Here is a 55588-nt window from a genome sequence, read left to right as displayed (position 1 = left end):
CTGCCTCTCCGGCGGCGACGTGCGCGAGGCGCTGGAATCGACCGACAGCAAGGCGCTCGCGGACGAGGCGCGCGCGTTGCCGGAACCGGCCGCGAAGGCCGTGCGGGAGCTGTTCGGGTCGTACGCGGCGGCGTCGTTCGCCGAACCGGTGGCCGACCTGGGTGAACTCGAGCTGCTGTGAGCAGGGAGGGGTCGCTGACCCTCGACCGCGGTCTGGCACTGCTGCAGGCGGTGGCCGATTCGGGCGAGCAGGCGGCGACCATCTCCGAGCTTGCGGTGACTATCGGCGCGAGCCGCGCGGCGGTGTACCGGCTGCTCGTGCCGCTGTCGGAACGCGGCCTCATTTGGCGAGACGGCACGAAAGTGCGGCTCGGCGTCGGAGTGCTGCGGCTGGCCGGTCAGGTGCTGCCACAGCTGCGTGAGGCCGCGCGGCCGGTGTTGCGGGAGCTGGCCGAGAAGGTCGGCGCGACGGCGCATCTGACGGTCGCGCAGGGCGATCACGCGCAGGCGGTCGCGGTCGTCGAGCCGTCGTGGACGAACTATCACGTGGCTTACCGGGTCGGCAGCAGGCACGCGCTCGCCGCGGGTGCGGCGGGGCGGGCGATGGCGTTGCGGCCGGGCGGTACTGACCGGTGGATCGTTTCGTCCGGCGAGATCGAGGCTGGTGCTTCCGGGGTCGCCGCGCCGGTGCGTGGGGTGCCGGGGCTGCGGGCGAGTGTCGGGGTGATTTCGTTGGAGCCGTTGGTCTCGGACGAGGTCGGGCCGTTGGCGGTGGAGGCGGCTCTCAAGTTGACCGAGGTGCTGCGGACCTAGCGGCGGGACGCGGCGACCAGCGGCCGGACCATGGTCAGCAGGAGCGCCAGGTCCACCGTGAACAGCAGCCGCTCGAACAGCCCGAGCGTCACTTCCTGCTGCGCCGGCCCGGTGATCAGGGTGAACACGAAGCTGCCCAGCACCACCGCCACGCTGGCGAAACTCGCGACGGCGAGCCGCCGGATCGTGGTGCGGCGCGGCTCCCACGGGCAGGCTCGACCGCCGCGTCGGGTCAGCAGCCAGGCGGCGGTGGGGAGCGCGAGGAACGCGGTGAGGGCGGCGGCGTTGTGCAGCTGGCCGTCGAAGGAACGGGCTTCGCCGTTGGGATCGACCGGGACCATCGCGCACACCGTGAGGCCCGCGCACCACACGCCGAGCAGGACCACGACCGCGGGCGAGCGGCGGGCTTTGACGAGCCCGGCCAGCAACGCCAGCGAACCCAGCGCGAGCGCCAGGCACATGAACGCGAACAGCCGCGCGGCCGAATGGTCGCCGAGCCTGCCGTAGACGTACTCCGACAGCGTCTGCCAGATCGGGCTGATTTGCGCGGAGAGCCGCAGGTGCAGGTCCGTGGCGATGACCACGGCCGCCCCGATGCCGACCAGTGCGAGCCGGCCGTGCACCGGCGACACGGCGGCGCGGGAGGTGGTCGGCACGGGCGCTCCTCGGCGGTCATGGCGGAGGCCATGGCGTCACTGGGGGTTCACCTGGTCCTCGTTCGGGGGTTCCGAAGAGGTTACCTGGCGTTCCTGTGAAGCCGCGGTTACCAGAGCAGCTGGGCCAGCGCGAACACGGCGAAACCGGCGAACACGAAGCCGGCGGCCCGCTGGATCAGCTTCGGCCGGATCCGGTCGCGGATCTTCGCGCCGATGAACACCGCCAGGCCCGCGACCGACACCAGCGCGACGAACGCGCCGAGGCCGACCGCGAACGGATTGCCGAGGCGGGCGACGAGCCCGGCCGTCGCCAGTTGTGAAGCGTCGCCCCACTCCGCGGCGAACAGCACGCCGAACGACGTGAGCGCGGAGCGCAGGAACGAGACCGGCCCCGGTCCGGACCGCGACGCGTCTTCGCCCGCGTCGCGGCCTTCGCTGAAGCCTTCGCGCAGCAGCAGGAACGCGCCGACGCCGAACATCGCGGCGACCAGTACGGAAACCAGGGTTTCCGGCAAGAGGGTGAGCAGGCTTCCGAAAGCCACCGCGATCACGCATTGCACGGCGAACGCCACGCATACTCCGGCGAATACCGGCCAGGCCCGGAAACGGGTGGTGAGCACGAGGGTCGCGACGAGCGTCTTGTCCGGCAGCTCGACGGCCAGTACCAGGCCGAACGCGCTGAACAGAGCGATCAATGCGGGAGACATGAGGTTGTGCTCACCCCTTTCACTGCAACGATAAAGGGGAGATTCAGAAAACCGCAAGCTGATGGGTTTCGCGAATTGCCTGATCAGGTCCGCAGAATGCGTAATGGTGGGCTGCCGGATAATTTTTTTCGGTGTGCCGAATTCTATTTTCCGGCTGCGGTACGGTGCGGGTCATGTCTGTTGACCACGTCGTCGTCACCACCACCGTCGACTCCGAGGCCGCCGCGCGCACGATCGCCGCCAGCGCCATCGAGGCCCGGCTCGCCGCGTGCGCCCAGATCGTGGGGCCGATCACCAGCGTTTTCCGGTGGGAGGAAGAGGTGCAGACGGCGACCGAGTGGCGGGTCGAGTGCAAGACGGCCGCGGACCGGTCCGGCGCGCTGGAGGAGTTCCTGAACGTGCGGCATCCGTACGACCTGCCGGAGGTCGTCGTCACGCCGATCATCGGCGGCAGCCCGCGGTACCTGGCGTGGCTCGTGGAGGAGACCCGCTGAGCACCACCTGATCGGGGGGTAGCTCCGTTCTCTTCTGGCGCGGGTTTCGGCAGGTCGGCGGGACGTTGGTCCTGGTGAGTTCAGGACGTGTTGAACTGGCTGGCTCCGGTGCGCGCGCGGAGGATCGGAGCCGTGGATGTCCTTGAGCTAGCGCGGTGGCAGTTCGGCATCACCACCGTCTACCACTTCCTGATGGTCCCGCTGACCATCGGACTTTCGGTGCTGGTCGCGGCCATGCAGACGGCGTGGGTGCGGACCGGCGAGCTGCGGCACCTCAAGATGACGAAGTTCTGGGGCAAGCTGCTGCTCGTCAACTTCGCCATGGGCGTGGTCACCGGGATCGTGCAGGAGTTCCAGTTCGGAATGAGCTGGAGCGCCTACTCGCGGTTCGTCGGCGACGTGTTCGGCGCGCCGCTCGCGATGGAAGGGCTCCTCGCGTTCTTCGTGGAGTCGGTCTTCCTCGGCCTGTGGATCTTCGGCTGGGACCGGCTGCCCAAGCGGGTCCACCTGGCCTGCGCCTGGGCGTTCTCGCTGGCCACGATGGCCTCGGCCTACTTCATTCTCGCCGCGAACTCGTGGATGCAGCATCCGGTCGGCGTCGAGTTCGTGGACGGCAAGCCGACGATGAACTCGATCGGCGCGGTGCTCACGAACAACACCGCGCTCGCCGCGATCCCGCACACGCTGGCGGGCGCGTTCTCGGTGGCGGCGGCGTTCCTGGTCGGCGTGGCCGGCTGGCACCTGTGGCGGCGGCGTTCGGCCTCGGACGAACACCGCGAAGTCTGGCGCTCGTCGCTGCGGCTCGGCGGCTGGGTCGGCATCGTGGCGTTCGCCGTGCTGGCGATCACCGGCGACATGCAGGGCAAGCTGATGTTCGAGCAGCAGCCGATGAAAATGGCGTCGGCGGAAGCGCTGTGCCACACGGAAAAGCCGGCGAGCTTCTCGATCATCGCGATCGGCGACGTTGCTGACGCCAACTGCGAGGACGTCAAGACGTTCAACGTGCCCGCGCTGCTGTCTTTCTTGGCGCACAACGACTTCTCGACCGAGGTCAAGGGTGTGGAGAACCTGGTTTCGGAATACCAGGCGAAGTACGGCACGAACTACCCGGACGACCCGGCGCTCGGCGCGCTCGCGGGCAAGCCGATCGATTACGTGCCCAGCCTGCCGGTGACGTACTGGGGCTTCCGGATCATGATCGGCTTCGGCGCGATCTCGGCGGGCATCGGGCTGCTGGCCCTGTGGCTCACCCGCCGCGGCCGAATCCCTGGCGGGCGCTGGTTCCCGCTGATGGTGCTCGGCGGCATCGCGACGCCGTTCATCGGCAATAGCGCGGGCTGGATCTTCACGGAGATGGGACGGCAGCCGTTCGTGGTCGCGCCCAACCCGACCGGCGTCGAGGGCATGTGGATGTTCACGGCACAGGCGGTGTCGAAGCTGACGGTGGGCGAGGTGCTGACGTCACTGATCTCGCTGACGGTGCTGTACGCCGTGCTGGGGGTGGTGGAGCTGTACCTGATGCGCAAGTACGTACGGGGCGGGGTTGATGCGGTGATGCCTCCTGCTGCTTCTTCTGACTCTTCTGATTCGGACGGTTCTGACGATGATTCCGATGACCAGGCGCTTTCGTTCGCCTACTGACCCGGTGGAGCGGGCCGGGGTGCCGCCAGAGAACCCGGAGGGCCGGGTTTGGGCGCGGCCCGCTCCACTGGCCTGGACAAGGAGTCGAAGCATGCTCTCCGCCGCGAACGCAGCCCCCACCCTCACCGGGGGGACGCCCCGTACCCAGCGTAATCGGTTCGTGGCTCTCGCGGGTTACCCACAGCAGATCTGTGGACAACTCGCCGGGTTGTGGATAACTCAGGGCCATCGTGGGGACAACCCGGTGGCTGATCGGAGGACGCCGGCAGGCGCCGGGCGAGGTGAGCGGGGATGACACTCGAAACGCTGTGGTTCGCGATCGTCGCGTTGTTCTGGCTGGGGTACCTCTTCCTCGAGGGGTTCGACTTCGGGGTCGGGATGCTGCTGCCGGTGCTCGGGAAGACGAACACCGAGCGGCGCGTCCTGGTCAACACCATCGGGCCGGTCTGGGACGGCAACGAGGTCTGGCTGATCGTCGCGGCCGGTGCCACCTTCGCGGCGTTCCCCGGCTGGTACGCGTCGCTTTTCTCCGGCGCCTACCTTCCGCTGCTGCTCGTCCTCATCGCGCTCATCGGGCGCGGCGTCGCGTTCGAGTACCGCGGCAAGGTCGACTCCGAACGGTGGCGGCGGGTGTGGGACCGCGTGATCATCATCGGTTCCTGGGTGCCCCCGCTTGGCGTCGGGCTGCTGCTCGCGACCACGGTGCTCGGCCTGCCGCTCGACGTGCACGGCAACCGCGTCGGCTCGCCGTTTGAGTCGGTTCGGTGGGACACGCTGCTGGGCGCGCTGGCGATCGTCGGGTTCTCGCTCGTGCACGGTGCCGCGTTCCTCGCGCTAAAAACGACTGGTGACCTGCGGGAACGTGCTCGGACGCTCGCGCTGCGGATCCTCCCGGTCGGGCTGCTGCCGCTGGTCGCGTTCCTGGTGGTCGTCCAGGTCCGTGAAGGCGAACTGTGGACGCTCATCTCGCTGGTGATCGCCGTCCTCGCCGCGGTGGTGGCGTGGCTGCGGCTCTACGTCGACCGCGACGGCCAGGCGTTCGCCGCGCTGGCGGTCATGATCACGGCCGCCGCGGTGACGTTCTTCGGCGCGCTTTACCCGAACGTCCTGCCGTCCACGCTCGACCCGGCGCACTCGCTCACCGTCGCGAACACCGCGGTCAGCCACTACACGTTGACGGTGATGACCTGGGTCGGCGCGTTCGGCGCACCAGCGGTGCTGATTTACCAAGGTTGGACCTACTGGGTGTTCCGCAAGCGCATCGGCGTCCAGCACATCCCGGCGGCGCACTGACCATGACTGAACTTCCCGGCCGCACACCCCTTTCCGCCACGAGGTCCCCAATGGACCCAGTGCGGCCGGGCAAGGGTCCGCTCGGCGCGCTCTCGGCCTTGGGGCCGGCCGCGCGCCGAGCGTTGATCCTGGTCGCGGTGCTGTCGTTCGGGAACGCGGCTTTCCTTGTCGGACAAGCTTTTCTGCTAGCGGACATCCTCGCGGACGTGGTCTCCCGGGGGCTGGGGGAAGGGGGCCGCACCGTCCAGTTGGCAGTCCTGCTCGCGCTCGTGATCGGCCGGGCAGGCACCAGCTGGGCGGTGCGGGTTGTCTCCGCGCGCGCCGCCGCGACCGCGCAGCGCGACTTGCGTGCCCGCGTCGTCGACCATGCGCTGCGCCTCGGCCCGGAATGGCTGGCCCGGCGCGGCCACGGCGAACTCACCACGCTCGTCACGCGCGGTCTCGACGCACTCGATTCCTACTTCCGCGAGTACCTTCCCGCGCTCGTCACCGCCGCGGTCGTCCCGATCGCGGCAGGCGCGGCGATCCTGTGGACAGATTGGCCGTCGGCGGTGATCATCGCCGCGACGGTCCCGTTGCTGCCGATATTCGCTGTCCTGGTCGGAAAGTTCACCGCCGACCGTGTTTCCGGCGCGACGGACGCAGTGCATCGGATGTCCGGTCTGCTGCTCGAACTGGTCCGGGCGCTGCCGGTGCTCACTGCGTTCCGGCGGGCGGACGCACAGGCCGAAACCGTGCGAAAGCTGTCCGAGCGGCATCGTCGCGCGACGCTCAAGACGTTGCGGGTGGCGTTCTCTTCGGCGTTTGTCCTGGAACTCGCGGCGACGCTGTCGGTTGCGCTGATCGCGGTGGTCATCGGAGTCCGGCTGGTGTCCGGATCGCTCCCGCTGGCGATCGGGCTCGGCGTGCTGATCCTCGCCCCCGAGTGCTACCAGCCGATTCGCGCGGTTGGCGCGGCGTTCCACGCGAGCGAGGACGGAGTGGAAGCGGTCCGCCGGGTGACCGCGGTGCTCGCGGAGCCGGTCCCGGCCGAGGGGACGCGGACCGCGCCCTGGGGATCGTTGGTTGTGTCGGACCTAAAAGTCGCCCGCCGCGGGGGATTCGCCCCGGACGGCGAGAGCTTCTCTGTCCGGCGCGGCCAGATCGTCTGGCTGCGCGCACCAAGCGGTGGCGGCAAATCGACAACGCTGGCGACCCTGCTGGGCTTCATTCCGTCTTACGACGGATCGGTGCTGGCCGGCGACGTCCCGCTCGCCGAAGCCGACCTCGAACGGTGGCGCGCCGGTATCGCGTGGGTGCCGCAGTCGCCGGTTTTCAGCGGTGGCACCGTGCGGGAAGAGCTTGCCGCACCTGGTCAGGACGTCGATGCCGTGCTCGGCGAGCTGGGCCTGCGCGGCCTCGCCGACCGTCCGGTCGACCGGCTTTCGCTGGGGCAACGGCAGCGCGTCGCCGTGGCCAGGGCGTTGCTGCGCGTCCAGGCGGGCGCGTGGTTGCTGCTGCTCGACGAGCCGACCGCACACCTGGACGACGTCAACGCCCGACGGGTGCTGGACGCCGTCGAACGAGCCGTCGACAACGGCGCGGCGGCGGTAATCGCTGCTCACGAACGTTCTGCCGCGGTCGAGATCGAAGACGAGACTCCCGCCGCAGTTGTCGAGTCCACTTCGGACAGTGTCGAAGCGCGACCGCTTCCTTGGCGGATGCTGCTCGACCGACGGCTGTTCACCGGCGCTCTGCTGGGCGCGCTCGCGCTCTTGGCCGGGATCGCCCTCACCGCGACTTCGGGCTGGCTGATCGCCAAAGCGTCGCTGCAGCCGCCGATTCTGACGTTGACGGTCGCGGTCGTCGGGGTACGCGCGTTCGGCCTCGGCCGGGCCGGACTCCGGTATGTCGAACGGCTCGTGACGCACGACGCCGCGTTCCGGATTGCTGGACGGCTGCGGGTTCGGCTGTGGAAGGCGCTGGTGCGGTTGGGCCCGGCGCGCAGCCTCGAAGCCGGGGAGAGCCAGCGACGGCTGGTGACTGACGTCGACACCGTGCGGGACTTGCTGCCGCGAGTCGTGTCGCCGCCGATCGTGGTCGGTTTGGTTGCGGTGGGGGCGATCGCGGTGCAGACAGCGGTGCTGCCGTCGGCCGGATTGGTCCTGGCGTTGACGGTTTTGGTGGCGCTGGCGGCACCGGCAGTCGCGTTGCGGTTGGAGCGGCGAGCGACGTCGGCGCTGGCCGCCGGACGGCGTGACGTCGCGGCGCGGGTTCTGGTGCTGTTCTCGTCGGCGGCGGAGTTGCTCGCTTACGGCCGGGCGGCTGCGCGTCGCCGTGAGTCGGCTTCGACGGACACCCAGCTGGCGGCCGACACCCGGCGGCAGGCGTTCGGCGCGGGCGCGGCGGACGCGCTGGTCACGCTGGCGACCGGGGCGGCTGCGGTGGTGAGCACGATGCTGGCGGCGGGGGCGGTCAGCCGTGGTGAACTGGCGGGGGTGATGGCGCCGCTGCTGGCGTTGGTGCCGTTGGCGCTGGCGGAAGTGCTGGCGTTGCTGCCGCAGTCGGCGGTGCATTGGGACACGCTGCGGGCGGCTCGGGGGCGGCTTGGCTCGGTGGTCGACGATTCGCTGGGTGTTGCTGGGCGTTCGGTGACGGGGGTTCCTGCTGAGGTCTCGTGTGATCCGGCGTCGTCCACCGGCGCGGATCACGATTTGGTGCGGTTGCACGGCGCTGAGCTGGGGTGGCCGGGCGGCGAGGCCGTGTTGAAGGACGTCGAGTTGAGCGTGCCGGCCGGGGCTTACGTGGCGGTCGTCGGGCCGAGTGGGGCGGGGAAGTCGACGCTGGTCGCGGCGTTGCTGGGGTTCCTCCAGCCGCGGGCGGGCGAGGTCGTCGTGCCAGGGAAGGTCGCTTGGTCGCCGCAGGAGCCGATGCTCGTGTCGACCACTGTGGCGGAGAACCTGCGGCTCGCGGACCCTCGCGCCGAGACGTCCGATTTGCGTCGGGCGCTGGATCAGGCGCAGTTGCCGGACCTGGATTTGGCGACGGTGCTCGACAGCGCGGGCGCGGGGTTGTCCGGTGGGCAGGCGCAGCGGGTGGCGTTGGCGCGGGCGTTGCTGGCGGCTCCGTCGGCGGAGCTGGTGCTGCTGGACGAGCCGACGGCGCATCTCGACGAGCCGACGGCGCGGGCGTTGCGGGCGACGTTGCGTACGGAGCTTGCTGGCCGGACGGTCGTGCACGTAACGCACAATGCGGACGAAGAGCTGCAAGCGGACGTCGTCTTCGAGGTACGGGACGGACGCGTCGTGCGGCGAGCGTTGCCGCGGGTGGCGGCGTGATGGAGGGTTGTTGGTGACGGTCACGATTTCGGGTCTGGGGCAGGGGGCCGCGCTAAGGTCTGAGTTGCTCATGGACCCGACACTTGCCGCGCGCGCCCTTTCCGCGGCCACCGAGATCACCAGTACCGCGCTGTCCGGGGACGACCCGGAGGCGGTGCTGGAAACAGTCGTGGCCAGGGCTGTTGAACTCGCCGACGCTGACCTCGGTCTCGCGATGGTGAGCGCCGACGACGGACGCGTCGTAGTCGAGGCGGCGTATGGCGTCGATGGTTCACTCGCGGAGGGCTCGGCCGGCGGCGAAGGCGGACCGGTCGGAGGGCTGCGCGGGCTGACGCTGGAGATGGATTCCGCGGCAGGCCAGGTCGCGCGGGGCAGCGAGCCGATCGCGGCGGAGGACTTCATCGTCGATCCGCGCACGGCACCGTACGTGCCGGACGAATTGCGCGGGTACGGACCATTCGCGGCCGCACCGTTCGGATCCGGCGGCCGGGTGCTCGGCGCGCTCACTGTCTACCGGCGGCAGGGCCGCGAGCCGTTTTCCGCGGGCACGGTCGAGATGCTCGCGGCGTTCGCGGCACAGGCCGGAGTGGTGCTCGCGCTGGCGGAGGGGGCGAACGCGCGGCATCGCGTGACTCTCTACCAGGAGCGCGAACGCATCGCCCGCGAGCTGCACGACGTGATCGTGCAACGGCTTTACGGCACCGGGATGCAACTGGACCGCGTCCGCCGCAACATGCGCAAACGCTTCGCGCAGGCCGACGGGGCCCGGCTGTCCGACGCGATCGACCAGCTGGACCAGACCATCGAGGAAATCCGCGGCACCGTGCGCGCGCTGCGGTCGCCCGAGCCGCGCCACGACCCCGGCACCCCGACCGACCTCGCCGAATCCGCGCGCGGCGAAGTGCGCATCGCCGGCGAGTTACTCGGCTATCCGCCGACGCTGGAGCTTTCCGGCGAGTTCGCCGACATCCCGGCTGAGCGCGCTGACCACATTCGCGCGGCACTGCGCGAGGCACTGTCCAATGTGGTCCGGCACTCCGGAGCGAGCGAGACCCGCGTGACGCTGACCCGGGACGCCGAAGGGGTGAAACTTCGGGTTCGAGACAATGGGTCTGGTGTGCCGCAAGGGGTTGCGACGCGGGGGCTGCGCCATCTTGCCGAGCGTGCGGATGCTGCTGGTGGTCGGTTCTTCCTCAATTCTTCGCCTAGTTTGGGGACGCTTGTCGCGTTTGATCTGCCGTTGAGGTGAGCGGTGGTTTTGTTGTGGGGGCAGGGTGATCGGTGGTCGCGTCGGGTTGACTGCGTGCGGCGGGGGTTGAGGTTTTGTGGACTGCATGGCTCGCGACGCGGCTGTCGTGCGACCGTTCCTGACGCGGCTGCCTCGCGGGGGAAGCTTCAGCATGCGGTGACTGCATTGCCCAGTTGGCTGCGCTGCAGGGGTCGCATTGCGTTGGACTGCAAGGAAATGGCCCCGCGCCGCGGTGAGTCAGGGTGGCAACGGCTTGCGCGCGTTGGTGCTGGGTGGCGGTTGCCGTGCCGCGTTGGGTCAGGTGGCGGTCGCCGTGCCGCGTTGCGGCAGGGTGGCGATGGCCTGGGCACGTTGGGCCGGGTGACGGTTGCCGCGCTGCGTTGGGGCAGGTGGCAGTCGCCGTGTTGAGGCTGGGTGTCGGTTGCCGCGCCGCGTTGAGGCAGGGTGAACACCGGCCCGCGCGGCGTTGATGCCAGGTGGCAGTTGCCGTGCAGGTGAGGCCCGGTGGCTGTTGCCATGTCGAACCCAGGTGCCGTGCGGCGTTGGGCACGACGGCCGTTGCCGTGTCGGGTGCGGCAGTGGTTGCCGTGCCGTGTCGAGCCCGAGTGCAGTTGCCGGGCCGCGTTGCGGTCAGGTGGATGCTGCCGTCTCGGGCCCGGGCGGCGGTTGCCGTGCCGGGTCGAGTGCGGGTGGCAGTTACCGCGCCGTGGCGTGCACGTCGCGGTAACCGCTTTGCACCGATCCGGTGGTGCGGCGGCTGCGTCGCAGTGACCGCACTTGGGTTTTGCTCAGCACTGGGTCGTCGACCCCGCGTTGCGGCGATCTAGTACCGCGTCAAAACCGCTGTGTCAGCCTCGCTTCGCATCGGGTTTGCCACCTTGGGCTAGCCACCTCGAAACCCGTGCCTTGAATCCGCCGCCTCGGATCGCGTCGCTCGTACTGCACTGCAACACAACTGCACCAACACAACTGCACCGGCCGAACTACATCAGCCGAACTGCTCCACAGCCGACTTCACCAGCCGAACAACTGCGTTGCACCGTACTGAATCTGCCTCGAATCGCTCGCAGCAAACACGCCGTCTCACCCTCGCGCCGCTGTGAACCCACCGCTGTGAACACACCGCGCACCAAGAGATTCAGCCTTCACGAGTCATCGAACACGCTCCTTCCCCACCGCTCTCCCGCCATCGCGAGCCGTTCTCCATGGTAGCGATAAATCGAACATCCATTCGGCACTCAATTGGGTGAATAAACCTACCGTGGGTGGCTACCCTCAGCTCTGTCTTGGTCGCCGATAACCCCGTCCGCAGCAATGCGGGCGGGGTTTGGGCGCGGAATCCGGGGAAGTCAGTCGCGGGCAGCGAAGAAAGCGCGGATGTCGCCGGCGAGGAGGTCGGGGCGTTCCATCGCCGCGAAGTGGCCGCCTTCGGCGAAGCGGCTCCAGCGCACGATGTTCGTATTGTCGCGTTCGGCGAACGTCTTGATGGTCTGGAAGTCGTCCTTGAACACCGCGACTCCGGTGCGCGCGCCGCTCACCCGCGGTTCGGCCTCGGCGCGGGCGTTCTCCAGGTAGCTGCGGCTCATCCCGGAAGCGGCGTTCGCGAACCAGTTGACGCTCACCTCGAGCAGGATCGTTTCCAGTGGTACCAGCGAGGTTCCGTTGCCGAAGGAGTTGAACAGTTCGCTGTAGGCGAGTAATCCGATCGGGGAGTCACTGAGGCCTGCGGAAACCGTTTGCGGCCGCGAGGCGTTCATCGTGTTGTAGCCACCAACTGATTGAAACCATTGCATGTGTGCGAGACCGGCGTGGTCAGCCGGTTCGAGGCGCTCGAATTCGGCCGGGTCGCCGGACGGGAACGAGAACAGCTGCAGGACGTGGAGGCCGCGGAAACCGTCCGGATTCAGCAGGCCGAGTTCCCGGGCGATCATCGCGCCGTTGTCCGACCCGTGGATTCCGTAGCTCTCGTAACCGAGGCCGCGCATCAAGCGGTCGTACGCGGCGGCGACGCGGGCGACGGTCCAGCCTGCTTCGGCGACGGGCTGGGAGAAGCCGTAGCCGGGAGCGTCGGGGACGACGACGTCGAAGGCGTCCTCGGCGCGGCCGCCGTGTGCGACCGGGTCGACTAGGCGGTCGATCAGGTCTAGGTAGTCGACCGACGAGCCAGGGTAGGTGTGTGCGAGCAGCAGCGGAGTGGCATCGGGATGGGCCGAGCGGACGTGGATGAAGTGGAACGGCTGGCCGTCGATCGCGGTGGTGAAGTGCGGGAACGAGTTGATCCGCGCTTCGGCGGCGCGCCAGTCGAAGGCTTGCCACGCTTCGAGTGCCGTCCGGAGGTAGGAGTTCGGCGTGCCGGCGTCCCAGTCGTCGGTCGGTGACGGCTGCGGGAGGCGGGTGCGGGCTAGGCGGTTGTGCAGGTCGGCGAGTTCGGCGTCGGTGATCTCGACGGTGAAGGGGCGGAGGGCGAGGGTGGCGGTCGCGTTCGTCATGAGGAAGACACTAGGAGGCTATTAGGTAGGATTAGTTCCTAACAGAATAAGGAGTTTCGATGGCCGATCCGACGGCGCGGGTGCTGGCGCTGCTCGCTCTCCTCCGGACCGCCGCTGGACGGAGCGGGCGCGAGCTGTCCGAGCGGCTCGGGGTCTCGGCTCGGACGATCCGCAGCGACGTCGAACGGTTGCGTGACCTCGGATATCCCGTCGAGGCGACGCGCGGGAACGTCGGCGGCTACCGGCTGGGGTCGGGCGGGAAGCTGCCGCCGTTGCTGCTGGACGACGAGGAGGCGGTGGCGGTCACGGTCGGACTGCGGGCCGCGGCGGGCATCGCCGGGGTCGACGAGGCCGGTGCGCGGGCGCTCGCGAAGCTCGAGCAGGTGCTGCCGGCGAGGCTGCGTCCGACGGTCGACGCGTTGCGGTCGACGATCGATCGCGGGCCGGAGAACACCGGTACCGACGCGCCCGATCCGGAGGTCGACGCTGCCGTGCTGCAGGAGGTCGCGCGGGCGATCCGGCACGTCGAATGGCTCCGGTTCGATTACGCGGACGAGTTGCGGCTGGTCGAGCCGTATCGGCTGCTCAGCTGGCAGCGGCGCTGGTACCTGGTCGCCCGCGATCCGCGGGACGGCGGCTGGGCGACCTACCGCGTCGACCTGATGGAGCCGCGGATGCCGACGCGCCGCCGGTTCGAGCCGAATCCCTTGCCCGGCGGGGATTACACCGCCTTCGCGATGCGCACGATCGCGGCGAGCGGCTGGATCGTGCACGCGCGGTTGCGCATCAAGGCTCCGGCGGAGAAGGTGCTGGCGCGGATCAACCCGGCCGTTGGCGTTGTCGAGCCGATTGACGAGAACCAGTGCGTGCTCGTCACCGGCGCGGACAGTCTGGACACGCTGGCTGTCTACAGTGGAATGCTGATGATGGACTTCACCGTAGAGTCGCCGCCGGAGCTGATTCCGTTGCTGCGGCTGCTGTCCGAACGCTACGGACGCGCCGTCGCGGGCAGCTGATTCACTTGCCGCGCCGGGCGATCCACGCCGCGGCCTGGGTGCGGCGCTGCATGCCGAGCTTCGCGAGGACGGACGTCACGTAGTTCTTCACCGTTTTCTCGGCGAGAAAAAGACGTTCGGCGATCTCGCGGTTCGACAGCCCCTGCCCGATCAGCTCCAGGACGTCGCGTTCGCGGTCGGTCAGCGTCGACAGCTCGTCGGTGGGCGGATGGCGCAGCTTGTCGAGCACGCGAGCGGTGCTGACCGGGTCGAGCAGCGACCGGCCGGCGGCGACCTCGCGGACCGCGTTGACCACGTCCTGGCCGCGCACCTGCTTGAGCAGATAGCCCGAAGCGCCCGCCATGATCGCGCCGACCATGGCCTCCTCGTCGTCGAACGCGGTGAGCATGAGACAGGCGGGCGGATTCGGCTTGGATCGCAGCTCGCGGCAGAGCGTGATGCCGTCGCCGTCCCCGAGCCGAACATCCACGACGGCGACGTCCGGCTCGACGTGCATCGCCACCGCGAGCGCCTCTTCGACACTCCCGGCTTCGGCGACTACCTCCAGATCGGCCTCGTCGCTGAGCAGGTCGCGCAGGCCCCGCCGGACGAGTTCGTGGTCGTCTACTAGCAGCACCTGGATCGGCATATGTCCAGGTTACGGCGCGTGGGGCGGTTCGTCTGCCAGTGGTGCCGCAGGACACCAAGCGGCACCAGTACGGCATCAGTACGGCACCAGACGGCTTACCGTTCGCAGGCGACCCCGTCGCCGTCACGGTCCAGCGCGGAGCGATAACCCGGGTCGCCGCGGTGCAGCGGAGCCGCTCCAGCGGCCTTCGCGGCAGCGCAGTTCTTGTAGTACGCGCTGCTCGGCTGTTCGGGTTCCGGCGTGTCCTCAACCGGCGGCGGTTGTTCGGACGTACGCGGGGCAGGCGGCGCGGGCGTTTCCGCCGGCGGTGTAGGCGTAGGAGTCGGGGTCGGCACCGGAGCAGGCGCGGTGATCATGCCTTTGCAGGGTTCCGCCCACAATCCCGTCGCCGCCTGCTGCGCTGCGGAAGCCGCGTTGCGCAGTGAATCCGGCACGACATTGGAGGCCAGTCGAGCGTAACCGGCGGTGAGCGTCGCGGTCGCGTAGTCGGTGCCGTCGCTCAATGCCAGTGCCACGCCGTCAGTGGTGTCGGTGGTAATTTTCACCGCCGCACCGGCGAGCTTGTTATTGGCCCACACGGTGGTTTCGCTTGCGTAGCAGTTGTTTCCGGTGGCCACTTCGAGGCCGAGGATGCGTACGGTCCGGTGGCTGCCGTCGGAACCGGTCAGCTCGACGTTAGCGGCGTCGGTGACTTTGTCCACGGTGTACGTCACCGGGGCCGGGCTGGCTGAGGTGGTAACCGTTGTCGGAGGTGGGGTTGTTGTCGCGGCAACAGGTTCTGGCGTGGGCTTTCCGAGCACCGCGCCCAGGATGAAAAGAACCGCGAAGGCGCTGAGTACGACCGCGATCCAGGGCGGGAATTTCAGCTTGGGGCGCGACGGCGGCGCGGGCGTGGAGTGCATTCGGAATTCCTCTTCCTGAGGCGGGTGCCGAATGGTCTTCGCGCCGCGAGCGGTAAGTGTTACGCGCCAGCGCGTCCCAGTTCGGCGAAACGAAGAACAAGTCACGGATAAGTCACGAAGCCAGCGTTTTTCCGTCGCGGGTGTGACGGTTCGCGGGTTTCTCGCGATGGCTATTCGAACCCAGGAGAAAGCGCATCCACGATGGCCGAGCTGATCGAACGACTGTCCCTGTCCTCGACCGGGCAGGTGCCCGTGCGCGGCACGGAGTTCACCGCGATCGACGTGAAGACGACCGGGTTGCACGCCGGCCGCGTCCTGGAGATCGCGGCGATCCGGTTTCGCGGGGACGGAACGTTCCTCGGCGAGTTCGCGACGGTCGTCGCCGCGGACGCGAACCGGCGGAATCCGCACCGCATCACCGCGGCGGAACTGGCTGGCGCACCGGCCTTCGGGGACGTCCTCGGCCCGGTGCTGGACCTGCTCCAGGACGCGGTGGTGGTGGCCAACGACCTGGCCGCGGTGGACGGCCTCCTCGCCGAGATCGACCAGCTGGGCGTCCGACTGCCGCCACTGCCGGGAATCTCGCTCAGGGACACCGCGCGGGCGACTCTGCCGCTGCCCAACTACCGTCTCGCCACGATCGCCCGCGCCTTCGGTATCGAGGACTTTCCCGGTTATCTCGCCGAACCGGCCGCCCGGGCGTGCGCGCAGGCGATGATCGCGCTCGTCGGCACGCACGGGCTGCGGCTGGCGACGCCAGTGCGTTTCCCGGAACTGCCGAGGTACGCGACTGGGGCGGCGGCCCTGCGGCGGCCGGTGGCGGGTGCCGGGAAGGGCTGGATGGCCGAGGCGGTGGACCGGGTTTCCGCAGGAGACGGCGGACCGGTCGCGCAGGCCTACCTCGATCTGCTTGCCGAGGCGGTCGGCGACGAGTTCCTGGCGGACGAGGAGGTCTCGGCGCTCGCCAGCGTCGCGGCCGAAGCCGGGATGCCGGCGGCGGAGGTGCAGCGGTTGCATGCTGGCTTTGTCGGCGAGTTGCGCTGGGTCGCGGAATCCGACGGGGTGGTGACGCCCGTCGAGTACCGCGAGCTGTGCCAGGTCGCCGACGCGCTCGGAGCGCTGGAAGTGGTGGTGGATCTCAAGACCACCGCCACCGGGCACAAGCCGACGAGGGTGCTGGTGCTCGGTGCGACGGCGGATGCGGACCAGTTGCGGGCGCGGGTGCTGTCGGAGGGGTTCCAGCTCGCGAAGAACCTGACGGGCTCGGTCACGCACCTGGTGTACGACTCGGGCGTGCGCGACTCCGAGCCGCGGCTGTCCCGCGCGCTCGAACTCGGCGCTCGCGTCGTGCCGTTGGACGAGGCCCCGGTTCTGCTGGGCTTCGAGCGCGGTCCGAAGCCGCAGACGAGAAACCAGACCACCCGGTTCGCCCAGGCAGCCCCGGCCCCGATTCCGGCCGGGAACCTGACCCCCGGACGCGTCCTGATGGGACTCGGCCTGGCCCTGATGGTCATCACCGTGGCCGTGATGTTCGGCGGTGCCGGGCTCGGCCCCGGGATCGTGCTGGCCGTCCTCGCGATCGGGGCGCTGCTCGGCGGCTGGTACCTCGACGAGACGAAGCGAGCCGCGTCAGCGGGCTAGCGGAGGGAACCTCTTCTCGTTTCGGTCCACCTTCGCGTTCGCCGCCTCCAGCAGGTCGATCCCCAGTACGTCCGCCAGCCGGACCAGGTACAGCATGACGTCGGCGATTTCGTCCTGGACGTTGAACTCCTGGGTGGGGTCGGCGCGCCAGTTCGCGGCCTCCTCCGGGGTCAGCCACTGGAACAGCGCGATCAGCTCGCCGACTTCGCCGGACAGGGCCATGGTCAGGTTTTTCGGGGTGTGGAACGGTTCCCAGTCGCGGGCGGCGGCGAAGTCGCGGAGGCGCTGGGTCAGGTCTTCTAGGGTCACCGGTCCTGACTATCACGCACGGTGCTCACCTGGGGTGTCCGGGTTGGGCCGAAAAGAGTACGCCGTTGGCCCACACGCCGGTTACCGGCGATACGGCAGACTGTTCGCGTGAGCGTCCCCGACCCGGTCGAGTACACCGCCAAAATCGGTGCGGTACTCGATACTGTGCGGCGGCTGCTCGACTCCGGCAGCCGCGCCGATCTCGCTCCGCTGGCCCGGCGGGCGGTGGACGACATCGTGGGCATGCTCGAACAGCACGGCGACCTGGACGTCGAGCTGCAAGAGCGGCTTGACCAGGCGGTCGCGTTGTATGCGCGGGCCTGTGCGGCCCGGCCGCCCGATCCGGAGCAGCTCGCGGACTGGGTGCTGGAGGCGGCCTTCAGCGGGCGGGCGGTCGCGGTGGCGGATTTCGCGGCGGCGCTCGGGGAGTCCGGGCTCGCGCGGATGAAGTCCATTGTGGACGACCTGGTGCGCGACGACGGGCCGCAGCGGGAGATCGCGGAGCGGCTGCGCGAGGAGATCGCCGAGGCCAGCGGGGACGTGGACGGGCTGGTCGCCATTCTCTCGGCCAAACCGCCGCGGGTGGACGTCAGTCTCAAGATTGTCCGGGTGCTGCGGGCGGCTGGGCGGCACAGCGAGGCGATCGCTTACGCGGCGCGGGCGCTGACTCCACAACGGACGGAAGAAGAGTCCATTCCGGAGTATCGCGAACGGGTCGAGCAATTGATCGCGCAGAAAGAAGCCAGCGCGTACCGGGAAGCGGCGCAGTGCCTCAAGAAACTGCGCGCGTTGCACAAAAAAGCGGGTACGGCGGAGGAGTTCACCGGCTACGTCGCCGAGCTGGTGAACGTCCACCGCCGTAAAACCCGGTTGCTCGCGGAGATCCGGTCGGCCCGGATCGCGCTGCCGAAGGGCTAGATCTCGGACAGCGCGGCGCGGTAGGCGTCGAGGTCGTAGTCCAGCTGGTCTTCTTCTTCGGTTTCGGTCAGCTGTCCTTCCAGGACAGTCACCAGCCGATCCAGGACGTCGGCGCGGGAAAGGTCCTGCTGCAGCAAAACCTTGGCCGCGGTCCACACCTCGGCGGGCTCGTCGTCCCACAGCTGGTCCACAATGGACGTCTCAAGGGCGAGCCGGAGACCGTCGGCCCCGTCGAATTCCTCCGCGGCCAGCGACTCGTGGTACTCCGGGTGGTCGCCGATCACCAGCAGCCGGCGCTGTTCCGGGTCGCCGGGGTCGAGGTCGGTCAGTTCCTCGTCACCGATCACAGTGGACAGTTCCGGCACCGCGAAACGGCGGCGTGCCACCACTTCCAGGGCTTCTTCGGCGGATTCGGTGCCGTCGAGGTAGTCGCTGAAGTCTTCTTCCTCGTCGTCGTCCGAGAGGTACTCACCGAGGTATTCGGTGACTTCTTCCAGCAACGCGGCGATGGCCACTTCGGACAGTCCGGCGCGCGCGGCGGCCCAACCGGCCCAGGAGAGCACGACCGGCGCGACGGCGTCCTCGTCTTCCAGTTCGTACTCGCCGTCCAGCAGGGATTCGAGGAAGCGCGCCAGCTTTTCCGGACCGACGCGCAGCGGGTTCGCCGGTTCGGTGCGGCAACCGTGGTCCACCAGCAGGTTGGCGATCTCGCGGGCGGCGTCGGCGTCTGGCAGGTTCGTGCCGGCGAGGAACTGGGTGACGGCTTCCTCGCGCTCCCCAGCGGTCCACTCGGCAACCGGCGAAACCGCGGAGGGCTCCGGCAGCGAACGCGCCCAGGTCAGCGCGATCGCGTGGAAACGCGTGTAGTCCTCGCCGACGTCCGGCTCGTCCAGCGCGTCCGTGGCCGCGATCCCGGACACCAGCAGCCGGTGCGCGTCGGCGGGCTCGATTTTGTCCAATACGACCAGTTCGCCGTCTTCCTCGACCTGCGAACGCATTTCGGCGAGCACCTCGTGCGGCTCCTCGATGACCACCAGGTCGCGCACCCGGCCGCCCTCGGTGAAGTCGAGCAGCGCGAGCAGGCCGAGCGAGTCGTCGCCCCGGGAGAACACGCACAGCAGCGAAGACTCGTCGCCGTAGACATCCCCGGTGCGCCAGCATTCGCCGACGGTGACCTGTCCGACCTCGGCCGCCCACTCCGGCTCCGGAATGCCCCGGCCCAGCACGACGCCGAGCGCCTCGGCCGCCGCGGAACGCTCCTCTTCGGACTCGGCCAGCACCTTCAGCGCGGCCAGCAACGCCGCCGCGCCAGGCGTGATCTTGCGCTGTGCGAACGCGATCAGCTCAAGTCCGAGCTGGCTTTCCGGTTCGTCCTCCACGACGACGTCCCGCCACTGCCCGACGACCTCGGAGCCGAGCAGGTCGATGTCGAACGGACCGGGCTCGGCCGCGATCGCGGAGAAGTCCCGCAGCACGTCCTTGAACAGACCGTTGACGCTGGGGGCGGTGGGTAGGGAACTCTTCTTGCGCGCGCGGCTCACCGGACTCATGCCGCACATCTTGCCTGGACCCGAAGCCGCGGCCTCAGCTGGTCGGCCCCGCCGTGCTGCGCGCCTTCACCCGCCGTTCGCGCATCGCCTCGTCGAAGTCGACGACGAACGCCCCCGCGGCCATCGCGACCAGCAGCGTCAATCCCAATACCGCGCCGATCCAGGTCAGGACGATAGTCAGCATCGTGGCCTCCTTCGCAGGTCAGGTGCTCTCATCCCGCTGCTTTCAGGGTCGCTCGCGACGGAGGCCGCTGGTATCGGCCAAGTGGTTACGAAGACGCTGGCCGATCGGTCGAAAACCGGGCCCGTGGCGCAGAACGAGACCGGTGAGACGCGTGTGGGTGAACGTCAGAGCTTCCGCAGCCGGACCCGGTTGATGGCGTGATCGGCGTCCTTGCGGAGCACGAGAGTCGCACGTGGACGGGTCGGCTTGATGTTCTCCATCAGGTTCGGCTCGTTGATGGTGTGCCACAGGTGCCGCGCTTCTTCGCGGGCCTCGTCGTCGTCCAGGCCGGCGAAGTGGTGGAAGTGCGACGCCGGGTCAGCGAACGCGGTGTGCCGCAGCTTCAGGAACCGCTCGACGTACCAGTGCTGGATGTCGTCGATGTGCGCGTCGACGTAGATCGAGAAGTCGAACAGGTCCGAGACGGTCAGGCTCGGGCCGGGCTGCAAGACGTTCAGTCCTTCGAGGATGAGGATGTCCGGCCGCTCCACGACCTGTTCCTGGTCCGGCAGGATGTCGTAGGCCAGGTGCGAGTACACCGGCGCGGACACCCGCTCGGCCCCGGACTTCACCTCGGTGACGAACCGCAGCAGCGCGCGCCGGTCGTAGCTTTCCGGGAAACCCTTGCGGTGCATGATCCCGCGCCGGGTCAGCTCGTCGCGCGAGTACAGGAACCCGTCGGTCGTCACGAGGTCGACGCGCGGGTGGTCGGGCCAGCGGGCGAGCAGGGTGCGCAGGATCCGGGCGGTGGTCGACTTGCCGACCGCGACACTGCCCGCGACGCCGATCACGAACGGCGCTTTGGTGTTGCGGCAGTCCTCGCCGAGGAACGTGGTGGTGGCCTCGTACAGCTGTTGCCGGGCCTTCACCTGCAGGTTGATCAGCCGCGAGAGCGGCAGGTACACATCGGCGACCTCGGCGAGATCGATTTGTTCCCCGAGCCCGCGGAGCCGGACCAGCTCGTCCGCGGTCAGCGGCAGCGGTGTGGAGCTGCGCAGCTCCCGCCACTGTTCCCGGTGCAGCTCTACATAGGGGCTGAGTTCACGGACCCGTGGGGGCATCGCACACTCCTCGGCCGTCGCCTGCGCTGGCTCCGTCTGCGCTACTTCCGTAACGCCGTATCAACGGTAGGGCTTACCGCGCGTGAACGCGCTGTGATGTGGTGCACGCACCCCTGACCCGGCACGGATTTGATCACCGAAGGTGACCGCCGCCCCCGAACACTTCCTGCCACGCCGCCGCGACCTGACGGGCGCACGTGGCCGGCGCCACGCCGCCGACGCCGGTGCCGAGACCGGGCATCGCGATCGTCCGCACGGCCGAGGCGACCGGACCGGAATCCAGCTGCCCGCGCCGCCACTGCAGGAACACCGCGCGCGCCGCGAGATACGGGTGGACGGTGTCGGCGGGCAGCCGTTCGCCGGGCTCGCGCATGGTCGGCGCGCTGATCAGCCACGCCGGTTCGGGCTCGCCGGTCGGGACGATCACGGACTCGCCGATCGGCAGCTCACCGCCGTAAGAAGCCAGCACCGCGCTGCGCACGCTCTGCTCGATGCCAGGGAACGCCCGCGCGTAAACCGCGTCGATCCCGCCGCGCATCCAGCCGTAGGAGTTGGCCGGGCTGACCACCGCCTGCGCGGCGATGTCGAGCACCGAACCGCGGTGCACCCGCACGGACCCGGCGAAGCCCGCCGCGGCGGACGTCCACGCCTCGGCGAGCGGTTCATCGACGGCGCACAGCACTAATTCAGGCGTGCGGGGAGGATCCGGCGATACGGCTTCCCCGTGCCCGGCGTGTGTGCCTGAGTCGGCGGTCACCGTTCCAGCATGGCAAAAAACGCCACCCGGCGTAACCGGTTTAGCCACCGGCTGTCCGAGTGAAAAGCGCCACGCATCCGGTCGCTAGCCTGACTGTCGTGTTGCGGATCGCGTATTTCGGCCCTCAGGGCACGTTCACCGAGCAGGCCGCCCGCGCGCTCGCGCCGGGCGAGGACCTGACCCCCTACGAGACTGTCCGGCTGGCGCTGCAGGCCGTCCGCGACGGCGCCGCGGACGCCGCGTGCGTGCCCATCGAGAACTCCGTCGAAGGCGTGGTCCCGGCGACGCTCGACGGGCTCAGCGACGGGGACCCGCTCGTCGCCACCGCCGAGACGATCCTGCCCATCCACTTCAGCGTGCTCAAACGCCCGGGCAGCGGCGAAATCCGGACCGTCGCGAGCCATCCGCACGCGCTCGCCCAGGTGCGCGAGTGGCTGGAGGCGAACCTGCCGGACGCCACCCCGGTCGCCTCGTCGTCCACCGCGGCGGCCGCGGTCGGCGTGGTCGAGGGCGATTTCGACGCGGCGGTGTCCGCGCCGGTCGCGAACGAGCACTACCAGCTGGAAGAGCTGGCGACCGGCGTCGCCGACGTCCGCGACGCGCAGACCCGGTTCCTGATGGTCCGCCGCCCCGGCGAACTGCCCGCGCCCACCGGAGCCGACCGCACGTCGATCGTCGCGGCCGCGGTCAACCGCACCGGGACGCTGTCCGATCTGCTGGTGGAGCTGGCCGGCCGCGGGATCAACCTGACCCGGATCGACGCCCGCCCGACGCGGAACAACTTCGGCGAGTACCGGTTCTTCATCGACTTCGAGGGCCACCTCGCCGAACCGCGGATCATCGACGCGATGACCGCCCTTCGCCGCCGCTGTCACCTGCGGTTCCTCGGTTCGCACCCGCGGGCGGACGAGGTCGTGGCCACCATCGAGGACGGCGCGGGGAACCAGGATTTCCTCGACGCGCAGGCGTGGGTCGACGCGGTGTTGAAGGGAGAGGGCGCATGAGGCTGTTGCTGGTCCGGCATGGGCAGACCGAGGGGAACGTCCGCCGCGCGCTGGACACCGCGTTGCCCGGTCCGCCGCTCACCGACCTCGGCCGGGAGCAGGCCGCGGCGCTCGCCGAAGAGCTGAAGTCCGAGCCGATCGTGGCGGTGTACGCGTCGGAGGCGGTGCGGGCGCAGCAGACCGCGGCACCGCTGGCCGAAGCGCTGGGGTTCGAGGTGCAGGTGATCGAGGGCGTCAAGGAGGTCGACGCCGGCGACCTCGAAGGCAACACCGACCTGGACTCGATCGGCGTCTACCTGCGCGTGGTGAAGGCGTGGACGGAAGGCGAACTGGACGTCGCGATCCCTGGCGGGGAGACCGGGGTCCAGGTGCGCGAGCGGATGCTCGGCGCGGCCGAGGACCTGCGGGCGAAGCACGAGGAAACCGCGCCGGACGGGGTGATCGTGCTGGTCAGCCACGGCGGGGCGATCCGGCTCGCCGGGGAATGGCTGGCCTCGAACGTGCCCGCGGAGCTGGCGAACGAGGCATTGATCCCGAATACGAAGTTCGTCGAGCTGGCCGCCCGCGAGGGTGGCTGGGAGTGCCTCCGCTGGGTGGACACCCGCCTTTCGTGAGCGGTTGATCACTCGTGCGGGGAAACGCTGAGTGAAGCCGGGTCCGGTGGGGAACTCACCGGATGCGGAGCAACCCCGTCCGGACCTGGCACGTCCTCCGGATGAGGTTCCACCTAGATCGGCGTTCACCAGCACAGCGAGGCGAGTGAGATGGCAAACACGAAGAAACCGTGGATTTCCCTGGTCTTCCTGTCCGCAGTGGGCGCGTCGGGGGCGCTGCTGCTTTCCGCGTGCGGCCAGGGCGCCCCCGCCGCGAGCGGTCCGGCCAGTTCGGACACCCCGTCCAGCAGCCCGACGTCCTCGGCGTCGTCGGCCGCGTCGTCAGCCCCGTCCTCCTCGTCGTCCGCACCGGGCGGCGGCACGGCACCGGCTGAGAAGCCGCCCGCCGACAACGGCCTGTGCAAGGCCGGCGACGTTTCCCTGTCTTTGCGCGACAGCGGCGCCGGCGCGGGCTCGATGTACCGGTCGCTGCTGATCAAGAACACCAGCGGCAAGCCGTGCACCATCCAGGGCTTCCCGGGCGTGTCTTACGTCGGCGGCGAAAACGGGACCCAGATCGGCGAGGCCGCTCAGCGCGACGGCACAAAGGGCGCGCCGGTGAAGCTGGCTCCCGGCCAGACCGCCGCGGCCGACGTGCAGTTCGCCCAGGTGCGCAACTTCGAACCGGCGGCCTGCAAGCCGACGCCGGTCAAGGGCCTGCGCGTGTACCTGCCGCAGGAAACCGCGTCGAAGTTCGTGCCGCTCGACGGTCTCGGCTGCGCGGGCACGAACCTCCCGGGCAAGCAGCTCGGCGTGAAGACCGTGCACAAGGCCTGACCAGTCGCTCCGCGCGTGGGGTCAGCCCCGCGCGCAGAGCTGTTCCACCTGGACGACCGCGGCCTGCTGGTCGCGGTTGTCGAACCGGCTGCTGAGCACCATCTTGTTGACCGTGTCGAGGGCTTTGGCCAGCGGCTGGTAGGTGCCGTCGAAGGTCGCCGCCGCCTTGGCCAGCTCCGTCGCGCCGGTGACCCGGTGCACCGCGTCGTCGGACATGCGGATGAACTGCGCCGCGTCGATGCCGCCGGTGGTGTCCGGGATCCGGCCCACGCGGGCGAACGCGGCGCAGGCGGCCGCCGCGTCGACATTCGCTCCGGTGCGCTGGCCGGACAGCCCCCACAACAGCCCGAGCACACAGCCGCCGAGTACGAACCCGGCGACGGTGGCGAGCACGATCGGCCGCCGTGAGGCCGGCGGCGATTCAAGCTCGGTGTCGCGGTCGTCGTCCGGCAGCGGGGGAGTGTCGAGCGCAGTCATCACGTACCTCCGGGCGGCCGGGGTGAGGTGCTATTTCAGCACCAAAACCGCGCCGGATCACTGCTGCGAAAGGACTCCGTCCCCGGTCGAGGCCGTTTTGTCATCGAGCGCGCGCCCGCGCAGCGCGAATAGTGCGTAAGCGGTCACGAACAGCAGCAGGACGCCGGACGCGGTGAAGGTGTCGCCTGCCGAACCGAGCAGCTTGGTGAGCAGCCCGCCGAGCAACGCGCCGAGCGGGATCGCGCCCCAGACGACGGTGCGCCAGACCCCGAGGACCCGGCCGAGCAGTTCGCCCGGCACGAGCGTGTGGCGCGCGGTCGCGAGCACGACGTTCACCGCCACCACCGCCGCCGCGAAGACGCCGAACAGCACCGCGGACACCACCGGCTGCCTGATCAGCCCCATGCCGCCGAAGCCGAGCGCGCAGAACAGGACCCCGCCGACCAGGACCGCGCGCCGTCCGATCCGCCGGACCAGTCGCGGCGTCACCCCGGCACCGAGCAGGCCGCCGGCGCCGCCGACGAACGCGAAAGCGCCGAAGGTGGCGTCGGACAACCGCAGGTCTTCCAGCGCGTACAGCACCAGCTGCGCCTGGGCCAGCTCGCTGATCAGGCTGAGCAGACCGGCGATCGTGAGCAGCCGCAGCAGCAGCGAATGCCGGCGCAGCCAGCGGAAGCCGTCCGCGAAATCCGCGCGGATGTGCGACTTGGTTTCCTGCCGCGGCCGGTAGCTGCCCGCCATGCCCAGCAGCACCGCGGCCCCGACCGTGAAGGCGACCGACGAGAGCAGGAACGGGAAAACCGCGAACATCGCGAAGGTGGCGCTGCCGACCGGACCACCGAGAAAGGTCTGGCCGACGATCTCGCCCGCCTGCAGTTTGCTGTTCGCGCTCTCCAGCCGGTCCGGCTCGACCAGCGCGGGCGGCAGCACGTTCGCCGCGCTCTCCGCGACCGTCTCCGCGATGCCCACGAGCAGCGACGCGACGTAGATCGTCCAGATTTCCACCGACCCGAACGCGATCAGCGCGGTGACCCCGGCGACCACGAGCGCGCGCACCGCGTTCGCGGCGATCATCGCCTTCTTGCGGTCGATCCGGTCGACGAGCGTGCCCGCCGGGATGGCGAACAGCAGCCACGGCAGGAACTGGACCGCCGACAGCGCGGCGATCTCCACCGGATCGCGGGTGAGCGTGGTGGCCAGCAGCGGGAAAGCGACCTTGGCGATGCCGTCGGCGAGGTTCGACGTGCCGTTCGAGGCGAGCAGCCAGCGCAGCCGGCTGTCCGTCGTCCGATGCGACACGAACCACCTCACGGGAAAAGGAAACTGCCTGATCAGGCCAGTCTAAAGAGGTCGGCCGCGTTCTGTGACGCTTTGGTGACCTTCGGTGTTTTCCGCGGTGGCGGTGCGATGTCGATCAGGGAAGAGCGGCGGGCCGGCCGGGTTCCGCCGGAATCAGCCCCAGCCGAGTTCGTGCAGCCGCTCGTCGTCGATGCCGAAGTGGTGGCCGAGTTCGTGCATCACGGTGATGAGGACTTCCTCGACGACGTCGTCCTCGGTGTCGCAGATGTCCAGGATCGGCTCCCGGTAGATCGAGATCCGGTCCGGCAGCGCCCCGCTGTAGTGGCTGGTGCGCTCGGTGAGCGCGATGCCGTGGTAGAGCCCGAGAATGTCCGGGGCCTCCTCGTTGAACTCCTCGACCAGCACCACGACGTTGTCCATCGCCGCGGCGAACTCCGCGGGCACCTGGTCGAGCGCGTCGGCCACGAGTTCCTCGAACCGGGCCTGGCTCATCTCGACCGGCATGGTCAGTTGCCCCCGCCGGAACCGGCACTGGAGCTGGGCGGCGCGCTCTGCTGCTGGCTGGACGAACTGGACGACCCGGCCTTCACGCTGCCGGTGACCGCCTGGAATCCGCTGCCGTCCTGCAGCGTGGCCGCGACCTTGCAGTTGACCTTGGTGGACCCGGCGTCCCAGCTCTCCTGCTCGCGCGAGTCCCAGCCCAGCGTGAGCTTCTTCGACGAGAGGTCGGAGCTGCCGGTGTACTCCTTGGCGGCCTTGTTGCACTCAGTGTCGAGCCAGGACTTCTGGTCGTCCAGCTTCGGGTAGCCGTCCTTGAAGTGCGAGGCGAGGTCGAGCGTCGCGATCATCTCGTAGGAGTGCGGCTTGCTGCAGTCGACGGGGTCGCCGACGCCCTTGCCCGCCAGCGCGAGGCAGGTGCCCGGCTCCCACACCATCGACTGGTCCTGCGTCTTCGCCGCGCCGGTGGTGGGCTGAAGGCCGCCGCCCGGACCGGCGAACTGCAGGCCGCAGCGCAGCTGGCGGTCGCCGTCGGTCCATTGCGCCGACGTCGGCCGCAGCAGGTTGGTGGTGAGCTTGCCGTACGGGTCGAGCGGGTGGCCGAGGTACGGCCGCACGTCGGCGTTGCACTGCTGCTGTGCGATGTCCTGCCACTGGTCGAGGGTGGGGAACGGGGCCTGCTGCGGGTACTTCGCGCCGATGTCGACCACGGTGGTGACCTCGAACAGATGCGGCTGCGTGCACGGCACCTGGTGCGCGTCGGAGGCGTCCTTCGCGTTCCAGGACAGGCAGGTGCCCGGCGGCGAGTGGAACGCCTGCTTGGCGGCCTCGGTGAGCTTGCCCTCGCCGCCGCCCGCGCCGCCGGCGAGCGTGTCGGTCCAGGAGAAGGCGACGCTCAGGGCCAGCGCGATGACCGCGCCGAAGAACACCCCGGCCATCACCACGCGGGTGGTCAGGGTCTGCATACGCGAAGGGAACCGCTCGGCGCCTCGGGACATCGATACCCATGATGCCCGCGCCGCATGAACCGCGCGTGTGCCGGGTCGATTAGGGTGGACGCGGGGTTTGCAGTGCTGGGGGATTACGGAGCGCACATGACGCAAGACGACAACAGCGGCGCGCAGCCGCCCGAGGAGCCGAAGAAGCCGGGCTCGATGCGTTTCCAGGACGCGAACACGCAGCCGCGGCAGCCCTCGGTGGCCGAGCAACGGGCCCGTAAACAGGCCATCGCCGACCAGGAACGCGAACGGCAGGAAGCCCTCGCGGCGCGGGAGGCGGCCGACGCGAAGGCGGCCACCAAACGCAAGATCCTGATCGGCAGCGGCGTCACCGTCGGTCTCGTCGGGCTGGTCGCGACGTTCTACACGATCGCGAAGCCCAAGGAGGTCACCGCGTCCTGCGTCTCGTCGGACGGGGTCATCCAGGACGACAAGTACTGCGACGAGAGCTACGCGACCGCCAACCACGGGCACTACAGCGGCGGGTTCTGGTTCATCCCGATTCCCGGCGGCGGATACAGCCAGTACCGCTACAACTACGGCGGCACCGGCGGCATCGGCCAGCACGTGTCCGGGGGCAGCTACACCGCGCCGTCGGGCAACACCAACGTTTCGACCAAGTCGGGCACCAGCGTCCAGCGCGGCGGCTTCGGCATCAGCGGCAAGAGCGGCACCTCCGGAGGAACCGGCGGGACCGGCAAGAGCGGAGGCTCGTAGGTGTATCGGGACCGGCGGGAACCGCGCCGCGACTGGCAGCGGATCGTCGAGGAGCAGGGCCTGGTCTACGGCACCCCGGCGCGCGACGGCACCGGCAAGCCGCGGCCGTACTGGGACGAGTCGGTGCACTACGTCTTCAGCATGGACGAGGTGCTCTCGCTCGAGGCGGACGTCGAACTGCTGCATTCGATGTGCCTGGAGGCCGTCGACAACGTCGTGACCACCGAGCAGTACCACCGCTTCGGCATCCCGGAGTGGGTGTGGCCGCACATCGCGGAGTCGTGGAAGCGCCAGGACCCGCACGTCTACGGCCGCTTCGACCTGCGCTACGACGGCAAATCCCCGGCCAAGCTGCTGGAGTACAACGCGGACACGCCGACCACGCTGCTGGAGGCGTCGCTGCTGCAGTGGCACTGGAAGACCGACGTCTTCCCGGAAGACGACCAGTGGAACTCCATCCACGAGAAGCTGGTGGAGCGCTGGGAGGAGATCGGCGGCAAGCTGCCGTCGAACGAACTGCACTTCACCTGGTCCTCGGCCGATCCGAGCGGCGAGGACCACGTGACCACGGCGTACCTGCAGGAGACCGCGGCCGAGGCCGGGCTCGACACGGTCGGGCTCTCGATCGAGGAGATCGGCTGGGACCCGGTGCTCAAGCGGTTCGTCGACCTCGCCGAGGGACAGATGTCCACGGTGGTGAAGCTGTACCCGTGGGAATGGGTGGTCGACGAGGAGTTCGGCAAGTTCGCGGTGGAGACCATGCCGCGCACGCTGTGGGTCGAGCCGCTGTGGAAGATGCTGCTGTCGAACAAGACGCTGCTCGCCGTGCTGTGGGAGAACTACCCCGGGCACCCGAACCTGCTGCCCGCGTTCGCCGACGACCCCGGCCTGCTCACCGAGTACGTGCGCAAGCCGAAGCTCGGCCGCGAGGGCGCGAACGTGCAGATCGTGGCCACCGGGTACGAGACGCAGACGGACGGCGTCTACGGCGCGGAAGGCTACGTCTACCAGGCGTTCGACCCGCTGCCGGAGTTCGACGGGTACCGGCCCGCGCTGGGCGCGTGGATCGTCGGCGACCAGTCGGCCGGCCTGGGCATCCGCGAGACCAGCGGACTCGTCACAGACGACGGCGCGGCGTTTGTGCCGCACCGGATCCCGGAGTCGTGATAGAACCCTGGATGTCCGATTTGATCGGCTGACTCGGCCATCCAGGGAGACCCCGTGACCTCGACGCTCGCGCTGCCCGCAACGTTCGGCTCCGACCTCGTGCGAGGGATCGGCGCGATCCTGCTGTACGGCATCGTCGGCCTGCTGCTGATGTTCGCCGGCTTCTACGCGATCGACTTCACCACCCCGGGCAAGCTGTCGAAGCTGGTCACCCGCGGGCTGCCGAACGCGGTGATCGTGACCGCGTCCGGGCTGCTCTCGATGGCGTTCATCGTGGTCGTGGCGATCTACAGCTCCGCGAGCGACCTGACCGCCGGGTTGATCACCTCGCTGGTCTACGGCCTGATCGGGGTCATCGTGCAGGTGCTGGCGGTGCGGCTGCTGGAGTGGGCGACCCGGATCGACGTCGGGTCCACGATCCAGAGCGAGAAGTTCGCGCCGGCGAGCGTCGTCGTCGCGGCGGCGCACCTCGGGCTCGGCCTGGTCGTCGCGGTAGCGATTTCGTAGCGTTCGCGCACTGCCGCGCGGTCCCGTTCCCACTAACGTGGGAACCGTGCGATTGCTCAGGACGCCGGAAGACCGGTTTGCGGATCTGCCCGACTTCGCGTTCGAACCTCAGTACACCGACCTGTCCGACCCGGACGGCGGCCTGATCAGAGTCGGCTACGTCGAGGCGGGACCCGCCGACGGGCCGCCGGTGCTCCTGCTGCACGGGGAGCCGAGCTGGTCTTTTCTGTACCGGAAGATGCTTCCGGTGCTGGCCGACGCCGGATTGCGGGCGATCGCGCCGGACCTCGTCGGGTTCGGGCGGTCGGACAAGCCCGCGGAGATCGTCGACCACACTTACGCGCGGCACGTCGAATGGATGCGGCGGTTCGCCTTCGACGTGCTCGGGCTCGAAGGCGTCACGCTGGTCGGGCAGGACTGGGGCGGGCTGATCGGGCTGCGGCTCGTGGCCGAGAACCCGGGCCGGTTCGCCGGGGTGGTCGCGGCCAACACCGGGCTGCCGACCGGCGATGTGGATATGCCGCCGGTGTGGCACAAGTTCCGGGAAGCCGTGGAGAACGCGCAGGTCCTGGATGTCGGGCGGTCGGTGCAGGCCGGGTGTCGCACTTCGCTGTCGGATGAGGTCAAGGCTGCTTACGACGCGCCGTATCCGAACGAAATGTACAAGGCTGGGCCGCGGGCGATGCCTGGGTTGGTGCCTACTCGGCCGGATGACCCGGCGTCGGAGGCTAATCGGGCGGCTTGGGCCACGTTGACTGAGCTGGATCTGCCGTTCCTGTGCGCGTTTTCCGACGGGGACCCGATTACCGGGGCGATGGGGCCGATCCTGCAGCGTTCGATGCGGGGCGCGGCTGGTCTGGACCACCCGACGGTCGCTGGAGCGGGCCACTTCCTGCAGGAGGACGCGGGGGAAGCGCTGGCTGAGCACGTAGCCCGCTTCGCCCGCCGCTGACCGTCGCCCCGAGCGCCCCAATGTGGCATTGGGTGCATCTGACGCACCGAACGCCACATTGGGTGCATGTGACGCACCCAATGTGGCATTGGGGCGCAAGCAGCTCAGGACAGGGCGGCTAGCGAGTCGAGCAGGATCTGCAGGCCTTCGGCTGCTTCGGCTTCGGTGAGGGTCATCGGCGGGCCGATGCGCAGGACGTTTTTGTGCAGTCCGCCCTTCCCGATCAGCAGGCCGCGCTTTTTCGTTTCTTCCAGCATTTGCTTTGCTGCGGCGGTGTTTGGCGTTGTGGTGCCTGGCTCGATTAGTTCGACGCCGATCATCAGGCCCTTGCCGCGTACCTCGCCGACAAACGGGCTGTTCGCCGCGCGCAGGCCGTGCAGTAGCTGGTCGCCGCGGGCTTTGCAGTTGGCTTGCAGGTCGTGGTCGTCGATGTAGTCCAGGACGGCCAGCGCGCCCTGCATGGACACCGGGTTGCCGCCGAAGGTGGAGAACGACTCCGCTTGGAAGCAGTCCATGATGTCGCCGCGGGCCACCACGCCGCCGACTGCCAGGCCGTTTCCCAGGCCTTTGGCGAAGGTCATCATGTCCGGCACCACGTCGTGGGCCTGGATTCCCCAGTAGTGGTCGCCGGTGCGGCCCCAGCCGGTCTGGACCTCGTCGGAGACGAAGAGGATGCCGTGTGCGTCCAGGACTTCCTTCATCGCCTTGAACAGGCCGTCCGGGGGTGAGCTGAAGCCGCCGACGCCCTGGATCGGCTCCGCGATCAGGCAGGCCACGTCGCCCGCGGTGGCGGTTTCCAGGAGTTCCACCAGGTCGGCGACGCAGGCGTCGATGTAGGCGGCGTCGGGCAGGTCGCGGAAGGGGCTGCGGTAGCGGTAGCCGCCGTGGACGTAGTTGACCTTGACCGGGCTCAGCGAGGACGCCGACCAGCCGCGGTTGCCGGTGATCGCGACCGTGCCGAACGACCGGCCGTGGTAGGAGTTCCGCATCGCCAGCACCTGGTTGCTGCGGCGGTACTGGGTGGCGAGCATCAGCGCGGTGTCGTTCGCCTCGCTGCCGGAGTTGGTGAAGAACACCTTCGCGTCCGGGATGCCGGAGCGTTGCGCGATCCGTTCGGCCAGCTCCACCTGCGAGCGGATCAGGTACAGGGTCGAGGTGTGCAGGACGCCGGTGTCCAGCTGCTTGCGGACCGCGTCGCTGATCGCCGGGATGTCGTAGCCCATGGCGTTGGTGAGCACGCCGGCGAAGAAGTCGAGGTAGGTGCGGCCGTTCGAGTCGGTGAGGCGGCGGTCCCCCGCGTGCACGATCTCGATCGGCTCGTCGTACAGCAGGGACATCCAGGACGGGAGCACCGCGCGGTGGCGCGCGAGCAGGTCGTCGGTCATGTGAGTTCCCTCCGCTCCGGGGTCTAGCGAGTATGGGGAGCGCGGGAAACGGGCGACAACGATCAGACTGTCGGGTTGTCTTCAGGGTGCCGCACAGTGTGTACGGGAAACCGCGTCGAAGTCGACGCTGGCCTGCGACTACCCTTCTGTCCGTGATTGACCCCAGGACTCTGCGCGAAGACCCGGAAGCCGTGCGCGCGTCGCAGCGTGCCCGTGGCGAGGACGAGGGAGTGGTCGACAAGCTGCTCGACCTCGACACGCGCCGCCGCTCTGCGATCGCGACCGCCGACAAACTGCGGGCCGAGCAGAAGTCCGTGTCCAAGCAGGTGCCGAAGGCCTCCGCCGAGGAGCGCCCGGAGCTGCTCGCCCGCGCCAAGGACCTGTCGGCGCAGGTCAAGGCCGCTGAGGTGGAGCAGAACGAGGCCTCGGAGGAGTTCGACAAGCTGTTCCGCGTCCTGCCGAACCTGGTGCACCCGGACGCGCCGATCGGCGGCGAGGACGACTTCGCGGTGCTGAAGACCGTCGGCGAGGTGCCGTCGTTCGACTTCACCCCGCGCGACCACCTCGACCTGATGGAAGGCCTCGGCGCGCTCGACATGGAGCGCGGCGCGAAGGTGTCGGGCTCGCGGTTCTACTTCCTGTCCGGCGTCGGCGCGCAGCTGCAGCTCGCGCTGCTGAACATGGCCGTGGCGCGCTCGATGGCGAACGGCTTCACGCCGATGATCACGCCGTCGCTGGTCCGCCCGGAGATCATGGGCGGCACCGGGTTCCTCGGCGCGCACTCGTCGGAGGTGTACCGGCTGCGCGACGACGACCTGTACCTCGTGGGCACGTCGGAGGTCCCGCTCGCGGGCTACCACTCGGACGAGATCCTCGACCTCGGCGCCGGTCCGCGCCGCTACGCCGGCTGGTCGTCGTGCTACCGCCGCGAGGCCGGGTCGTACGGCAAGGACACCCGCGGCATCATCCGCGTGCACCAGTTCGACAAGGTCGAGATGTTCGTCTTCGCCAAGCCGGAGGACGCCGAGACCGAGCACGAGCGGCTGCTCGGCTGGGAAGAGGACATGCTCGCCGCGATCGAGGTCCCGTACCGGGTCATCGACACCGCGACCGGCGACCTCGGCACGTCCGCCTACCGCAAGTTCGACTGCGAGGCGTGGGTCCCGACGCAGGAGACCTACCGCGAGCTGACGTCGACGTCCAACTGCACCACGTTCCAGGCCCGCCGGCTGTCCGTCCGCTACCGCGACGACAACGGCAAACCGCAGACGGCCGCCACGCTGAACGGCACGCTGGCGACCACGCGCTGGATCGTCGCGATCGTGGAGAACCACCAGCAGGCGGACGGTTCGGTCCGGGTGCCGGTGGCGCTGCGGCCGTTCCTCGGCGGGCTTGAGGTGCTGGAGCCGGTCAAGCGCTGAGCTTTCCGCCGTGCTCGCCGGGTTGTTCCTCCCCGTTCCGCAGGTGCGCAACCGCACTGGTCAGTAGGGTGCGATGCGGTGCGGAGGAGGAAACAGCCGATGAGGTTCAAAGGGGCGGCGATCGCCGTGGCGGCGGTCGCGATGCTGCTCGCCGGGTGCACGCAGCAGGTGAGCGGCGTGGCTTCGCCGGTGCCGGGGCAGGGGCCGGTCACGCCGGTCGTCGACCCGTGCACGCTGCTCGACGCGCAGCAGCTCGCCGGGCTCGGCTACAAGCCGAAGGGCAAGCTGGTCAAGGCGCGCAAGGAACAGCGCGCGCCCGCGATGTGCCTGTGGACCGGGACCGACACCGAGCACACGGTGATCATGTCCGTCGGCTGGTCGGTCGACCTGAGCCTCGACGACTACCTCCAGGGCGCGATCAAGAAGGCCGATCCGGTGCAGCTCGGCGGGTTCGCGTGGACCCGCTACGCCGCGTTCATGGGCGGCAGCTGCGACCTGTACACGACGCTCTCGCCGAAGTCGTTCGCCTTCGTGAGTGTGTCCTATCCGGACGACGCGCAGGCGTGCGAGCGCTCGAAGAAGGTCGTCCCGCAGGTCGCCGCGCATCTGCCGGGCGGACAGCCCGCGCCGTCGATCACGCCGAGCACCCCGCCGGAGGGCACCGCGCCGACCGGGCCGCTCGCGTCGGTCAATCCGTGCCAGCTGCTGAAGCCGGAGCAGGCGGAGCAGCTGAAGATGGTGGCCAAGGGCGAACTGGACAGCTCCAAGGTCATCTCGCCGAACGTGACCTACTGCCTGTGGAAGGACACCGACGGCGACGGCGGGCAGAAGCCGTTCGAGGTGTGGGTCGGCCCGGACGTGCCGCTGAAACGCTGGCCGGGCATGGACGTCGCGCCGACCGAGCAGATCGACGCGAACGGCCGGAAGTGGTCGCTGTTCCCGAACTTCAACGATTCCGGCGGCGTGATCTGCGCGGCCGGGCTCGCGGTTTCGGACACCGCCTCGATCCAGATCGTGAGCGGGCAGCTCGCCGATCCGGCCAAGGCGTGCGACGTGATCAAGGCCGGAATCCCGCTGGTGTCGGGGAATCTGCCCGGCTGACGGCCGTGAGGGCTCCCCGCACGAACGCAGACTCTGATGCCAGGGACTTAAAGCGGCGTTATGGGTGTCCGCCCAGTCCGACGCGGGTGGCGGGCTGCGGGGCCGGTCGTCTGTGAGGGCCTCCCTGAAGGAATCTGATTCCCTCAGGGTTCCCCTCACAGACCTCGGCTGTCCGTGAGGGTTCCCCTCACGGACGTTGCCGGAGCGGCTCAGTCGGTGACCCGGTCGGCGATGTACTTGGCGATCTCCAGCGCACTCGTCGCCGCCGGGCTCGGTGCGTTCAGCACGTGCACCTGGTCCTTTGTGGACTCGATCAGGAAGTCGTCCACCAGCGAGCCGTCCGGCCGCAGCGCCTGTGCGCGCACGCCGGAACCGTGGCGCACGATGTCGTCCTCGGTGACCGCGGGTACGAGCTGCGCGAGGCTGGCCGCGAAGCGCTTCTTCGAGAACGACCGCAGCACCTCCTCCAGACCGGTTGGGTACGCGTACTTCCGCGCGAGCTTCCAGGCACCGGGGAAGCGGGCGACGTCGGCGAGGTCCTTCACCGACACGTCGGCCCAGCGGTAGCCCTCGCGGCGCAGCGCGAGCACCGCGTTCGGGCCCGCGTGGACGCTGCCGTCCAGCATCCGGGTCAGGTGCACGCCGAGGAACGGCAGCGTCGGGTCCGGCACCGGGTAGATCAGGCCGCGCACGAGGTGACGGCGCTCCGGCTTCAGTTCGTAGTACTCGCCGCGGAACGGCACGATGCGCGCGCTCGGCGTGATGCCCGCCATTTCGGCGACGCGGTCGGCGTGCAGGCCCGCGCAGTTGACCAGCGCGTCCGCGTGCAGCACCTCGGAGCCGGTGGCCACCTCGACCCCGCCGCCGCGCGCTGGGCGGATGCCGAGCGCGGGGGTGTTCAGCCGCAGGTCCGCGTCCGCCTCGTCGAGCAGCCGCACGAGCGCCGCGCACACGGCCGGGAAGTCGATGATCCCGGTCGACTCGACGCGCAGCGCGGCGACGCAGGACACCTCCGGCTCGTACTCTCGGGCCTCCGCGGGGGTGATCCGCTTGGCGGGCACGCCGTTGGCCTCGGCCCGCTCGGCGAGCGTGTCCAGCGCGGGGATCTCCTCCTCGCGCGTGGCCACCACGAGCTTGCCGCACACCTGCACCGGCACCCCGTACTGCCTGGCGAAATCCACAATGGACCGGTTGCCGCCGACCGACATCCGCGCCTTGAACGAGCCCGGCTTGTAGTAGAGCCCGGCGTGCACGACATTGGAGTTGTGCCCGGTCTGGTGCGCAGCCCAGCGAGCTTCCTTTTCGAGCACCGTCACGTCCTGACCGCGCTGGGACAGCTCCCACGCGACCGCCAGCCCGACGATTCCCCCACCGATCACAACGACGTTCCGCACGGCAGGGAAGGCTACGCGCTCTCCGGCGGCGCTGCGTACCCCCCGACGGCGTGGTACCGGTTCACTGAACCGGGGACAATCCGGCCAACGCGAGCCGTTGATGCGGTTCAAGCTGCTTACCGGCGGTGTAAGCGGCGGCGAAGCCGTCCGGTCCAAGCGCCTTCTCCGCAGCCGCGGTGACCTGCGCGACATCGTGCTGGCCGGGCACGGCGGTCCCGCGCACCGAGGCCGCCGCGCCGAGCAGGGTGGCGGCGTCGGCGTACCGGCCCTCCTCGGCGAAGACCCCGGCGACGCCCTCGAACGCGGTGGCCAGCGACCCGTGGTCATGCCAGCGATGCGCGGTCTCGACGCCAAGCCGCATCCGCTGCCGGGCGTCGGCCGGGCGGTGTTCGGCCACGTCGATCCAGCCGAGCGCGATCGACGCGGCCGCCCGCACGATGGCGGCCGAGAACGAGTCCGCCGCGCATTCGGCGAGGGCTTGCGCGGCGAGCGTGCGCGCGCGGGTCAGGTCACCGGAGCGCCGGGCGAGGCCGGACAGTCCGACGTGACCGCTGGCTCGCGTCTCGGGCATGCCGGTGCGGCTGGCCAGTTCGACGGTCCGCTCGTAGTCGGCCTTCGCCCCGTCGAGATCGCCGCGCAACGCCCGGCTGTCGCCGCGACGGCAGAGCAGGTCCGCGTAGTCGTCGGTCGCGCCGAGGGTCTGCATGAGGGTCAGGGATTCGGTCATCGCGGCGAGCGCTTCGTCGTGCCGTCCGCGCAAGACCAGCAGCTGCGACAGGTGGTCGAGCGCCATCGACAGGCCCCAGCGTTCGCCGAGTGCCCGGTAGCGCGTTTCGCCTTCTCGCAAGCCGCGCTCGGCTTCGTCCAGTTCGCCGGCGAGCACCGCGCGCAGGCCGTCGCCCATCGGCACAAGCGCGGTGAGCCACGGGTCGGCGTGCTTCTCCAGCCCGGACAACCGGAGCCGCGCGTCGTCGTCCTCCGGCGGGCCGAGCACGACGCCGGACAGCATGAGCATCATCGGATGCTCCGCGGCCCACGATCTGTCCACTAAGTACTGCTCCACATAGGACCGGTAGCTCGCCGTCTCGGCGGCTTCGGGAGCGCCGGCCATCGCGGTCAGCAGGCACATGAGGAATTGCTCGCGGTAGCCCTCCGGCGGTTCCGCCTCGCAATGCCGCACGATTTCCCGGGCCAGCGCCGCGCCTTCGTAACGTCGTCCGCGCAGCCACCAATACATCGACAGCGCGGTGGAGAACCGCAAGGCAGTGGACGGATCGGCCGAGGCGGACCATCGGAGCGCGGCCACGATGTTGTCGTACTCGGCGTCGATTTTCCGCAGCCAGTCCAGCTGTTCCGCGGTACGCAGCTTCGGGTCGGCTTCTTCTACGAGACGCAGGAACGCCTGTGCGTGCGCGTGCCGGAAGCGCGCGGTCTCGCCGGCTTCGTCGAGCTTTTCCGTGCAGAACGCGCGGATCGTCTCCAGCATCCGGTAGCGCCCGCTCGACGGTTCCACCAACGACTTGTCGGCGAGTTCGGGGAGCAGGTCGACCGGGGCGTCGCAGACCTGCTCGGCGTACGCGAGCGTCGCGCCGCCGGTGAAGACGGTGAGGCGGCGGGCGAGACGGCGTTCGTCGTCATCGAGGAGATCCCAGCTCCACTCCACGACGCCGCGGAGGGACCGGTGCCGTTCGTCCGCGGTCCGGCTGCCGCGAGCGAGGAGCTGGAAGCGATCGTCGAGCCGGGCGGCGATGTCCGCGACCGGCAGCGTGCGTACGCGGGCGGCGGCCAGTTCCAGCGCGAGCGGGAGGCCGTCGAGCGCGGTGCAGATCCGTACGACGTCGGCGGTCGTTTCGGAGGTCAGCCGGAAGGCGGGGTCGCTCGCCCGAGCGCGGTCGAGGAAAAGCCGGACGGCGGGATAGGTCTCCGCAGCGTCGGCGCCCGGCGGTGGAACGGCGAGCCGGGGGACCGGCGCGAGCTGTTCTCCGGTAATGCCAAGCGGTTCCCGGCTCGTCGCCAGCACCCGCAAACCAGGGCACGCGGGCAGCAGCTGCGCCACCAACCGGGCCGCGGCGCCGATGACGTGCTCGCAGTTGTCCAGCACCAGCAGCGTCGCCTGGTCGCGCAAGGTCGAGACGAGGCGGTCGACAGGGTCCTGACGACCGCGGGCCCCCTCACGCAGGCCGAGCGCGGTGAGCACGGCCTGCGGAACGTCGTCGGCGACGTGCGGGGCCAGCTCCACGAAGACACACGGACCCGCGTCCGCCGCGGCTTCGATGGCCAGCCGGGTCTTCCCGGTCCCGCCCGGACCGAGCAGCGTGACGAGCCGGGCGTCCCGCAGGAGATCGGCGACCTGCCGCAGTTCGCCGTCGCGGCCGACGAAGCTGGTGAGCTGTGCGGGCAACGGCGTCGCGGCGTTCGCCGGCTCGCCGCGCAAGGCGGCCAGATGCGCCTCGGCCAGGTCCGGCCCGGGGTCCGCGCCCAGCTCGTCGGCGAGCGTGCGGCGGGCGTCCTCGAACGCGGCCAGCGCCTCGGCGGTCCGGCCAGCCGCGTGCAGGGCCCGCACGAGCTGGGCTCGCGACCGTTCGCGCAGCGGGTGTTCGGCGATCGCGGTGCGCAGCTCGTCGAGGACGTCGGCGGCGCGGCCGAGCGAGATCTCCGCGTCGACCCGGTCGGCCGCCGCCTCAGCCCGCAGCTCGGTCAGCCGCGTGGCCTGGACCTCCGAGACCGGCACTGTGGGGACATCGGCGAACGCGGGTCCGCGCCACAGCGCCAGCGCCTCGCCGAGCAGGTCGCTGGCCCGCGTCGGGTCGCCCTCAGCCAGTTCGCGGCGGCCCTCACCGGCCAGCCGTGCGAAGCGGTGTGCGTCCACTTCGTCCGGTTCGATCCGGAGGCGGTACCCCGCCGAGGTGAGTTCGATCGGCAGCTTCAGCGCGCTGCGCAGCCGTGACACCTGTGACTGGAGCGCGTTCGCCGCGCCGTCGGGCGGCTCCTCGCCGTAGAGCCCGTCGATGAGCCGCTCGGCGGACACGAACCGTCCGGCGTCCGCCGCGAGCAACGCCAGCAGCGCCCGGCCTCGCGGGCCGCCGACGGCGACCGTCCCGCCCGCGCCGTCCCACGCGACGACGGCCCCCAGCACCCCGATCCGCATCCCGTGAGCCTAGGCCCCTGATCGGGTGCTTACCGGCGGGTTCCGTCCCCGAAAAGGACGTCAAACGCGACTTCTATACACTTTGGCGCGACCCCGCGCAATGCGGGACACCCTGATGCACAGGAGATCTACAGTGGGCGAACCCGTCCTGCTCGGGAAGCCGACCGTCGGCGACGAAGAACTCGCAGCCGTCGCCGAGGTGTTCCGTTCCGGCTGGCTGGCCGGCGCCGGCCCGGCGTGCCGCCGTTTCGAGGAGCGGTTCGCGAAGACCACCGGCACCGCGCACGCGCTGACCACCAGCAACTGCGGCTCGGCGCTGTTCCTCGGGCTGAAGGTGCTCGGCGTCCAGCCCGGCGACGAGGTGATCGTCGGCGACTACACCTTCCCGGCCACCGGCCACTCCGTGCTGCAGGCCGGGGCCAAGCCGGTGTTCGCCGACATCCGCCCGGACATCTTCAGCGCCGACCCGGCCGCGATCGAGGCGCTCATCACGCCGCGCACGGTCGGCATCCTGGCGGTCGACGTCGCGGGCCAGCCCGGCGACTTCGACGAGTACCGCGCGATCGCCGACAAGCACGGCCTGTGGCTGTTCGAGGACGCCGCCTGCTCCGCGGGCGCGACCTACCGCAACCGCCCGGCAGGCAGCCTCGCCGACCTCGCCGCGTTCTCGTTCCACGGCCGCAAGGGCATCACCGCCGGCGAGGGCGGCGCGCTGGTCTCGAACCGCGAGGACCTGATCGCGCACGCGCGCAAGATCCACACCTACGGCATCGAGCCGGCGTTCACCCGCGAGGGCTCGCAGGAACTGCCGATTCCGACGTTCCACGAGCTTGGCTGGAACTTCCGGCTGTCGGACATCCAGGCCGCGATCATGGGCGTGCAGCTGGACCGGCTGCCCGACCTGCTCGCCGCCCGCCGTTCGGTCGCCAAGCGCTACCACGAGGCGTTCGACGATGTCGACGCGCTGACCGTGCCGGTTGAAGCGCCAGACCGCGAGCACCCGTGGCAGGCCTACCTGATGACGGTGGCCCCGGAGATCAGCCGCGACGCGCTGGCCCTGCGGATCCGCGAGCAGGGTGTCCAGTGCAACTTCGGCACCTACGCCTCCCACCTGCAGCCGGTGTACGGCGAGCAGCAGCCGCTGCCCGTCTCCGCCGACGCTTTCCGTCGCCAGCTGGCGATCCCGATGCACGCGGAACTCACCGACAGCGAAGTCGAGCGCGTGGTCACCACCGTGCGCGAAGCCGTGTCCGCCCTTTCCTGACCCGCCGACCTTCCTGAGGAGAACCCATGTCCGACAAGAAAGTTTTCTTCACCGGTGCCGGCGGTTTCATCGCCTCGCACGTGATCCCGATCCTGCTGGAGAAGGACTACACGGTCCGCATCTTCGACAACATGACCCGCGGCGACCGTGACCGCGTCAACGAGTTCGTCGCCACCGGCAAGGTCGAACTGGTCGAGAAGGACGTGCGCTACGGCGTCGGCGTCCGCGAGGCCATCCGCGGCTGCACGCACGCGATCCACTTCGCCACCGTGTCGATCAACAAGTCGGTCGCGGACCCGGGCGAGTCGATCGACATCAACATGGTCGGCAACAACAACGTCTTCGCGGCCGCCGCCGACGAGGGCGTCGAGCGCCTGGTGTTCGCGTCCAGCGCCTCGGTGTACGGCGAGCCGGAGCGGCTGCCGATGCACGAGGACGACAAGCTGAACCCGCTCACGCCGTACTGCATCTCCAAGCGCGCGGGCGAGGACCTGCTCGGCTTTTACGAGCGCACCAAGGGCCTGTCCTGGAACGCGCTGCGGTTCTTCAACGTGTACGGCCCCGGCCAGAAGATCGAGGCGTACTACACCTCGGTCATCAACCACTTCATCCAGCGCCTGCGCGCCGGCCAGCCGCCGATCATCGACGGTGCCGGCGACCAGTCGATGGACTTCGTGCACGTCACCGACCTCGCCAAGGGCGTCGTCGCCGCGCTGGAGTCGGAGCAGTCGAACCTGCCGATCAACATCGGCACCGGCATCGACACGTCGATCGCCACCCTCGCGAAGATCCTGATCGAGGCCGTCGGCGTCGACGTCGAGCCGGTGTTCAACAAGCGCGACGTCCTCGTGTCCCGCCGTGCCGCGGACATCACCCGGGCCCGCGAGGTGCTCGGCTGGGAGCCGACGATCACCGTGGAAGACGGCATGCGCGCACTGGTGCGGGACTCCGAGTGAACCCCTCCGTCGGCGCGTTTTCGTTGGTGGAGGCGGAATGAGCACGGCGGGCCCGGCCGAAGGAAAGCCCATGCGGATCGTGGTGGTGAACAACTTCTTCCCGCCGCGAGTGGGCGGAAGCGCGCACATGTCGGCCTCGCTGGCCGCCGAGTACGCGGCCGCCGGGAACGAAGTGCTGGCGATCACCGCTGCCTACGGTGACGCGCCGGCGGAGGAGGAGCGCGACGGCTACCGGGTCGTGCGCTTGCCCGCGGTGAAGATGCCGCAGCTCGGCCTGTCGATCGACTTCGACATGACGTTCGCGTCGATGCGGCCGGGCAACTGGCGGCGGCTGTGGAAGCTGCTGAACGAGTTCAAGCCGGACGCGGTGCACCTGCACGGGCAGTTCTTCGACCTGTCCTGGATGGTCGGCATCTACGCGCGCCGGCACAAGCTGCCCGTGCTGCTGACCATCCACACGCTGCTGATCAGCGAGAACAAGATGTACGGGCGGGTGTTCCGCGCACTCGACGCGATGCTGGTGAACCCGGTGCTGAAGTACCTGCGCCCGCGCTTCATCATCCTCGACAAGCAGGGCGTGGACTACTGCGTCGACCGCTACCGCACGAGCGACGACAACTCCGAGTACTTCCCGATCGCGGTGGACACCGGGCATTTCGCGAAGCCGGTGACCAAGGACGTGCGCGCGGAACTGGAAATCGGGGACGCGCCGCTGATCGTGTCGCTCGGGCACGTGATCCCGCTGCGCGACCGGCTGCCGCTGGTCGAGGCGCTGCCCGCGATCCTGGAGCGGCACCCCGGGCTGCGCGTGGTGGTCGTCGGCCGGGTGTACCACGACGCGTTCCAGCAGCGTGCCGAGGAACTGGGCGTGTCCGACGCGCTGATCGTCACCGGTGCGGTGCCGAAGGCGGACGTGCCGGCGTACTTCGCGGCCGCGGACATCGTCACGCACGACCTCAACGGCGGCTGCGGCACCGCGTCGCTGGAGGCGATGCTGTCCGGCACCGCGACGATCGCGTCGGTCACCGAGGACAACTACCCCGGCATCGAACTGCACAACGGCGAGAACATCCTGCTGGTGCGGCCGAACGATTCCGAGGCGGTCGCGACCACTGTGCTGTCCCTTTTGGACGATCCGAAGGAGCGGGCGCGGATCGCCGAGCGAGAAGCCTCGATGGTCCGGGACAACTTCGGACTGGACGTGGTGGCCGACGAACACCTGCGGGTGCTCACGAAACTGGTGGCGGACAGCTGATGTTCTTCGAAGACGAGCGCAGCAACCGGCTGCGCCCGATGATCCTGAACGACCTCGTCACGCAATACATGAACGACGCCGAGCGGGCCAAGTTTTTCGGCCTGCCGGAATCGTGCCGCGTGCGGGAACGGGCCAAGATCGTCAGCCCCGGCAACCTGGTGATGGGCGAACACTGCTGGGTCGGCGAGGGCGCGGTCCTCGACGCGAGCGGCGGCCTGGAAATCGGCGAGCACACCAGCATCGGGCTGAACACACTGGTGTTCACGCATTCGAGCTGGCTCGCGAACATGGCGCTGGAAAACCATTCCGGCAGCGACCTGATCGAACGCAAGCCGGTGAAAATCGGCAAGGGCTGTTTCATCGGCGGCCTCGTGGTGATCATGCCGGGCGTCACGATCGGTGACTTCGCGACGGTGCAGCCGAACTCGGTGGTCGCGAAGGACGTCCCGGCACGTTCGCTGGTGGCGGGCAACCCGGCGCGGGTGTTCCAGCGCTACGAAGAGGAGTACATCGAGGCGGAGGTGAAGCGGGTCCGCGAGGAAAACGCCCGCCGCCGCGCACTGTCGGACGACCCGTCCGGCTGGGGCTCCCCGTCAGGCGACTTCAGCGAGAAGTGACTCGGACACGGTGCGTGAGGCGCTGGCGGATGCTCCGGGTAACATGGGACACTGCTCTCAGTCACTGACGGTGAAGGAGTACCCATGAGCGTCCTTGAGTGGCCTCACCACCTCCTGACCCTTGACGACTGGGCGGACCTGCCGGAACACCCGGAGGTCCGGTTCGAGGTTGTCGAAGGGGCCCTGTCCGTGTCGCCGCGTCCGATGTCGCTCCACCAGCTGATCATCAGCAGATTGCCTTATGTGCTGACGACACAGCTGCCGCCGGAGCTGGTAGCGGTCGGGGAATTCGAAGCGGTGCTGGCCGAGGTCCCGCCTACGGTGCGGGTGCCGGACGTACTGGTCGCTCCGTCGGACCTCATCGAAGCCAACGTCCCCCGGGTCGAGGCGAGCGACGTTTCGCTGGTGGTCGAGGTGCTTTCGCCGGGCACCAAGGACGTCGATCAGGGTGCGAAGCTGTTTGAGTATGCGGATGCCGGTATTGAGCATTACTGGATCGTTGATCTGGACCCGCCGGTCAGTCTTCTTGCTTACCGGCTGATCGATGGTGACTACGAGAATTTCGGTGAGTATTCCGGCGGTGTCGCGCTGGAGGTCGCGGGTACGCCGGTGAAGTTCGATCTCAACGCGCTCATCGATCCGCGCGCTCAGCGTTGACTATTTGCTGACTCTTGATGACTGGGTGGCTCTTCCGGTCAGCCCGGACGCGGTTGGCGTTCCTTCTCGACGAGCACCTCGGCCCGGAGGTGGGCGCGGGTGCCCGAGGCCAACCCGGCGCACATCGCGGCGGCTGAGGCCGAGTTGGCGGTCGAGGTGCTTTCGGGGCCTGCCGAATACGCCGGATGCCGGTATCGAGCACTACTGGATCGTCGACCTAGACCCGTCGCTGAGACGAGACTGACCAGCCATTACATCGACGCACCACACCCACACCCGTAACCTGGACAGCGAGGCCCGCCGCGTTTCGGGCCGCGGGACCGGGAAGCAGGGGTGGGATGGTGCGCGGGGACGACGAGTTCGCCGACTTCGTGCGGTCCTGTTCGGCTCGGCTCACCCACGCGGCCTACCTCCTCACCGGCGACCGCCATCAGGCCGAGGACGCCGCCCAGACCGCCTTCACCCGCACCTACGCCGCCTGGCCCAGGGTGCGGCGCAAGAATCCCTACGCCTACGCCCGCCGCGTGCTCGCTAATCACGTCATCGACCTCTGGCGCCGGCCGATTCGCGAATACGCCACCGAGGAGATGCCGGAACCGGCGAAGGTGCCCGATATTTCGCACGCCGTGACCGATCGGGAATGGCTTTCCACCGCACTGGCCCGGCTTACCGCGCGAGAACGCGCCGTAGTGGTGCTCCGGCATTTCTTCGATCTGCCGGAACATCAGGTCGCCGAGGAACTGGGCGTGTCCGTCGGCACGGTCAAGAGCACCAATTCGCGCGCGCTGGCGAAGCTGCGCATCGACGGGGACGCGCTGGTCGGGGAGGTGAGCGCGTGACGGACGAGCTTGACCGGTTGCGCGCCGCGCTTCAGGAGCCGCCCGCGGAACCCTTTGCCGAGCCTGATCTTGACCGGATCTTCAAGGAAGGCGGCCGGATCCGGCGTCGGCGGCGGTTTCTGACGTCCTCCGGTGCGGCGGTGGCGGTCGTCGCGGTCGTCTTCGGGGCGGTGTGGTTGCGTTCCCCAGGAGGTGCGCCGGAGCAGGTGCACGCGGCCGCGTCGCCGCCGCCGGTGGTGACGAGTGTGGCGTCCTCGACTCCCGCACCGGCTGGAGCGCGTCCCCTCGGAGACGTGATCTCCACCGGCACGTACACCGACGGTGCGGAACTTGTCTTCTACGCCACGGAAATCGACGATCCGGACAATCTGCCGACTGTCCAATTCGGAGTAATGGCGAGTCTGTACGAACCGGACGGCGACCTGCGTCCGCTTTACCTCGCCAACGAAACCGACGGCAAGGACCGCTCGTTCGGCTTCCACGCCACCTCGGGCGGCGCGACGATTTCCGACGTCTGGGTACCGTTGTACGGCTATTTCAGCGGACCAGCCGCCCGCATTGAGACCACAGTGGACGGTCGCGCGATACCGGCGCACACGGCGCGCTGGAGCGAGGATCCGGACGTGGTCGTGTTCTGGTTCGACCAGGACGACGTGCCGTCCGCCGAGCGCGCGACCCCGTTGGTCGCCTACTCCGCGGACGGCAAACGCCTCACCAAATAGTCAGGCGGCCTCGGCCAGAACCTGCGCCACGACCTCGTGCGACGGCAGGATCAGCGCGCGCTCGACGTCCGCGTCGACCTTGCCCTCCAGCAGATCCACGAACCGGTCCAGCTGGGTCGCCAGCGGTTCGCGCGCGGTGACCAGCTCCGGGATCTCGATCACGGTCTGCTGCCGGTAGCCGAGGCCGTCGGGAGTGACCGAATCGTGCGAGACGTGCCGGTAGATCGTCACGTCGCGGCGCAGCAGGTCGATCTCCACCATCCGGTCCAGTTCGGACACCATGAGCGACCGGACCTTGCGCTGCGCCAGCCGCGACGCCGACACCGTGGCCAGCCCGCTCGGGAACGACAGCACCGTCTCGATCGTGTCCTCGGCCCCGGTCACCGACTGCGGGTGGAAGTAGCCCGCACTGGAGGTGACCCGGCCCGGCGTCGCCCCGCCGAAGAACTGGATCGCCAGGTCGACGTCGTGCACCAGCAGGTCCCACGCGACACCGGTCTTGATCCGCGGCGCGTACGGGCCGTGCCGGCGCGCCATCAGGTGCACCGGTTCGTTCACCAGCGCCCGCGCGGTCATCACGGCCGGGTTGTAGCGCTCCAGCAGCCCGCACATCAGCGGGACGTCCTTCTTCGCCGACAGGGCAACGATTTCCTGCGAGAACTCAAGGCTGTTGCACACCGGCTTCTCGACCAGCATCGGCTTGCCCTGGCCGAGAATCTCCTGTGCCAGCTCGTAATGCACCTCGGTGGCCGAGGCGAGCACCACAGCGTCCACATCGGACAGTGAGCCGATTTCCGGCGTCCACTGGGTTTCGTAGCGGTCGGCGACCGCGCGGCCCGCTTCCTCGCGCGGGTCGATCACGCGGGCGAGGTCCACCCGGTCGTTCTGCGACAGGACACGCGCGTGCAGCGAGCCCATGTTGCCGGTGCCGACCAGTGCGATGCGATGCGTCATGCGCCGAGTACCTCGCGAACGGTTTCGATGATCTGGTCCAGCTCGGACTCGGTCAGATGCGGGTGCACCGGCAGCGAAAGCGCTTGCGCGGCAACGGCGGCCGCCGCCGGGAAGTCCTCGACGCGCGCGTCCGGGATCAGCGGGTGCCCGCGGTAGCAGTCGTAGTCGAAGACGATCTTCGGGTAGTAGATCCCGTTGCCGATGCCGCGTTCGGTCAGCGCGCTGGCGAATTCCTCGCGCGAGAGCATCGCGTGCGGGCCGACCAGCACGGTGTACTGGTGCCACACGTGCTCGCGGCCGGGCAGCACCTGCGGCACCTCGAGACCGGGCGTGCCGGCGAGCCCCTCGGACAGCCGCTTCGCGTTGGCCTGGCGGGCCGCGGTGAGCTGGTCGAGCTTCTCCAGCTGCGGGATGCCGACGGCGGCGTGCAGGTCGGTCATCCGGTAGTTGTGGCCGGCCATCTCGTACTGGTAGCGGGCCTTCATGCCCTGATTGCGCATTACGCGCAGCTTGTCGGCCAGCTTGTCGTCGTCCGTGGTGATCACGCCGCCCTCGGCGGTGGTCACGTTCTTCGTCGCGTACAGCGAGAAGCAGCCGATGCCGTACGACCCGGCTTTGCGGCCCTCGAACGAGGCGCCGACCGCCTGTGCGGAATCCTCGACCACGTGCAGCCCGTGCTCCGCGGCCAGCGGGGCGAGCTTGCCCATGTCCGCGGTCTGGCCGTAGAGGTGCACCGGCATCAGGACCTTGGTGCGGTCGGTGACTGCCGCGGCGACCGCGTCGGAGTCGATCGCGAAGTCGTCGCGCCGGATGTCGGCGAACCGGACCGTCGCACCCGCTTCCAGGATCGCGTTCAGCGTGGCGACGAAGGTGAAGGGCGAGGTCACCACCTCGTCTCCGGGCTGCAGGTCAAGTGCCTGCAGGGACGCGACGAGCGCGGTCGTCCCGTTGTTCACGGCGATGGCGTGTTTGGTTCCCGCGACGTGCGCGAACGCGTCTTCGAAACGCTTGACCATCGGGCCCTGGGCGATAGCGCCGGATCGCAGCACTTCGACGACCAGGTCCTCCGCAGCACGGACGTCGACCACGGTAATGGGGATCATCTGCAGTCTCTCGCTCTCGGCGGGCACTTTCGGCGCGTCCGGTACAGTCTTGCCTCGGCATGGCACGAGCCCCGAGTTCGGTGCAGTCAGCACAGACGCGGGCGTCACGATACTCGCCGACCACAAGTGGGCTTCCGGCTACCGTCCCGGCTCCGGCGGGAACTGAACAGGTAAGGCTGAGAACACGCGAATGAGCAGCGCACGAATCCTCATCACCGGCGCCGGCGGATCGGCCGCCTACAACTTCCGGGACGCGCTCGCGGTCGCCGGAAACGACTACGAGGTCGTCGGCACCGACGTGAAGCCGTTCCATCTCGAACTTCTCGACGTCGAAGCCAAATACCTGGTGCCGCCGGTCAGCGATCCCGGGTACGCCGACGCGATCAACCGCGTCATCGAAGCCGAGCGCATCGATTTCGTGCACCCGCAGCCGGACGTCGAGGTCGGCTACCTCGCGGAGAACCGCGACAAGCTGAACGCGCCGACCTTCCTGCCGGACGCGCGCGCGATCGCGTTGTGCCACGACAAGATGGCGTTCAACGCGCACATGAAGGCGAACGGCGTCTCGGTGCCCGAAGCCATCAAGATCGACTCGCCGGACGACCTCAAGGGCGGGCTCGAAGAGCTGCTCAAGATCAACCCGCGGGTCTGGCTGCGCGCCATCCGCGGCGCCGGCTCCCGGGGCAGCCTCCCGATCAACTCCTTCTACCAGGGCGACGCCTGGATCGACTACTGGCGCGGCTTCCGCGGCCTCGACTACGGCGACTTCATGGCCAGCGAATACCTGCCGGGCGAGGAGTTCGCGTGGCAGAGCCTGTGGCACGAGGGCGAGCTGATCACCTCGCAGGCGCGCTCCCGCATCGAGTACATCTTCGGCAACCTCACGCCGAGCGGGCAGAGCTCGTCGCCGTCGGTGGCCAAGACGGTCAACCGCGACGACGTGAACAAGATCGGCGAGTCCGCGGTGCGGGCGGTGTCGGAGAAGCCGCACGGCGTGTTCTGCGTGGACATGAAGGAGAACGCGGCCGGGGTGCCGATGGTCACCGAGATCAACGTGGGCCGCTTCTTCACCACCAGCAACTTCTTCGCGCACGCCGGGCTGAACATGCCCGACATGTACATCCAGCTCGGCCTCGGCAACGCGCTGCGCGAGCGCCCCGAGGTCTACAACCCGCTGCCCGACGACCTGTACTGGGTCCGGATGATCGACATGGGTTACCGCCTGGTCAAGGAAGGCGAATGGGCGTCGAAGCGGATCTGACCGGGCGGACGCTGCTGGCTTTCGACTTCGACGGCACGCTGTTCCGGCTGCCGGTCGACTTCGCTGGCCTGCGCGCCGAACTCGGACTGTCGACAGAGGACAAGCTCGGCGAGCTGTTCCAGCGCTGGCTCGACGAGGGCGACACCGCCCGGCTCGACGTCGTGACGCGGTTCGAACGCGCCGCCGTGCCGAACGGCGAGTTCACCGACGGTGCGCGCGAGCTGCTGGCGGAGCTGGCCGCGGGACACCGGCTCGCGGTGGTGACGAGGAACTCGCGGCGATGCGTCGAGGACGCGCTGGGCAACCTCGCCGGGGGGATGCACGTCATTGGTCGGGAGGACGTCCGCCGGCTCAAGCCGGATCCCGAGGGCGTGACCGCGGTGCTCCGGCATTTCGGCGCGGCTCCGGAGGAGGCGGTGCTCGTCGGCGACACCTTCCACGACGTGGAGGCCGCGCATGCTGCCGGAGTCCTCAGCGTGGTCGTGCGCAACGACGCGCTGAAGTTCCGTCCCGAAGGCGCGGACCGCTACATCGGAACGCTCCGTGAGCTGTCGCCCGCGCGCGCGGGCTGAAACCCCAGGGTTGGTACCGTCGACAGTGGTCAACAGGGCCACCAGCCCCATTCGAGAAGGAAGTGCCGGGTAGACATGGCTGTGCAGGACAAGCTGAAAGAAGTCTTCATCGACGCTCTCCAGCTCGACGGCGAAGTCGACGTCGAGAACCTGAAGTACCGCGACATCGAGGCGTGGGACTCGGTCGGCCACATGGCGCTGATCGCGGCCATCGAGGACGAGTTCGAGGTCGAGTTCGACACCGACCAGGTGATCGACATGAGCAGCTTCAAGGTGGCCGTGGACATGGTCAAGGAGCTGCAGGAGAAGGCGTGAGCACGTTCGCGGGCAAGGTCGCGCTGGTCACCGGGGGCACCCGAGGGATCGGCCTCGCCACCGTCCAGGCGCTCGCCGACGCCGGTGCCACCGTCGTGCTCACCGGCCGGGACGAGACCGTCGCCAAGGAGACCGCTTCGTCGGTCGGGCCCGCGGTCAGCGGCCGCGCGCTCGACGTCACCGACGCGAAGGCGGTCGCCGCCCTCGTGAAGGAAGTGACGAAGGAGCACGGCAGGCTGGACGTCGCGGTCGCCAACGCCGGGATCATGGAGGGCGGCCTGCTCGGCATGATCCGTCCGGACGACGTCGACCGGACGCTGGCCACGAACGTCGCTGGAACCCTGCACACCGTGCAGGCCGCCGCGCGAGCCATGATGCGCAAGAAGACCGGGTCGATCGTGGTACTGGCCTCGGTGGTCGGCGAGTACGGCAGCGCGGGCCAGACGGTTTACGCCGCGTCGAAGGCGGCGGTCGCGAACATCGCGCGCTCGGCGGCGAAGGAACTCGGCCGCTCCGGCATCCGGGTCAACGCCGTCGCCCCGGGCGTGATCGAGACCGCCCTCACCGAAAGCCTGAGCGAGGACGCCCGTGCCTCGAACATCGCCAAGACCCCGCTCGGCCGCCTCGGCCAAGCCGGGGAGGTGGCGGCGGTGATCCGTTTCCTGGCGAGCGACGAGGCGTCGTTCGTCACCGGGCAGGTCCTGGGGATCGACGGAGGCTTGGTGCTGTGACTCTGGTGGGTGCGGGCGCCCGGCTGGTCGACGTGGCCGGGGGCCGCACGCTGACCGGCGCGGAACTGTCCGCGGAGCTGGACCGGAAGACGGACGAGCTGGCGGCGCTGCCGTCCGGGGTCGTCTTCGCGCGGACGTCGGTCGACCTGGACAGCGTGCTGACTTACCTCGGCGCGTTCGAGGGCGGCCGGGCGATCGCCCTGATCGACCCGGCGCTGGACGCCGACGTGCTGATCGGCTTGGTCGAGCGCTTCTGCCCGGCCGCCGTGCTCGCGGCGTCCGGCGACGCACCCTCGGGGTACACCGCCCGCGGTGCCGACTGGGTGCGCGATTCCGCGGACGGCGTCAAACCGCACCCCGACCTGGCTGTGTTGCTGCCGACCAGCGGGTCCACCGGCAACCCGAAGCTCGTCCGGTTGTCCCGGGAAGGGCTGCTGGCCAACGCGGACGCCATCGCGCGGGTGCTGGAGATCGACGCGGAAGAGGTCGCGCCGACCTGTCTGCCGCTGCACTACAGCTACGGCCTTTCCGTGCTGAATTCGCATCTTTTGCGTGGCGCGACCGTGGTTATCGAATCTTCTGGTGTTTTGGGCCGCGGATTCTGGGATGCGGTGAAGGAACACGGCGTGACTTCGCTGTCCGGCGTGCCCTATCACTACGAAATGCTGCGCCGGCTGAAATTCGACCCGGCGAAGTACCCGACCCTGCGCACGCTCACTCAGGCGGGCGGGAAGCTGCGGGACGAACTGGTCGCCGAGTTCAACGACAAGATGCTCGCGGTCGGCGGCCGGATGTACGTCATGTACGGCCAGACCGAGGCGTCCCCGCGGATGACCACGGTGCCCGCCGAGCGGCTCGCGGACAAGATCGGCTCGGCCGGTCCGGCGCTGCCCGGCGGCGCGTTCTCCATTCGCCGCGACGACGGCGAGGAGACCACGCATCCCAAAATTGTCGGTGAGGTCCTTTACCGTGGACCCAACGTGATGATGGGTTATGCCGAGGACGAGGCGGGGCTGAGCGCGGGCGACGAATACGGCGGAACGCTGGCCACCGGGGATCTCGGGTATCTCGACGACGAGGGATACCTGTACATCACCGGCAGGCTCAAGCGGATCGGCAAGGTGTTCGGCAACCGGGTCAGCCTGGACGACCTGGAGCAGGCCGTGCGCACGGCCGCGGTGGGCATCGACGTGGTGGCCGCGGTGCCCGCGGGCGACAAGGTCGTGCTGTTCGCCGAACTGCCCGAGGGCGACGGCGCGAAGGCGATCTGCAAGGACGCCGCGCGGGCGCTGGCCGAGCGGCTGCACCTGCACAGCAGCGGGTTCGACGTCCGTCCGATCGACACCGTGCCGCTGCTGGCCAGCGGCAAGATCGACTACCGGTCGCTGGAAGGACGGGTATGAGTGTCTTCACGCGCTCGAAGGCGGAGCGAGAGGCGGCGCTGCTCCCGGAGCTGGCGGAGCTGACCGCGCACCACCGGGCGAACTCCGCCGGGTACGAGCGCATCCTGTCCTCGCTCGGTTTCGCGCCGGACGCGTCGTTCGCCACGATCGCGGACCTGCCGTGGCTGCCCGTGCGCATGTTCAAGACGCATGACCTGAAGTCCATTCCGGACGCCGAGGTATTCAAAACCCTCACGTCCTCGGGCACCACCGGGGCCGGCGCGTCGCGGATCTACCTGGACAAGGAGGCGGCGGCCGCGCAGACGAAGCAGCTCGGCGCCACCCTGCAGGAGGTGCTCGGCGGCGAGCGGCTGCCGATGCTGATGGTCGACACCATCGGCATCATCAAGAACCGCCGGTCGTTCTCCGCGCGCGGCGCGGGCGTGCTCGGCATGGCGAACTTCGGCCGCAAGCACACGTACGTGCTGGACGAGAACGACAAGCCGGACGTCGAGGCCGTGCGGAAGTTCCTCGCCGAGTACGGGGACAAGCCCTTCCTGATCTTCGGCTTCACCTTCATGGTGTGGCAGTACCTGTACGAGGTCGCCCGCGAGCACAAGCTGGACCTGTCCAACGGCATCCTCATCCACTCCGGCGGCTGGAAGAAGCTGATCGACCGCGCGGTCGACAACAGCGAGTTCCGCCGCCGTTTCAAGGAGGACACCGGCCTCACCCGGATCCACAACTACTACGGGATGATCGAGCAGATCGGCACCGTGTTCCTTGAGGGCCCGTCCGGGAACTCCTTGTACTGCCCCGATTTCGCCGACGTCGTGATCCGCGACCCGGAGACCTGGGAAGAACAGCCAGTCGGCAAGCCGGGCGTCATCGAGGTGGTGAGCACGCTGCCGAAGTCGTACCCGGGACACGTGCTGCTCACTGAGGATCTTGGCGTCTACAACGGGATTGACGACGGCGACTGGCCCGGCAAGCACTTCTCCGTGCTGGGCAGGTTGCCGAAGGCCGAGGCCCGCGGATGCTCGGACACGTTCCAGGGAGCCGCTGCGTGAGTGCTTTGGAACAGCGTTTTCCGCTCGGCGACTCGGTTTCGGTCGACGCGCTCTTGGACGAACTGCGCGAGGAACCGCCCGGCGGCCGGCTGACCGTCGGCGACCCGCGAGTGGTCGAGTTCGTCACCAAGTTCGCGCGCAAGCTGCTCGCGCCCGCGCTGGCGCGCCGCTTCCCGGAGCTGGCCTCGCTGGGTTTCTTCCTGCGCAAGGGAGAACTCGCGAAGTCACTGTCCACTTTGGAAACCGACGGCGATTCGCTGCGGTTCCCGCGCGGGCTCGTTTTCCACGTGCCGCCGGCCAACGTGGACACCATTTTCGTGTACTCGTGGGCGCTGTCGGCGTTGGCGGGCAACAGCAACGTCGTGCGGGTGTCGTCGCGTTCGGCCGGTGCGGCGGAGGCCGTGCTGGAGGCGTTGAACGCGGCTCTCGAAGACGTCTCGCCGGAGACCGCGGCCATCATCCGGGCCACCCAGCGGATGGTCACCTACGACCGCAGCGACGAGGTCAGCGGCGCGTTGTCGCTGGCGGCTGACCTGCGGGTGATCTGGGGCGGCGACGCGTCCGTGGCGGCGCTGCGGAAGTACCCGCTGGCCCCGCACGCGCGCGACCTCACCTTCCCGGACCGCTCGTCGTTCGCGATCGCGTCGGTGCGCGGCTGGCAGGAGGCCGCGCCGGAACAGCGCAAGGCCGCCGCCGAGGGCTTCTACAACGACTCGTACTGGTTCGACCAGGCCGCCTGCTCGTCGCCGCGCGCGGTGTTCTGGGTCGGCGACGCGTCCGGCGCACAGGTCGCCGGACAGGAGTTCCGCGAGCTGCTCGCCGGGGTGCTGGTGGCGAAGCAGCACGTCACCGAGCCGGCGATGGCCGTGCAGAAGCGGGTGTCGGCGTACGGCGCGGCGGTCGACGGGCTCGTTTCGTCGATCCGCTTCGACGGCAACGCGCTGGCGACGCTCGAGCTGGCCGACGCCACGGTGATGCCGCGCGAATGGCTGGGCGCGGGCACGTTCGCGAACGCCTCGGTGGCGTCGCTGGACGAACTGGTGCCGATCGTACGGCGCAAGGATCAGACGGTGAGCCAGTTCGGGTTCACCCGCGAGGAACTGACCGGATTCGTGACGGCGCTCGCCGGACGCGGGGTGGACCGGGTCGTGCCCTTCGGGTCGGCCCTCACGTTCGCCGGAGTCTGGGACGGCTACGATCTGCTGTCCGAGTTCAGCCGACTGGTCACCGTAGCGGCCTGAGGAGCTGAGAGGCAGTGACGACCGTTCGTACGCAGACGCCGGGGGACGACGCCCCGTCCACTGAGGACGTCCCGTCCACCGGGAAAACCCGCAAGTCCACCAAGGCGCGGGTGCTCGACGTCGTGCGCTGGGTCGCCATCCTGCTGGTGATCGGCTTCGCCGCGAAGAGCCTCGCGTCCAACTGGGACGAGTTCTGGCACACCCTGGCGGACGTCGCCTGGCAGTCTTCGGCGCTGAGCCTGGTCGCGCTGATGGTGTCGATCCTCGTGTCCGTGTGGGGCTGGCAGGTGCTGGTCGACCACCTGGGCGGCAAGCCGGTCGGCTACGCCCGCGGCGCGCAGATCTGCCTGGTCGGCTCGCTCGGCAAGTACGTGCCCGGTTCGGTGTGGGCCTACCTGCTGCAGATGGAGCTGGGCCGCAAGGCGGGCTTGGCGCGTGCCCGGATCTTCACCGGTTCGCTGATCCAGCTCGGCCTCGGCGTGGTGTCCGCGCTGGTCGTGTCGCTGCTCGCGGCCCCGGCGCTGTTCAGCAACAGCCCGCGCGCGATGTGGCTGTTCGTGCTGATCCCGGTGGGCCTCGCGCTGCTGCACCCGCGCATCCTGACCTGGGGCACCTCGCTCGTGCTGAAGATCCTGCGCCGCCCGCCGCTGGCCGAACCGCTCGGCTGGGGCGTGGTGCTCAAGGCATTCGGCGCGTCCATGGGTGCCTGGGTGTTCCAGGGCGTGCACCTGTGGCTGCTGGCGAACTCGGTCGGCGCGCCCGGCTTCAACGGCCTGATCCTGTGCATCGGCGCGATGGCCGTCGCGATGACGGTCGGCACGTTCGCGTTCATCCTGCCCAGCGGGGTTGGGGTCCGTGAGGTCGCCCAGGTCGCCGTGCTGACGGCGAGCGGCCTGACGGTCGGCCAGGCGACGGCGTTCGCGGTGGCTTCGCGGGTGATGTTCACGGTGGCGGACCTGCTCACCGCTGGGTTTGCTGCGCTGGCCGCGAAGCTGTCCGCTCGGCGGACGGCCGCGATGGACGCGGCGGCCTGACTTTTTACTGGTCCTGAAAAGGCCGCCCGGCTCAAGAGCCGGGCGGCCTTTGTCTTCGTTTTTATCGGGAGCAGCACCTCCACGATGGTCCGGTCTACCATGCCCCGGAAGAGGCGGTCGCGAGCAGGCTGGAACTCACCAGGATGGGATTCACCGCATCCGTAGTTCCGGATGGCGATCCGCACGGGCTGCCGTTCGGGGTCACTCTCGACTGGACGCCTCCGGTGACGAAAACCCCCGAATACCGGGAAAAGGTGCTGAATCAGGACGCGAGCGGCCTCCTCGCCTATGTGGTCCACGCCAAGGAGATCGTCCTCCGGGCGTTGAGCAGCGTGCTCCAGGAGGCGGGCTTCCGCGCTCTGGCCGACCACGTCGATGGTGACGCCTGCAATTACCGCGTCCTCAAGGCGCCGCGGGTGGTCGGGGGCTGACATACGTCAGCGGCTTCAGCGT

At 69.2% G+C, this 55588-nt stretch carries 54 protein-coding genes (1 of these 54 only partly in view); 35 read left to right on the top strand and 19 right to left on the bottom strand.

The window, feature by feature from the left end; translation table 11 throughout:
* Positions 1 to 181, top strand: the final stretch of a protein-coding gene (locus ACFSVL_RS08210; protein WP_378302027.1) for a hypothetical protein. 674 nt of this gene lie to the left of the window's left edge; 181 of the gene's 855 nt are visible here — the last part of the coding sequence; its start codon lies beyond the left edge, outside the window; its stop codon occupies positions 179 to 181.
* Positions 178 to 813 carry an IclR family transcriptional regulator gene (locus tag ACFSVL_RS08205; RefSeq protein WP_378301943.1) on the top strand — a complete coding sequence of 212 codons (636 nt, stop codon included), beginning with the start codon at positions 178 to 180 and terminating at the stop codon, positions 811 to 813. Before ACFSVL_RS08210 ends, ACFSVL_RS08205 begins: the two co-directional genes overlap by 4 nt.
* Here ACFSVL_RS08205 and ACFSVL_RS08200 read toward each other — a convergent pair.
* Complete coding sequence (locus tag ACFSVL_RS08200; RefSeq protein WP_378301941.1) at positions 810 to 1469, bottom strand: DUF998 domain-containing protein; 660 nt, start codon at positions 1467 to 1469, stop codon at positions 810 to 812. The two genes, ACFSVL_RS08205 and ACFSVL_RS08200, sit on opposite strands and share 4 nt — an antisense overlap.
* Before the next feature lie 107 nt (positions 1470 to 1576).
* Complete coding sequence (locus tag ACFSVL_RS08195) at positions 1577 to 2176, bottom strand: TMEM165/GDT1 family protein (RefSeq protein ID WP_378301939.1); 600 nt, start codon at positions 2174 to 2176, stop codon at positions 1577 to 1579.
* A gap of 173 nt (positions 2177 to 2349) precedes the next feature.
* Here ACFSVL_RS08195 and cutA point away from each other — a divergent pair, with 173 nt between their 5' ends.
* From cutA to ACFSVL_RS08170, 5 genes are all read left to right on the top strand, one after another.
* Positions 2350 to 2670, top strand: a complete 321-nt coding sequence (gene cutA, locus ACFSVL_RS08190) for a divalent-cation tolerance protein CutA (protein ID WP_378301937.1) — start codon at positions 2350 to 2352, stop codon at positions 2668 to 2670.
* Positions 2671 to 2802: 132 nt separating this feature from the next.
* A complete protein-coding gene (locus ACFSVL_RS08185) occupies positions 2803 to 4311 on the top strand; it encodes a cytochrome ubiquinol oxidase subunit I (protein ID WP_378301935.1) in 1509 nt (502 codons plus the stop codon).
* 291 nt (positions 4312 to 4602) lie between these two features.
* Complete coding sequence (cydB, locus tag ACFSVL_RS08180) at positions 4603 to 5604, top strand: cytochrome d ubiquinol oxidase subunit II (RefSeq protein WP_378301933.1); 1002 nt, start codon at positions 4603 to 4605, stop codon at positions 5602 to 5604.
* A 50-nt stretch (positions 5605 to 5654) separates the two neighbouring features.
* On the top strand, positions 5655 to 8921 hold the full coding sequence (gene cydD, locus ACFSVL_RS08175; protein WP_378301931.1) for a thiol reductant ABC exporter subunit CydD: 3267 nt from the start codon (positions 5655 to 5657) through the stop codon (positions 8919 to 8921).
* A 70-nt stretch (positions 8922 to 8991) separates the two neighbouring features.
* The gene (locus tag ACFSVL_RS08170) at positions 8992 to 10170 is read left to right on the top strand and encodes a GAF domain-containing sensor histidine kinase (RefSeq protein ID WP_378301929.1); all 1179 of its coding nucleotides are present in this window, start codon (positions 8992 to 8994) and stop codon (positions 10168 to 10170) included.
* Positions 10171 to 11519: 1349 nt separating this feature from the next.
* Here ACFSVL_RS08170 and ACFSVL_RS08165 read toward each other — a convergent pair.
* Entirely contained in the window at positions 11520 to 12659 is a 1140-nt protein-coding gene (locus ACFSVL_RS08165; RefSeq protein WP_378301927.1) for an epoxide hydrolase family protein, read from the bottom strand.
* 59 nt (positions 12660 to 12718) lie between these two features.
* On the opposite strand from ACFSVL_RS08165, the gene ACFSVL_RS08160 reads away from it, so the two are divergent.
* Complete coding sequence (locus ACFSVL_RS08160) at positions 12719 to 13675, top strand: helix-turn-helix transcriptional regulator (protein WP_378301925.1); 957 nt, start codon at positions 12719 to 12721, stop codon at positions 13673 to 13675.
* A 1-nt stretch (position 13676) separates the two neighbouring features.
* Here the strand turns inward: ACFSVL_RS08160 and ACFSVL_RS08155 are convergent, their stop codons facing one another.
* Together ACFSVL_RS08155 and ACFSVL_RS08150 are read right to left on the bottom strand one after the other, a co-directional pair.
* Entirely contained in the window at positions 13677 to 14303 is a 627-nt protein-coding gene (locus tag ACFSVL_RS08155; RefSeq protein WP_378301924.1) for a response regulator, read from the bottom strand.
* A 95-nt stretch (positions 14304 to 14398) separates the two neighbouring features.
* On the bottom strand, positions 14399 to 15016 hold the full coding sequence (locus ACFSVL_RS08150; protein ID WP_378301922.1) for an excalibur calcium-binding domain-containing protein: 618 nt from the start codon (positions 15014 to 15016) through the stop codon (positions 14399 to 14401).
* Positions 15017 to 15406: 390 nt separating this feature from the next.
* Here ACFSVL_RS08150 and ACFSVL_RS08145 point away from each other — a divergent pair, with 390 nt between their 5' ends.
* Positions 15407 to 16846 (top strand): 3'-5' exonuclease, encoded by a 1440-nt coding sequence (locus ACFSVL_RS08145; RefSeq protein ID WP_378301920.1) that lies wholly within the window; start codon positions 15407 to 15409, stop codon positions 16844 to 16846.
* Here ACFSVL_RS08145 and ACFSVL_RS08140 read toward each other — a convergent pair.
* Positions 16835 to 17155: a nucleotide pyrophosphohydrolase gene (locus ACFSVL_RS08140; RefSeq protein WP_378301918.1), complete on the bottom strand. Its 321-nt coding sequence runs from the start codon at positions 17153 to 17155 to the stop codon at positions 16835 to 16837. The two genes, ACFSVL_RS08145 and ACFSVL_RS08140, sit on opposite strands and share 12 nt — an antisense overlap.
* Before the next feature lie 108 nt (positions 17156 to 17263).
* Between ACFSVL_RS08140 and ACFSVL_RS08135 the strand changes: the two genes are divergently transcribed.
* On the top strand, positions 17264 to 18073 hold the full coding sequence (locus ACFSVL_RS08135; RefSeq protein WP_378301916.1) for a hypothetical protein: 810 nt from the start codon (positions 17264 to 17266) through the stop codon (positions 18071 to 18073).
* On the opposite strand, the gene ACFSVL_RS08130 is transcribed toward ACFSVL_RS08135, so the two are convergent.
* The 4 genes from ACFSVL_RS08130 to ACFSVL_RS08115 form a co-directional block, all read right to left on the bottom strand.
* Complete coding sequence (locus tag ACFSVL_RS08130; RefSeq protein WP_378301914.1) at positions 18070 to 19623, bottom strand: hypothetical protein; 1554 nt, start codon at positions 19621 to 19623, stop codon at positions 18070 to 18072. The genes ACFSVL_RS08135 and ACFSVL_RS08130 overlap by 4 nt on opposite strands.
* 34 nt (positions 19624 to 19657) lie before the next feature.
* Positions 19658 to 19807: a hypothetical protein gene (locus ACFSVL_RS08125; RefSeq protein ID WP_378301912.1), complete on the bottom strand. Its 150-nt coding sequence runs from the start codon at positions 19805 to 19807 to the stop codon at positions 19658 to 19660.
* Positions 19808 to 19971: 164 nt separating this feature from the next.
* Positions 19972 to 20907 (bottom strand): type I pantothenate kinase, encoded by a 936-nt coding sequence (gene coaA, locus ACFSVL_RS08120; RefSeq protein ID WP_378301910.1) that lies wholly within the window; start codon positions 20905 to 20907, stop codon positions 19972 to 19974.
* A gap of 133 nt (positions 20908 to 21040) precedes the next feature.
* On the bottom strand, positions 21041 to 21664 hold the full coding sequence (locus ACFSVL_RS08115; protein ID WP_378301908.1) for a macro domain-containing protein: 624 nt from the start codon (positions 21662 to 21664) through the stop codon (positions 21041 to 21043).
* A gap of 98 nt (positions 21665 to 21762) precedes the next feature.
* On the opposite strand from ACFSVL_RS08115, the gene pheA reads away from it, so the two are divergent.
* The 3 genes from pheA (at position 21763) to ACFSVL_RS08100 (ending at position 24098) form a co-directional block, all read left to right on the top strand.
* On the top strand, positions 21763 to 22668 hold the full coding sequence (gene pheA / locus ACFSVL_RS08110; RefSeq protein WP_378301906.1) for a prephenate dehydratase: 906 nt from the start codon (positions 21763 to 21765) through the stop codon (positions 22666 to 22668).
* Positions 22665 to 23282 (top strand): histidine phosphatase family protein, encoded by a 618-nt coding sequence (locus tag ACFSVL_RS08105; RefSeq protein WP_378301904.1) that lies wholly within the window; start codon positions 22665 to 22667, stop codon positions 23280 to 23282. The genes pheA and ACFSVL_RS08105 overlap by 4 nt, the downstream gene beginning before the upstream one ends.
* Positions 23283 to 23432: 150 nt before the next feature.
* On the top strand, positions 23433 to 24098 hold the full coding sequence (locus tag ACFSVL_RS08100) for a DUF4232 domain-containing protein (RefSeq protein ID WP_378301902.1): 666 nt from the start codon (positions 23433 to 23435) through the stop codon (positions 24096 to 24098).
* 21 nt (positions 24099 to 24119) lie between these two features.
* Here ACFSVL_RS08100 and ACFSVL_RS08095 read toward each other — a convergent pair whose 3' ends face one another.
* The 4 genes from ACFSVL_RS08095 to ACFSVL_RS08080 form a co-directional block, all read right to left on the bottom strand.
* Positions 24120 to 24575 carry a hypothetical protein gene (locus ACFSVL_RS08095; protein ID WP_378301900.1) on the bottom strand — a complete coding sequence of 152 codons (456 nt, stop codon included), beginning with the start codon at positions 24573 to 24575 and terminating at the stop codon, positions 24120 to 24122.
* A 57-nt stretch (positions 24576 to 24632) separates the two neighbouring features.
* Positions 24633 to 25874: an MFS transporter gene (locus ACFSVL_RS08090; RefSeq protein WP_378301898.1), complete on the bottom strand. Its 1242-nt coding sequence runs from the start codon at positions 25872 to 25874 to the stop codon at positions 24633 to 24635.
* 153 nt (positions 25875 to 26027) lie between these two features.
* Entirely contained in the window at positions 26028 to 26378 is a 351-nt protein-coding gene (locus tag ACFSVL_RS08085) for a metallopeptidase family protein (RefSeq protein WP_344281862.1), read from the bottom strand.
* 2 nt (positions 26379 to 26380) lie between these two features.
* Positions 26381 to 27370 (bottom strand): septum formation family protein, encoded by a 990-nt coding sequence (locus ACFSVL_RS08080; RefSeq protein ID WP_378301896.1) that lies wholly within the window; start codon positions 27368 to 27370, stop codon positions 26381 to 26383.
* 96 nt (positions 27371 to 27466) lie between these two features.
* On the opposite strand from ACFSVL_RS08080, the gene ACFSVL_RS08075 reads away from it, so the two are divergent.
* The 4 genes from ACFSVL_RS08075 to ACFSVL_RS08060 are packed head-to-tail and all read left to right on the top strand — an operon-like array spanning position 27467 to position 30713.
* The gene (locus ACFSVL_RS08075) at positions 27467 to 28087 is read left to right on the top strand and encodes a hypothetical protein (RefSeq protein WP_378301894.1); all 621 of its coding nucleotides are present in this window, start codon (positions 27467 to 27469) and stop codon (positions 28085 to 28087) included.
* Complete coding sequence (locus ACFSVL_RS08070) at positions 28088 to 29254, top strand: glutathionylspermidine synthase family protein (RefSeq protein ID WP_378301892.1); 1167 nt, start codon at positions 28088 to 28090, stop codon at positions 29252 to 29254. It begins immediately after the preceding gene.
* Positions 29255 to 29308: 54 nt separating this feature from the next.
* Positions 29309 to 29761: a DUF350 domain-containing protein gene (locus tag ACFSVL_RS08065; protein ID WP_182893653.1), complete on the top strand. Its 453-nt coding sequence runs from the start codon at positions 29309 to 29311 to the stop codon at positions 29759 to 29761.
* A 37-nt stretch (positions 29762 to 29798) separates the two neighbouring features.
* On the top strand, positions 29799 to 30713 hold the full coding sequence (locus ACFSVL_RS08060; protein ID WP_378301890.1) for a haloalkane dehalogenase: 915 nt from the start codon (positions 29799 to 29801) through the stop codon (positions 30711 to 30713).
* A gap of 104 nt (positions 30714 to 30817) precedes the next feature.
* Here the strand turns inward: ACFSVL_RS08060 and ACFSVL_RS08055 are convergent, their stop codons facing one another.
* Positions 30818 to 32098, bottom strand: a complete 1281-nt coding sequence (locus ACFSVL_RS08055; protein WP_378301888.1) for an aspartate aminotransferase family protein — start codon at positions 32096 to 32098, stop codon at positions 30818 to 30820.
* Between the two features lie 152 nt (positions 32099 to 32250).
* Between ACFSVL_RS08055 and serS the strand changes: the two genes are divergently transcribed.
* The gene (gene serS / locus ACFSVL_RS08050; RefSeq protein WP_378301886.1) at positions 32251 to 33519 is read left to right on the top strand and encodes a serine--tRNA ligase; all 1269 of its coding nucleotides are present in this window, start codon (positions 32251 to 32253) and stop codon (positions 33517 to 33519) included.
* Between the two features lie 99 nt (positions 33520 to 33618).
* Entirely contained in the window at positions 33619 to 34620 is a 1002-nt protein-coding gene (locus tag ACFSVL_RS08045) for a DUF3558 family protein (protein WP_378301884.1), read from the top strand.
* 209 nt (positions 34621 to 34829) lie between these two features.
* Here ACFSVL_RS08045 and lhgO read toward each other — a convergent pair whose 3' ends face one another.
* Together lhgO and ACFSVL_RS08035 are read right to left on the bottom strand one after the other, a co-directional pair.
* A complete protein-coding gene (gene lhgO, locus ACFSVL_RS08040; protein ID WP_378301883.1) occupies positions 34830 to 36014 on the bottom strand; it encodes an L-2-hydroxyglutarate oxidase in 1185 nt (394 codons plus the stop codon).
* Positions 36015 to 36075: 61 nt separating this feature from the next.
* Positions 36076 to 39162: a BTAD domain-containing putative transcriptional regulator gene (locus tag ACFSVL_RS08035; protein WP_378301881.1), complete on the bottom strand. Its 3087-nt coding sequence runs from the start codon at positions 39160 to 39162 to the stop codon at positions 36076 to 36078.
* A 115-nt stretch (positions 39163 to 39277) separates the two neighbouring features.
* Here ACFSVL_RS08035 and ACFSVL_RS08030 point away from each other — a divergent pair, with 115 nt between their 5' ends.
* The 7 genes from ACFSVL_RS08030 to ACFSVL_RS08000 all read left to right on the top strand — a co-directional run bounded on the left by ACFSVL_RS08030 (position 39278) and on the right by ACFSVL_RS08000 (position 45472).
* On the top strand, positions 39278 to 40426 hold the full coding sequence (locus tag ACFSVL_RS08030; protein ID WP_378301879.1) for a DegT/DnrJ/EryC1/StrS family aminotransferase: 1149 nt from the start codon (positions 39278 to 39280) through the stop codon (positions 40424 to 40426).
* A gap of 26 nt (positions 40427 to 40452) precedes the next feature.
* A complete protein-coding gene (locus ACFSVL_RS08025) occupies positions 40453 to 41382 on the top strand; it encodes an NAD-dependent epimerase/dehydratase family protein (RefSeq protein ID WP_378301877.1) in 930 nt (309 codons plus the stop codon).
* 37 nt (positions 41383 to 41419) lie between these two features.
* Positions 41420 to 42637: a glycosyltransferase family 4 protein gene (locus tag ACFSVL_RS08020; protein ID WP_378301875.1), complete on the top strand. Its 1218-nt coding sequence runs from the start codon at positions 41420 to 41422 to the stop codon at positions 42635 to 42637.
* Complete coding sequence (locus ACFSVL_RS08015) at positions 42637 to 43254, top strand: acyltransferase (protein WP_378301873.1); 618 nt, start codon at positions 42637 to 42639, stop codon at positions 43252 to 43254. Before ACFSVL_RS08020 ends, ACFSVL_RS08015 begins: the two co-directional genes overlap by 1 nt.
* An 84-nt stretch (positions 43255 to 43338) precedes the next feature.
* Positions 43339 to 43911 carry a Uma2 family endonuclease gene (locus ACFSVL_RS08010; protein WP_378301871.1) on the top strand — a complete coding sequence of 191 codons (573 nt, stop codon included), beginning with the start codon at positions 43339 to 43341 and terminating at the stop codon, positions 43909 to 43911.
* A gap of 338 nt (positions 43912 to 44249) precedes the next feature.
* Positions 44250 to 44750 carry a SigE family RNA polymerase sigma factor gene (locus ACFSVL_RS08005; RefSeq protein WP_378301869.1) on the top strand — a complete coding sequence of 167 codons (501 nt, stop codon included), beginning with the start codon at positions 44250 to 44252 and terminating at the stop codon, positions 44748 to 44750.
* A complete protein-coding gene (locus ACFSVL_RS08000; RefSeq protein WP_378301867.1) occupies positions 44747 to 45472 on the top strand; it encodes a hypothetical protein in 726 nt (241 codons plus the stop codon). Before ACFSVL_RS08005 ends, ACFSVL_RS08000 begins: the two co-directional genes overlap by 4 nt.
* On the opposite strand, the gene ACFSVL_RS07995 is transcribed toward ACFSVL_RS08000, so the two are convergent.
* On the bottom strand, positions 45473 to 46426 hold the full coding sequence (locus ACFSVL_RS07995) for a Gfo/Idh/MocA family protein (protein ID WP_378301865.1): 954 nt from the start codon (positions 46424 to 46426) through the stop codon (positions 45473 to 45475).
* Positions 46423 to 47529: a DegT/DnrJ/EryC1/StrS family aminotransferase gene (locus ACFSVL_RS07990; RefSeq protein WP_378301863.1), complete on the bottom strand. Its 1107-nt coding sequence runs from the start codon at positions 47527 to 47529 to the stop codon at positions 46423 to 46425. The genes ACFSVL_RS07995 and ACFSVL_RS07990 overlap by 4 nt, the downstream gene beginning before the upstream one ends.
* Positions 47530 to 47719: 190 nt before the next feature.
* Here ACFSVL_RS07990 and ACFSVL_RS07985 point away from each other — a divergent pair, with 190 nt between their 5' ends.
* From ACFSVL_RS07985 to ACFSVL_RS07945, 9 genes are all read left to right on the top strand, one after another.
* The gene (locus ACFSVL_RS07985) at positions 47720 to 48790 is read left to right on the top strand and encodes a hypothetical protein (protein ID WP_378301862.1); all 1071 of its coding nucleotides are present in this window, start codon (positions 47720 to 47722) and stop codon (positions 48788 to 48790) included.
* A complete protein-coding gene (locus ACFSVL_RS07980; RefSeq protein WP_378301860.1) occupies positions 48769 to 49362 on the top strand; it encodes an HAD family hydrolase in 594 nt (197 codons plus the stop codon). Before ACFSVL_RS07985 ends, ACFSVL_RS07980 begins: the two co-directional genes overlap by 22 nt.
* A gap of 75 nt (positions 49363 to 49437) precedes the next feature.
* Positions 49438 to 49677, top strand: a complete 240-nt coding sequence (locus tag ACFSVL_RS07975) for an acyl carrier protein (protein WP_378301858.1) — start codon at positions 49438 to 49440, stop codon at positions 49675 to 49677.
* On the top strand, positions 49674 to 50408 hold the full coding sequence (locus ACFSVL_RS07970) for an SDR family NAD(P)-dependent oxidoreductase (RefSeq protein WP_378301856.1): 735 nt from the start codon (positions 49674 to 49676) through the stop codon (positions 50406 to 50408). The genes ACFSVL_RS07975 and ACFSVL_RS07970 overlap by 4 nt, the downstream gene beginning before the upstream one ends.
* Positions 50405 to 51811 (top strand): AMP-binding protein, encoded by a 1407-nt coding sequence (locus ACFSVL_RS07965; protein ID WP_378301854.1) that lies wholly within the window; start codon positions 50405 to 50407, stop codon positions 51809 to 51811. Before ACFSVL_RS07970 ends, ACFSVL_RS07965 begins: the two co-directional genes overlap by 4 nt.
* Positions 51808 to 52860, top strand: a complete 1053-nt coding sequence (locus ACFSVL_RS07960; protein WP_378301852.1) for a LuxE/PaaK family acyltransferase — start codon at positions 51808 to 51810, stop codon at positions 52858 to 52860. The genes ACFSVL_RS07965 and ACFSVL_RS07960 overlap by 4 nt, the downstream gene beginning before the upstream one ends.
* Positions 52857 to 54101 (top strand): acyl-CoA reductase, encoded by a 1245-nt coding sequence (locus ACFSVL_RS07955; protein ID WP_378301850.1) that lies wholly within the window; start codon positions 52857 to 52859, stop codon positions 54099 to 54101. The genes ACFSVL_RS07960 and ACFSVL_RS07955 overlap by 4 nt, the downstream gene beginning before the upstream one ends.
* Before the next feature lie 14 nt (positions 54102 to 54115).
* Positions 54116 to 55135: a lysylphosphatidylglycerol synthase transmembrane domain-containing protein gene (locus ACFSVL_RS07950; protein WP_378301848.1), complete on the top strand. Its 1020-nt coding sequence runs from the start codon at positions 54116 to 54118 to the stop codon at positions 55133 to 55135.
* Between the two features lie 143 nt (positions 55136 to 55278).
* Positions 55279 to 55566, top strand: a complete 288-nt coding sequence (locus tag ACFSVL_RS07945) for a hypothetical protein (RefSeq protein WP_378301846.1) — start codon at positions 55279 to 55281, stop codon at positions 55564 to 55566.
* Positions 55567 to 55588: the final 22 nt, after the last annotated feature.

The sequence above is a fragment of the Amycolatopsis silviterrae genome (assembly GCF_042684085.1).
In the GTDB taxonomy this organism is placed as follows: domain Bacteria; phylum Actinomycetota; class Actinomycetes; order Mycobacteriales; family Pseudonocardiaceae; genus Amycolatopsis; species Amycolatopsis silviterrae.
Note: the sequence above shows the minus strand (reverse complement) of the source record. Positions and strands in the feature narration are given on the sequence as shown.

What these genes read in the sequence shown, in the direction of transcription:
- ACFSVL_RS08195 (WP_378301939.1), bottom strand. Translation starts at nt 2,176, where the DNA reads ATGTCTCCCGCATTGATCGCTCTGTTCAGCGCGTTCGGCCTGGTACTG.
- cutA (WP_378301937.1), top strand. Translation starts at nt 2,350, where the DNA reads ATGTCTGTTGACCACGTCGTCGTCACCACCACCGTCGACTCCGAGGCC.
- cydB (WP_378301933.1), top strand. Translation starts at nt 4,603, where the DNA reads ATGACACTCGAAACGCTGTGGTTCGCGATCGTCGCGTTGTTCTGGCTG.
- cydD (WP_378301931.1), top strand. Translation starts at nt 5,655, where the DNA reads ATGGACCCAGTGCGGCCGGGCAAGGGTCCGCTCGGCGCGCTCTCGGCC.
- ACFSVL_RS08170 (WP_378301929.1), top strand. Translation starts at nt 8,992, where the DNA reads ATGGACCCGACACTTGCCGCGCGCGCCCTTTCCGCGGCCACCGAGATC.
- ACFSVL_RS08165 (WP_378301927.1), bottom strand. Translation starts at nt 12,659, where the DNA reads ATGACGAACGCGACCGCCACCCTCGCCCTCCGCCCCTTCACCGTCGAG.
- ACFSVL_RS08160 (WP_378301925.1), top strand. Translation starts at nt 12,719, where the DNA reads ATGGCCGATCCGACGGCGCGGGTGCTGGCGCTGCTCGCTCTCCTCCGG.
- ACFSVL_RS08155 (WP_378301924.1), bottom strand. Translation starts at nt 14,303, where the DNA reads ATGCCGATCCAGGTGCTGCTAGTAGACGACCACGAACTCGTCCGGCGG.
- ACFSVL_RS08145 (WP_378301920.1), top strand. Translation starts at nt 15,407, where the DNA reads ATGGCCGAGCTGATCGAACGACTGTCCCTGTCCTCGACCGGGCAGGTG.
- ACFSVL_RS08130 (WP_378301914.1), bottom strand. Translation starts at nt 19,623, where the DNA reads ATGAGTCCGGTGAGCCGCGCGCGCAAGAAGAGTTCCCTACCCACCGCC.
- ACFSVL_RS08125 (WP_378301912.1), bottom strand. Translation starts at nt 19,807, where the DNA reads ATGCTGACTATCGTCCTGACCTGGATCGGCGCGGTATTGGGATTGACG.
- coaA (WP_378301910.1), bottom strand. Translation starts at nt 20,907, where the DNA reads ATGCCCCCACGGGTCCGTGAACTCAGCCCCTATGTAGAGCTGCACCGG.
- ACFSVL_RS08105 (WP_378301904.1), top strand. Translation starts at nt 22,665, where the DNA reads ATGAGGCTGTTGCTGGTCCGGCATGGGCAGACCGAGGGGAACGTCCGC.
- ACFSVL_RS08100 (WP_378301902.1), top strand. Translation starts at nt 23,433, where the DNA reads ATGGCAAACACGAAGAAACCGTGGATTTCCCTGGTCTTCCTGTCCGCA.
- ACFSVL_RS08095 (WP_378301900.1), bottom strand. Translation starts at nt 24,575, where the DNA reads ATGACTGCGCTCGACACTCCCCCGCTGCCGGACGACGACCGCGACACC.
- ACFSVL_RS08085 (WP_344281862.1), bottom strand. Translation starts at nt 26,378, where the DNA reads ATGCCGGTCGAGATGAGCCAGGCCCGGTTCGAGGAACTCGTGGCCGAC.
- ACFSVL_RS08080 (WP_378301896.1), bottom strand. Translation starts at nt 27,370, where the DNA reads ATGTCCCGAGGCGCCGAGCGGTTCCCTTCGCGTATGCAGACCCTGACC.
- ACFSVL_RS08075 (WP_378301894.1), top strand. Translation starts at nt 27,467, where the DNA reads ATGACGCAAGACGACAACAGCGGCGCGCAGCCGCCCGAGGAGCCGAAG.
- ACFSVL_RS08055 (WP_378301888.1), bottom strand. Translation starts at nt 32,098, where the DNA reads ATGACCGACGACCTGCTCGCGCGCCACCGCGCGGTGCTCCCGTCCTGG.
- ACFSVL_RS08045 (WP_378301884.1), top strand. Translation starts at nt 33,619, where the DNA reads ATGAGGTTCAAAGGGGCGGCGATCGCCGTGGCGGCGGTCGCGATGCTG.
- ACFSVL_RS08035 (WP_378301881.1), bottom strand. Translation starts at nt 39,162, where the DNA reads ATGCGGATCGGGGTGCTGGGGGCCGTCGTCGCGTGGGACGGCGCGGGC.
- ACFSVL_RS08030 (WP_378301879.1), top strand. Translation starts at nt 39,278, where the DNA reads ATGCACAGGAGATCTACAGTGGGCGAACCCGTCCTGCTCGGGAAGCCG.
- ACFSVL_RS08025 (WP_378301877.1), top strand. Translation starts at nt 40,453, where the DNA reads ATGTCCGACAAGAAAGTTTTCTTCACCGGTGCCGGCGGTTTCATCGCC.
- ACFSVL_RS08020 (WP_378301875.1), top strand. Translation starts at nt 41,420, where the DNA reads ATGAGCACGGCGGGCCCGGCCGAAGGAAAGCCCATGCGGATCGTGGTG.
- ACFSVL_RS08015 (WP_378301873.1), top strand. Translation starts at nt 42,637, where the DNA reads ATGTTCTTCGAAGACGAGCGCAGCAACCGGCTGCGCCCGATGATCCTG.
- ACFSVL_RS08010 (WP_378301871.1), top strand. Translation starts at nt 43,339, where the DNA reads ATGAGCGTCCTTGAGTGGCCTCACCACCTCCTGACCCTTGACGACTGG.
- ACFSVL_RS08005 (WP_378301869.1), top strand. Translation starts at nt 44,250, where the DNA reads ATGGTGCGCGGGGACGACGAGTTCGCCGACTTCGTGCGGTCCTGTTCG.
- ACFSVL_RS07995 (WP_378301865.1), bottom strand. Translation starts at nt 46,426, where the DNA reads ATGACGCATCGCATCGCACTGGTCGGCACCGGCAACATGGGCTCGCTG.
- ACFSVL_RS07990 (WP_378301863.1), bottom strand. Translation starts at nt 47,529, where the DNA reads ATGATCCCCATTACCGTGGTCGACGTCCGTGCTGCGGAGGACCTGGTC.
- ACFSVL_RS07985 (WP_378301862.1), top strand. Translation starts at nt 47,720, where the DNA reads ATGAGCAGCGCACGAATCCTCATCACCGGCGCCGGCGGATCGGCCGCC.
- ACFSVL_RS07980 (WP_378301860.1), top strand. Translation starts at nt 48,769, where the DNA reads ATGGGCGTCGAAGCGGATCTGACCGGGCGGACGCTGCTGGCTTTCGAC.
- ACFSVL_RS07975 (WP_378301858.1), top strand. Translation starts at nt 49,438, where the DNA reads ATGGCTGTGCAGGACAAGCTGAAAGAAGTCTTCATCGACGCTCTCCAG.
- ACFSVL_RS07960 (WP_378301852.1), top strand. Translation starts at nt 51,808, where the DNA reads ATGAGTGTCTTCACGCGCTCGAAGGCGGAGCGAGAGGCGGCGCTGCTC.
- ACFSVL_RS07945 (WP_378301846.1), top strand. Translation starts at nt 55,279, where the DNA reads ATGGGATTCACCGCATCCGTAGTTCCGGATGGCGATCCGCACGGGCTG.